This window comes from Aeromicrobium sp. EU05-FHT14F07, from assembly GCF_058790455.1.
The window spans coordinates 391,620-446,913 of sequence record NZ_JBYTCR010000001.1 but is presented as its reverse complement, the minus strand read 5'-3'; the positions used below and the strand labels follow the sequence as shown (position 1 = coordinate 446,913).

At 70.4% G+C, this 55,294-nt stretch carries 56 protein-coding genes, 1 tRNA gene and 1 pseudogene (2 of these 58 only partly in view); 21 read left to right on the top strand and 37 right to left on the bottom strand.

Features of this window, described 5'->3' with window-relative positions; translation table 11 throughout:
* A protein-coding gene (locus AC3WRM_RS02235) for an SDR family NAD(P)-dependent oxidoreductase (RefSeq protein ID WP_492248999.1) crosses the window boundary here: on the bottom strand, positions 1–403 show its beginning. 416 nt of this gene lie to the left of the window's left edge; the window shows 403 of its 819 coding nt (coding positions 1–403); the start codon lies at positions 401–403; its stop codon lies beyond the left edge, outside the window.
* Between the two features lie 128 nt (positions 404–531).
* Here AC3WRM_RS02235 and AC3WRM_RS02230 point away from each other — a divergent pair, with 128 nt between their 5' ends.
* On the top strand, positions 532–1,029 hold the full coding sequence (locus AC3WRM_RS02230) for a GNAT family N-acetyltransferase (RefSeq protein WP_492248998.1): 498 nt from the start codon (positions 532–534) through the stop codon (positions 1,027–1,029).
* A 27-nt stretch (positions 1,030–1,056) separates the two neighbouring features.
* On the opposite strand, the gene AC3WRM_RS02225 is transcribed toward AC3WRM_RS02230, so the two are convergent.
* Entirely contained in the window at positions 1,057–1,749 is a 693-nt protein-coding gene (locus tag AC3WRM_RS02225) for a tyrosine-protein phosphatase (protein ID WP_492248997.1), read from the bottom strand.
* Between the two features lie 87 nt (positions 1,750–1,836).
* Here AC3WRM_RS02225 and AC3WRM_RS02220 point away from each other — a divergent pair, with 87 nt between their 5' ends.
* Positions 1,837–2,748, top strand: a complete 912-nt coding sequence (locus AC3WRM_RS02220) for an SGNH/GDSL hydrolase family protein (RefSeq protein WP_492248996.1) — start codon at positions 1,837–1,839, stop codon at positions 2,746–2,748.
* 17 nt (positions 2,749–2,765) lie between these two features.
* On the opposite strand, the gene AC3WRM_RS02215 is transcribed toward AC3WRM_RS02220, so the two are convergent.
* From AC3WRM_RS02215 to AC3WRM_RS02205, 3 genes are all read right to left on the bottom strand, one after another.
* Complete coding sequence (locus AC3WRM_RS02215; protein WP_492248995.1) at positions 2,766–3,278, bottom strand: hypothetical protein; 513 nt, start codon at positions 3,276–3,278, stop codon at positions 2,766–2,768.
* 159 nt (positions 3,279–3,437) lie between these two features.
* Positions 3,438–4,295, bottom strand: coding sequence for a Bax inhibitor-1/YccA family protein (locus tag AC3WRM_RS02210; RefSeq protein WP_492248994.1), 858 nt, complete (start codon positions 4,293–4,295; stop codon positions 3,438–3,440).
* Positions 4,296–4,428: 133 nt separating this feature from the next.
* Entirely contained in the window at positions 4,429–4,974 is a 546-nt protein-coding gene (locus tag AC3WRM_RS02205) for a DinB family protein (protein ID WP_492248993.1), read from the bottom strand.
* A gap of 36 nt (positions 4,975–5,010) precedes the next feature.
* On the opposite strand from AC3WRM_RS02205, the gene trmB reads away from it, so the two are divergent.
* The gene (trmB, locus tag AC3WRM_RS02200) at positions 5,011–5,763 is read left to right on the top strand and encodes a tRNA (guanosine(46)-N7)-methyltransferase TrmB (protein ID WP_492248992.1); all 753 of its coding nucleotides are present in this window, start codon (positions 5,011–5,013) and stop codon (positions 5,761–5,763) included.
* Positions 5,764–5,782: 19 nt separating this feature from the next.
* Positions 5,783–6,145, top strand: coding sequence for a hypothetical protein (locus AC3WRM_RS02195; protein WP_492248991.1), 363 nt, complete (start codon positions 5,783–5,785; stop codon positions 6,143–6,145).
* 27 nt (positions 6,146–6,172) lie between these two features.
* Here AC3WRM_RS02195 and AC3WRM_RS02190 read toward each other — a convergent pair whose 3' ends face one another.
* The 6 genes from AC3WRM_RS02190 to AC3WRM_RS02165 form a co-directional block, all read right to left on the bottom strand.
* Entirely contained in the window at positions 6,173–6,358 is a 186-nt protein-coding gene (locus AC3WRM_RS02190) for a hypothetical protein (protein WP_492248990.1), read from the bottom strand.
* Positions 6,359–6,444: 86 nt separating this feature from the next.
* Complete coding sequence (locus AC3WRM_RS02185) at positions 6,445–7,137, bottom strand: VldE C-terminal domain-containing protein (RefSeq protein WP_492248989.1); 693 nt, start codon at positions 7,135–7,137, stop codon at positions 6,445–6,447.
* 93 nt (positions 7,138–7,230) lie between these two features.
* Positions 7,231–8,493 (bottom strand): uracil-xanthine permease family protein, encoded by a 1,263-nt coding sequence (locus tag AC3WRM_RS02180; protein WP_492248988.1) that lies wholly within the window; start codon positions 8,491–8,493, stop codon positions 7,231–7,233.
* Between the two features lie 58 nt (positions 8,494–8,551).
* A complete protein-coding gene (locus tag AC3WRM_RS02175) occupies positions 8,552–10,360 on the bottom strand; it encodes an FAD-dependent monooxygenase (protein ID WP_492248987.1) in 1,809 nt (602 codons plus the stop codon).
* A 2-nt stretch (positions 10,361–10,362) separates the two neighbouring features.
* Positions 10,363–11,010, bottom strand: coding sequence for a VOC family protein (locus tag AC3WRM_RS02170; RefSeq protein WP_492248986.1), 648 nt, complete (start codon positions 11,008–11,010; stop codon positions 10,363–10,365).
* 19 nt (positions 11,011–11,029) lie between these two features.
* Positions 11,030–12,001, bottom strand: coding sequence for a fumarylacetoacetate hydrolase family protein (locus tag AC3WRM_RS02165; RefSeq protein ID WP_492248985.1), 972 nt, complete (start codon positions 11,999–12,001; stop codon positions 11,030–11,032).
* A 108-nt stretch (positions 12,002–12,109) separates the two neighbouring features.
* On the opposite strand from AC3WRM_RS02165, the gene AC3WRM_RS02160 reads away from it, so the two are divergent.
* Positions 12,110–12,718 carry a TetR/AcrR family transcriptional regulator gene (locus AC3WRM_RS02160; protein ID WP_492248984.1) on the top strand — a complete coding sequence of 203 codons (609 nt, stop codon included), beginning with the start codon at positions 12,110–12,112 and terminating at the stop codon, positions 12,716–12,718.
* A gap of 12 nt (positions 12,719–12,730) precedes the next feature.
* Here the strand turns inward: AC3WRM_RS02160 and AC3WRM_RS02155 are convergent, their stop codons facing one another.
* From AC3WRM_RS02155 to AC3WRM_RS02145, 3 genes are all read right to left on the bottom strand, one after another.
* Complete coding sequence (locus tag AC3WRM_RS02155; RefSeq protein ID WP_492249019.1) at positions 12,731–13,219, bottom strand: Lrp/AsnC family transcriptional regulator; 489 nt, start codon at positions 13,217–13,219, stop codon at positions 12,731–12,733.
* Between the two features lie 64 nt (positions 13,220–13,283).
* A complete protein-coding gene (locus AC3WRM_RS02150; RefSeq protein ID WP_492248983.1) occupies positions 13,284–15,614 on the bottom strand; it encodes a thiamine pyrophosphate-binding protein in 2,331 nt (776 codons plus the stop codon).
* Positions 15,615–15,882: 268 nt separating this feature from the next.
* The gene (locus AC3WRM_RS02145) at positions 15,883–16,290 is read right to left on the bottom strand and encodes a hypothetical protein (RefSeq protein ID WP_492248982.1); all 408 of its coding nucleotides are present in this window, start codon (positions 16,288–16,290) and stop codon (positions 15,883–15,885) included.
* 69 nt (positions 16,291–16,359) lie between these two features.
* Between AC3WRM_RS02145 and hrpB the strand changes: the two genes are divergently transcribed.
* Complete coding sequence (gene hrpB, locus AC3WRM_RS02140; RefSeq protein WP_492248981.1) at positions 16,360–18,888, top strand: ATP-dependent helicase HrpB; 2,529 nt, start codon at positions 16,360–16,362, stop codon at positions 18,886–18,888.
* A 158-nt stretch (positions 18,889–19,046) separates the two neighbouring features.
* Here the strand turns inward: hrpB and AC3WRM_RS02135 are convergent, their stop codons facing one another.
* The 3 genes from AC3WRM_RS02135 to AC3WRM_RS02125 form a co-directional block, all read right to left on the bottom strand.
* The gene (locus AC3WRM_RS02135; protein ID WP_492248980.1) at positions 19,047–20,609 is read right to left on the bottom strand and encodes a hypothetical protein; all 1,563 of its coding nucleotides are present in this window, start codon (positions 20,607–20,609) and stop codon (positions 19,047–19,049) included.
* Positions 20,610–20,639: 30 nt separating this feature from the next.
* Positions 20,640–21,584, bottom strand: a complete 945-nt coding sequence (locus AC3WRM_RS02130) for a hypothetical protein (RefSeq protein WP_492248979.1) — start codon at positions 21,582–21,584, stop codon at positions 20,640–20,642.
* Positions 21,585–21,890: 306 nt separating this feature from the next.
* A complete protein-coding gene (locus tag AC3WRM_RS02125; RefSeq protein WP_492248978.1) occupies positions 21,891–22,067 on the bottom strand; it encodes a macro domain-containing protein in 177 nt (58 codons plus the stop codon).
* A 392-nt stretch (positions 22,068–22,459) separates the two neighbouring features.
* Here AC3WRM_RS02125 and AC3WRM_RS02120 point away from each other — a divergent pair, with 392 nt between their 5' ends.
* Complete coding sequence (locus AC3WRM_RS02120; protein WP_492248977.1) at positions 22,460–23,083, top strand: TetR/AcrR family transcriptional regulator; 624 nt, start codon at positions 22,460–22,462, stop codon at positions 23,081–23,083.
* Positions 23,080–24,714, top strand: a complete 1,635-nt coding sequence (locus AC3WRM_RS02115) for an MFS transporter (protein WP_492248976.1) — start codon at positions 23,080–23,082, stop codon at positions 24,712–24,714. The genes AC3WRM_RS02120 and AC3WRM_RS02115 overlap by 4 nt, the downstream gene beginning before the upstream one ends.
* 396 nt (positions 24,715–25,110) lie before the next feature.
* Here the strand turns inward: AC3WRM_RS02115 and AC3WRM_RS02110 are convergent, their stop codons facing one another.
* From AC3WRM_RS02110 to AC3WRM_RS02085, 6 genes are all read right to left on the bottom strand, one after another.
* Positions 25,111–27,324: a family 16 glycosylhydrolase gene (locus AC3WRM_RS02110; protein ID WP_492248975.1), complete on the bottom strand. Its 2,214-nt coding sequence runs from the start codon at positions 27,322–27,324 to the stop codon at positions 25,111–25,113.
* Positions 27,321–28,274 (bottom strand): glycosyltransferase family 32 protein, encoded by a 954-nt coding sequence (locus AC3WRM_RS02105; protein ID WP_492248974.1) that lies wholly within the window; start codon positions 28,272–28,274, stop codon positions 27,321–27,323. Before AC3WRM_RS02105 ends, AC3WRM_RS02110 begins: the two co-directional genes overlap by 4 nt.
* Entirely contained in the window at positions 28,271–29,884 is a 1,614-nt protein-coding gene (locus tag AC3WRM_RS02100) for a carbamoyltransferase C-terminal domain-containing protein (protein ID WP_492248973.1), read from the bottom strand. Before AC3WRM_RS02100 ends, AC3WRM_RS02105 begins: the two co-directional genes overlap by 4 nt.
* Before the next feature lie 12 nt (positions 29,885–29,896).
* On the bottom strand, positions 29,897–30,148 hold the full coding sequence (locus tag AC3WRM_RS02095; protein ID WP_492248972.1) for a hypothetical protein: 252 nt from the start codon (positions 30,146–30,148) through the stop codon (positions 29,897–29,899).
* A 497-nt stretch (positions 30,149–30,645) separates the two neighbouring features.
* A tRNA-Leu gene (locus AC3WRM_RS02090) sits at positions 30,646–30,718 on the bottom strand.
* A gap of 22 nt (positions 30,719–30,740) precedes the next feature.
* Entirely contained in the window at positions 30,741–31,238 is a 498-nt protein-coding gene (locus AC3WRM_RS02085) for an O-acetyl-ADP-ribose deacetylase (RefSeq protein ID WP_492248971.1), read from the bottom strand.
* A 141-nt stretch (positions 31,239–31,379) separates the two neighbouring features.
* Here AC3WRM_RS02085 and AC3WRM_RS02080 point away from each other — a divergent pair, with 141 nt between their 5' ends.
* The 3 genes from AC3WRM_RS02080 to AC3WRM_RS02070 all read left to right on the top strand — a co-directional run bounded on the left by AC3WRM_RS02080 (position 31,380) and on the right by AC3WRM_RS02070 (position 33,245).
* Complete coding sequence (locus tag AC3WRM_RS02080) at positions 31,380–31,790, top strand: hypothetical protein (RefSeq protein ID WP_492248970.1); 411 nt, start codon at positions 31,380–31,382, stop codon at positions 31,788–31,790.
* Between the two features lie 472 nt (positions 31,791–32,262).
* Positions 32,263–33,048: a hypothetical protein gene (locus tag AC3WRM_RS02075; protein ID WP_492270905.1), complete on the top strand. Its 786-nt coding sequence runs from the start codon at positions 32,263–32,265 to the stop codon at positions 33,046–33,048.
* Between the two features lie 50 nt (positions 33,049–33,098).
* Positions 33,099–33,245: a hypothetical protein gene (locus AC3WRM_RS02070; RefSeq protein ID WP_492248968.1), complete on the top strand. Its 147-nt coding sequence runs from the start codon at positions 33,099–33,101 to the stop codon at positions 33,243–33,245.
* Positions 33,246–33,272: 27 nt separating this feature from the next.
* On the opposite strand, the gene AC3WRM_RS02065 is transcribed toward AC3WRM_RS02070, so the two are convergent.
* The gene (locus AC3WRM_RS02065) at positions 33,273–35,654 is read right to left on the bottom strand and encodes an AAA family ATPase (protein WP_492248967.1); all 2,382 of its coding nucleotides are present in this window, start codon (positions 35,652–35,654) and stop codon (positions 33,273–33,275) included.
* 208 nt (positions 35,655–35,862) lie between these two features.
* On the opposite strand from AC3WRM_RS02065, the gene AC3WRM_RS02060 reads away from it, so the two are divergent.
* From AC3WRM_RS02060 to AC3WRM_RS02045, 4 genes are all read left to right on the top strand, one after another.
* On the top strand, positions 35,863–36,945 hold the full coding sequence (locus AC3WRM_RS02060; protein ID WP_492248966.1) for a hypothetical protein: 1,083 nt from the start codon (positions 35,863–35,865) through the stop codon (positions 36,943–36,945).
* A 10-nt stretch (positions 36,946–36,955) separates the two neighbouring features.
* Entirely contained in the window at positions 36,956–37,174 is a 219-nt protein-coding gene (locus tag AC3WRM_RS02055; protein WP_492248965.1) for a hypothetical protein, read from the top strand.
* 115 nt (positions 37,175–37,289) lie between these two features.
* The gene (locus AC3WRM_RS02050; RefSeq protein WP_492248964.1) at positions 37,290–37,484 is read left to right on the top strand and encodes a hypothetical protein; all 195 of its coding nucleotides are present in this window, start codon (positions 37,290–37,292) and stop codon (positions 37,482–37,484) included.
* Between the two features lie 30 nt (positions 37,485–37,514).
* Entirely contained in the window at positions 37,515–37,937 is a 423-nt protein-coding gene (locus tag AC3WRM_RS02045; RefSeq protein ID WP_492248963.1) for a hypothetical protein, read from the top strand.
* Between the two features lie 51 nt (positions 37,938–37,988).
* Here AC3WRM_RS02045 and AC3WRM_RS02040 read toward each other — a convergent pair whose 3' ends face one another.
* Together AC3WRM_RS02040 and AC3WRM_RS02035 are read right to left on the bottom strand one after the other, a co-directional pair.
* A complete protein-coding gene (locus AC3WRM_RS02040; RefSeq protein WP_492248962.1) occupies positions 37,989–38,855 on the bottom strand; it encodes an aldo/keto reductase in 867 nt (288 codons plus the stop codon).
* Positions 38,856–39,045: 190 nt separating this feature from the next.
* Positions 39,046–39,990, bottom strand: a complete 945-nt coding sequence (locus tag AC3WRM_RS02035; RefSeq protein WP_492248961.1) for an NAD(P)-dependent oxidoreductase — start codon at positions 39,988–39,990, stop codon at positions 39,046–39,048.
* A 65-nt stretch (positions 39,991–40,055) separates the two neighbouring features.
* Between AC3WRM_RS02035 and AC3WRM_RS02030 the strand changes: the two genes are divergently transcribed.
* Positions 40,056–40,481, top strand: coding sequence for a DUF1232 domain-containing protein (locus tag AC3WRM_RS02030; RefSeq protein ID WP_492248960.1), 426 nt, complete (start codon positions 40,056–40,058; stop codon positions 40,479–40,481).
* Complete coding sequence (locus AC3WRM_RS02025) at positions 40,478–40,822, top strand: TraR/DksA family transcriptional regulator (protein WP_492248959.1); 345 nt, start codon at positions 40,478–40,480, stop codon at positions 40,820–40,822. The genes AC3WRM_RS02030 and AC3WRM_RS02025 overlap by 4 nt, the downstream gene beginning before the upstream one ends.
* Positions 40,823–40,923: 101 nt before the next feature.
* Here the strand turns inward: AC3WRM_RS02025 and AC3WRM_RS02020 are convergent, their stop codons facing one another.
* Both AC3WRM_RS02020 and AC3WRM_RS02015 read right to left on the bottom strand, forming a co-directional pair.
* Positions 40,924–41,844, bottom strand: coding sequence for a Ppx/GppA phosphatase family protein (locus tag AC3WRM_RS02020; RefSeq protein WP_492248958.1), 921 nt, complete (start codon positions 41,842–41,844; stop codon positions 40,924–40,926).
* 67 nt (positions 41,845–41,911) lie between these two features.
* On the bottom strand, positions 41,912–43,267 hold the full coding sequence (locus AC3WRM_RS02015) for a cation:dicarboxylate symporter family transporter (RefSeq protein ID WP_492248957.1): 1,356 nt from the start codon (positions 43,265–43,267) through the stop codon (positions 41,912–41,914).
* 120 nt (positions 43,268–43,387) lie between these two features.
* Between AC3WRM_RS02015 and AC3WRM_RS02010 the strand changes: the two genes are divergently transcribed.
* Together AC3WRM_RS02010 and AC3WRM_RS02005 are read left to right on the top strand one after the other, a co-directional pair.
* Positions 43,388–44,974: a sensor histidine kinase gene (locus tag AC3WRM_RS02010; RefSeq protein WP_492248956.1), complete on the top strand. Its 1,587-nt coding sequence runs from the start codon at positions 43,388–43,390 to the stop codon at positions 44,972–44,974.
* Entirely contained in the window at positions 44,971–45,639 is a 669-nt protein-coding gene (locus tag AC3WRM_RS02005; protein WP_492248955.1) for a response regulator, read from the top strand. Before AC3WRM_RS02010 ends, AC3WRM_RS02005 begins: the two co-directional genes overlap by 4 nt.
* An 18-nt stretch (positions 45,640–45,657) precedes the next feature.
* On the opposite strand, the gene AC3WRM_RS02000 is transcribed toward AC3WRM_RS02005, so the two are convergent.
* Positions 45,658–46,026: a VOC family protein gene (locus AC3WRM_RS02000; RefSeq protein ID WP_492248954.1), complete on the bottom strand. Its 369-nt coding sequence runs from the start codon at positions 46,024–46,026 to the stop codon at positions 45,658–45,660.
* A gap of 64 nt (positions 46,027–46,090) precedes the next feature.
* Here AC3WRM_RS02000 and AC3WRM_RS01995 point away from each other — a divergent pair, with 64 nt between their 5' ends.
* On the top strand, positions 46,091–46,570 hold the full coding sequence (locus tag AC3WRM_RS01995) for a MarR family winged helix-turn-helix transcriptional regulator (RefSeq protein ID WP_492248953.1): 480 nt from the start codon (positions 46,091–46,093) through the stop codon (positions 46,568–46,570).
* Here the strand turns inward: AC3WRM_RS01995 and AC3WRM_RS01990 are convergent.
* The 6 genes from AC3WRM_RS01990 to meaB all read right to left on the bottom strand — a co-directional run bounded on the left by AC3WRM_RS01990 (position 46,522) and on the right by meaB (position 51,366).
* Positions 46,522–47,028: a DUF501 domain-containing protein gene (locus AC3WRM_RS01990; protein ID WP_492248952.1), complete on the bottom strand. Its 507-nt coding sequence runs from the start codon at positions 47,026–47,028 to the stop codon at positions 46,522–46,524. The genes AC3WRM_RS01995 and AC3WRM_RS01990 overlap by 49 nt on opposite strands.
* Positions 47,021–47,464, bottom strand: coding sequence for an FtsB family cell division protein (locus AC3WRM_RS01985; protein WP_492248951.1), 444 nt, complete (start codon positions 47,462–47,464; stop codon positions 47,021–47,023). The genes AC3WRM_RS01990 and AC3WRM_RS01985 overlap by 8 nt, the downstream gene beginning before the upstream one ends.
* A 125-nt stretch (positions 47,465–47,589) precedes the next feature.
* Positions 47,590–48,867: a phosphopyruvate hydratase gene (eno, locus tag AC3WRM_RS01980; protein ID WP_492248950.1), complete on the bottom strand. Its 1,278-nt coding sequence runs from the start codon at positions 48,865–48,867 to the stop codon at positions 47,590–47,592.
* 211 nt (positions 48,868–49,078) lie between these two features.
* Positions 49,079–49,678: a nucleoside triphosphate pyrophosphohydrolase gene (locus tag AC3WRM_RS01975; protein WP_492248949.1), complete on the bottom strand. Its 600-nt coding sequence runs from the start codon at positions 49,676–49,678 to the stop codon at positions 49,079–49,081.
* A gap of 10 nt (positions 49,679–49,688) precedes the next feature.
* On the bottom strand, positions 49,689–50,384 hold the full coding sequence (locus tag AC3WRM_RS01970; protein WP_492248948.1) for a SurA N-terminal domain-containing protein: 696 nt from the start codon (positions 50,382–50,384) through the stop codon (positions 49,689–49,691).
* Between the two features lie 10 nt (positions 50,385–50,394).
* Positions 50,395–51,366, bottom strand: a complete 972-nt coding sequence (gene meaB, locus AC3WRM_RS01965) for a methylmalonyl Co-A mutase-associated GTPase MeaB (protein WP_492248947.1) — start codon at positions 51,364–51,366, stop codon at positions 50,395–50,397.
* 114 nt (positions 51,367–51,480) lie between these two features.
* On the opposite strand from meaB, the gene AC3WRM_RS01960 reads away from it, so the two are divergent.
* Positions 51,481–51,747, top strand: coding sequence for a hypothetical protein (locus AC3WRM_RS01960; protein ID WP_492248946.1), 267 nt, complete (start codon positions 51,481–51,483; stop codon positions 51,745–51,747).
* Between the two features lie 62 nt (positions 51,748–51,809).
* Here the strand turns inward: AC3WRM_RS01960 and scpA are convergent.
* Both scpA and AC3WRM_RS01950 read right to left on the bottom strand, forming a co-directional pair.
* Positions 51,810–53,927 (bottom strand): annotated as a pseudogene (scpA, locus tag AC3WRM_RS01955) (methylmalonyl-CoA mutase); the annotation flags it as partial.
* A gap of 62 nt (positions 53,928–53,989) precedes the next feature.
* On the bottom strand, positions 53,990–55,294 hold the 3' portion of the coding sequence (locus AC3WRM_RS01950; protein ID WP_492248945.1) for a methylmalonyl-CoA mutase family protein. It continues 564 nt past the right edge of the window; 1,305 of the gene's 1,869 nt are visible here — the last part of the coding sequence; its start codon lies beyond the right edge, outside the window; it ends in the stop codon at positions 53,990–53,992.

Below are 55,294 nucleotides of genomic sequence, written 5' to 3'. Positions count from 1 at the left end.
CGTCGCCGGACTCCACGAGGTGCGGCAGGAAGGCCTTGGTGCCGTGGACGACGCCCCAGAAGTCGACGTCCATGATCTTCTCGACGTCCTTGTACGACATCTCCTCGACCGTGCCGGAGTAGGCGATGCCGGCGTTGTTGAAGACCAGGTTCACGCGACCGAGGTCGGCGACGACGTCGCGGGCGTACTCCTCGACGCGCTCGCGCTCGGCGACGTCGACGAGGTCGCCACGCACCCGCGCACCCGTGGCCTCCACGAGGCGCTGCGTCTCGGCGAGGCCGGCGGCGTCGACGTCGCACACGGCGACCGTGGCGCCGCGTCGTCCGAGCTCGACCGCGAGCGCACGCCCGATGCCGGAGGCGGCCCCCGTCACGACGGCGACCTTGTGGCTGTAGTGGGTCATGCGCTGCGTCCTCTCGAGTCCAGATACCGTCGGTATCCGAAATGAGCGTAGGGCACGCCGCCCGCGCGGGGCAACCCTGCTACCCCGTTCACCGCACGGCCCGGGTCTTTCGGCCCTACGCTCGACGCGTGACGACGTTGCTGATGCCGCCCGGAGTGCGGGAGGCCCGCCCCGAGGACGTGGCCGACATCGTCGCCATGGTGCGCGAGCTCGCCGACTACGAGAAGGCCGTCGAGAAGGCACGGATGACGTCGGTGCAGCTCTACGAGGCGCTGTTCGGCGAGGACCCGCCGGCGCACGCCCTCGTCGCACAGTCCGGAGAGGGCAGGATCGTCGGCTTCGCCCTCTGGTACCGGACGTTCTCGACGTGGGACGGCGTGCCGGGCATCCACCTGGAGGACCTCTACGTGCGCCCGACGCGGCGCGGCAGCGGGATCGGTCGTGGACTGCTCACCGCCCTCGCGCGGATCGCGACCGAGCGCGGCTACTCGCGCGTCGAGTGGGACGTGCTGCGCTGGAACTCCCCGGCGATCCGCTTCTACGAGTCGCTGGAGGCGGTCCCGCAGGACGAGTGGCTGGCGTACCGGCTCACGGGCAAGACCATCGCGCGGCTCGCGGAGTCCTGAGCCCAGGAGTCCTGAGCCCCACGTCCCTCAGTCCAGGAACGCGGTGCGCAGCCGCTCGACGGTGCTCGTGTCGCCGCCCACCGAGGCGAACCACGCGTCGACGCCGCCCGGGTGCTGCTGCCAGCGGTCGAGGACGTGCTCGATCGCCTCGCGCGGGACGGTGAGGAAGGCCGCGGGCACGGGCGGGTGGTCCGACCCCGGGGCTCGCAGCCGGGCGTCGATCGCGGCGGTGGCATGCTCGGTGAGCATGTAGTCGGCGGCGACGTCGTCGCGTGGGACGCCGAGCAGCCGCAGCAGGAGCGCCACCGAGATGCCGGTGCGGTCCTTGCCGGCTGCGCAGTGCACCAGGGACGCGCCACCCTCGGCCGCGGTGCGCGCCACCTCGTCGACCAGCTGGACGAGCAGCGGACCCGCGGTGTCGAGGACCTTGCCGTAGAGGTGCGTGAGCGTGGGTGTGTCCTCGTGCCAGCCGGGCGCGAGCGACGAGAGCAGCGACAGGGTGACCACCCGCGGGCCGAGCGGCGCCAGCGGGTGCGGGCCGCCGTGCTCCATCGAGGACCGCAGGTCGACGACCAGCGCGGGCGGCCACGGGGTGCCGTCGGGCACGGTGTCGGTGGGCTCGGGGACGCCGCTGCGCAGCAGCAGACCGGTGCGCACGGTGGCGCCGTCGTGGCCGGCCACGCCGCCCACGTCGCGGAAGTTCGGGAGGGTGACGCTCACGCGGCTCATCGTAGGTGTGAGGACCCACACCCCCGATCGGCACCGCCTGGGGACGCTGGCCGTCGCACCGACCTCTAGCATGGCGACGTGAGAGCCCCGAACAAGATCGCGTCCCAGGTCGCGGTCGGAGGGCTCGCCGCCGTCACCGGTTACTGGGGCGTCGTCTTCGGCGAGATCCTCGTCGCCAAGCGGGCGATCGGGGTCACCGACGCACGGCCCCCACGCGCCGACGGCGTGTACGGCGAGGACCTCCCCCGCGACCCCGTCCGCTGCCTGGTGCTGGGCGACTCGGCCGCCGTCGGGTACGGCATGAGCCGCGCCGACGCCACCCCGCCGGCGATGCTCGGCATCGGCCTGTCGCACGTCCTCGACGCGCAGGTGGAGATCCGCTCCGAGGCCGTGGTCGGCGCGGTGACGTCGGACCTGCGCGACCAGATCGAGGCGGCGGGCGACTTCGACCCCGACCTGGTGGTCATCATCATCGGCACGAACGACGTGACGCACCGGGTGCCCGCCTACCAGTCGACGCGGCTGCTCGGCTCGGCCGTGCGCCGCCTGGTCGACGGCGGGGCGCAGGTGGTCGTGGGCACGTGCCCCGACCTCGGCACGGTGCGCCCGATCCCGCAGCCGCTGCGCTGGATCGCCCGGCGCAAGAGCCGCGCACTGGCCCGGAAGCAGACGATCGCCGTGGTGCGGGCGGGTGGTCGGGCGGTGTCGCTCGGCAGCCTGCTGGGTGTCCTGTTCACCGAGAAGTACGACGTGATGTTCGGCGAGGACCGCTTCCACCCGTCGGAGACGGGCTACGCCAACATGGTGTCGGTGCTGGTGCCGTCGCTCGCCGCGGCCTGGCGCGAGCGCGACCGCGACTTCGCCGTCGCCCACTTCGGCGGCTCCCCCGGCACGATGTCGCTCACCGACGCCGCGGAGCGCGCCGGCGAGCGCGAGGGCACCGAGGTCACCCGCGACGGCCGCTGGGCCCGCATCCTCCGCCGCCGCTAGGTCGATCGCGGGGGAGGTTAGTAGTCGCCCTTCTTCACGGTGAACGCATAGCAGTCACCACTCGGCGCCCTGGACTTTGACGCGGTATAGCAGATGCTGACCTTCGCCAGATCGATGTTGTTGTTGTTATTGATGACGTGGTTGTTCAGCTCGTCCGAGCCGGTGTAGGACTTCACACCCTTCCCACTCGCCTGACAGAACCTGTAGTACCCGAAGTTCGTCGAGGCACTAGCGGGGAACCGCTTCGACTGAGTCCTTTTGAGTCCGTTGTTCTGATAGGTGATCACTCGAAGCCACGCGCACGAGTTTCTTGCGCCGTCCACGTGAAGGTTGACCGCGAACTTCACCCGCACGTCTGGCACCTGACCGCGGATCTTCTCGTTCTGCCAGACCATGGAGCTACCGGTGCTGTAGGCCTTCTGGGAGGGCACCGTCCGATTGAGACTGTCGGTGTCGTAGGTCTTCCAGTTCTTGGCGTAGGCAGTTGATCCAGCCGCCATCACGAGCACGAGCCCGGCAGCAGCCGCCACGGCTCTCGTCAGAATCCGTCGTTGAGCCATCAGATCCCCCGATCTTTTGTTGCACTTCGAAACCTCTGCTCGACAGGCTAGACGACTCAGTTCGATCTGGGAACGCCGACGGCCGGCCACCCCGAGGGGTGACCGGCCGTCGGTCGGGTGCGGCGGGTGTCAGTCCTGTCCGCGCAGGATGGCGAGGATGCGCAGGATCTCGATGTAGAGCCAGACCAGCGTGACCGTGAGGCCGAAGGCCGCACGCCACGACTCGCGCTCGGGGAGACCGGCCTCGACGCCGCGCTCGACGAAGTCGAAGTCCATGATCAGCATGAAGACGGCCAGCACGACGGCGACCGCCGACACGACCAGCGAGAGGCCCGGGTTCTCGAAGCTGCGCAGGCCGCCCGACTCGAGGACGCCCGTGATGCTGAGGACGAAGTTGACCAGCATGACGCCGACGAAGGCGAACATGGAGATCGTGACGACCTTGCGGAACTTGTCGGTGACCTGGATGTTGAAGAACTTGTAGGCACCGAGCGTGGCGAAGAAGGCGACCATGGTGGCCAGGACGGCCTGGAACACGATCGTCGGGTCGCCGACGTAGCCGGAGACGACCTTGGAGAAGGCGCCGACGAAGACACCCTCGGCCGCGGCGTACGCGAGGACGAGCGCCGGGCTGATGATCTTCTTGAACGAGTTGACCAGCGAGAGGCCGAAGCCGACGATCGCGCCGGCGAAGGCGAAGCCGAACGCCTTCTGCACGGCGGCCTGGTCGGTGGAGAGGTCGCCGATGAGGAACCAGGCCGCGGCGGCCGTGGCGACGACGACACCGAGCGTCAGCGCGGTCTTCTCGACGGTGGACTCGATGGTCATGAAGCCCGTGCCGCGGCCCGTGGTGTGGGTCGGGCTGGGCTGCGAGGCCGAGCCGTCGAGGTCGATCTTCCACTGCGACGGATCTGCCGAGCGGGTCGTGGCCGCACCACGGCCGTTGAACCCCTCGGATCGGTTGAACACGGGGTTGTTGCTCTGCATGGTTCCCTCCAGGGAATCAGTACTCAGCACTTCTGAGGAGGTCGATGTGACCTCACCCTACATAACGAGGGAGATGCGCGAATCTATCCCGACGCAGACTGGTTTCTTCCTGAAACCAAAGGGGGCGCGCGGGTCACGCCCCGACGTCGGCGAGGTGGTGCGCGACGTCGTGCCAGAGGTACTGCAGCAGGGTCTCGACGGTGAAGGTCGAGCCGTTGCTCCGCTGCCCGGTGCGGCCCCAAGCGTCGGACGGCACGGCGTCGACCGCTGCCGCGAGCCGCTCACCGGCCGCCGTGAGCGCGGGCGCCACGACCGCAGGACTCTGGCCGGCGTAGTCGTCCTCGACGGCCGTCGCGTCCTGGTCCCAGTTGGCGAAGCGCGCGTCGTCCTCGTGGAGCATGAGGCGGAGCCGGTCGTGCATGACCGTGAAGACGTCGCGCACGTGGCACGCGTACTCGAGGTCGGACCACACGTCCGGGCGGCGACGGGTGCCGACGTCCGCCCGGCCGAGCACGCGCTGCCAGCGCGGGAGCGAGTCCCGCACCAGCGTGCCCACGGCGACCGCCTCGACCTCACCCGTCACGAGCCCGCACTCGGGGCACGGCCGGCGCAGCACCCACGTCCAGTCCTTGTCGTCGGGGACGATGGCGGGGTCGCGCGAGGCGTCGGTGGTGCTCATGCCGACGATCGTGGCGGACGTCCTAGGGTTCGAGCCATGTCCGACGCTGCCGACCTGCCGCGAGATCCCGCCACCTCCTCCCCCGACGAGCCGCCCCGCTACCGGCGCGAGCCGGTCTCGTTCACCCGGCGCGGTGGTCGCCTGACGGAGAAGCAGCAGTCGGCGTGGGACGAGCTGGCCGACGCCTACGTGCTCGACGTGCCCCGCGCCGGACCGAGCACGTCGGTCGACCCCGACTGGCGGGTGGGCCCCGCGTCGACGTTCGGACGCGACGCGCCGCTCGTCGTCGAGATCGGCAGCGGACGCGGCGAGAACGTCGTGGCTGCCGCGGAGCGTCACCCCGACTGGAACTTCCTCGCGCTCGAGGTGTGGGTGCCCGGCGTCGCGCAGACCCTGGTGCAGGCGCGCGCGACCGGGGTGACGAACGTGCGGCTGGCCGTCGCGAACGCGACCGAGACGCTGGCCACCGCGCTCGAGCCGGGGTCGGTGCACGAGCTGTGGACCTGGTTCCCCGACCCCTGGCACAAGAAGCGGCACCACAAGCGACGTCTCGTGACGGTGCCCTTCACGGCGCTCGTGGCACGAGTGCTCGAACCGGGCGGGACGTGGCGGCTGGCCACCGACTGGGCCGACTACGGCGAGCAGATGGCGGAGGTGGTGGCTGACAGCCCGTACGTCGACGGCGGCCCCGTCGAGCGGTTCGAGGGGCGGGTGCTCACCAAGTTCGAGCAGAAGGGCCTGGCGAAGGGGCGCGTCATCCACGACCTCGCGGCGCGGCCGGTGCGCTGAGCGACCCTAGACTGGCGCGATGAGCAAGACGACCGCCGACCTGCTCGGCATCGGCGAGGGCTTCCGCGTGTGGGCCGTCGGCGGGGCGTCGGCGGTGACGTCGCTGCTGCGTCCGCTCCCCGAGGGTGTGGAGGTCTTCGACCACGACGCCGACGACCTCGACGCGACCGTGCTGCTCGCCGACGACCTCGACGTCCTGGCCGACCAGCTCGACGACGCGCTCCCGCGGCTCGCCGCCGTCCCCCTGGTGTGGGCCTGCTTCCCGGTGGCCACGGTGTCGCCGGAGGCCGTCGGCGAGGCCGTGCACGACCACGGCTGGGGCGCCACGGCTCCCCTCCTGCTCGACGAGACCTACGCCGCCATGCGGCTCGCGCAGGACTGACGGTCCCCCGGCGGCGAGGAGGGCGCGTCAGTCACCGCGCCGACGGTCCCGGTACAACGCCTCGGCGATGTCGAAGGCGCCGACGATGGCGAGGATGACGCCGAAGGGCCGGCCGGTGAAGATGAGGAACTGCTTCTCGGGGATGGTGACGGCGACGACGACGCCCGCGACGACGAGCGCCGCCCCGAGTGCGAGCTGTGCTGGCTTGGTCATGTCTCGACGCTAGGCGCCGCGACGCCGCCTCGGCATCGTCCGGAGGGTGGGTCCGGACTCGTGCTTTCGGCGGCGCCGCGCGCCCTTCAGACCGCGTCGGGCAGCCACACCTGGTAGCCGGTGTACGCGGTCGTGCCCTCGGCCGCACCCACGCGGTGCTGCGCGATGTGCACGTGGTCCTCGTGGCGGATCGTGGGGCTCGAGCTGGTGCTGCACGGTCCGTAGGCGCGCACACCCTCGTCGGCGCGGGCCGCCGTCCAGATCTTGCAGTTCCAGATGATCTCCTGCACGCCCCACCGTTGCGCCAGGCCGGCGGGCACCGCGTTCTTGTCCTTCTTGGTGAACGCATAGAGGATCGCGTCGCCGGCCTTCTTCTGCGCCGCGTTGTTCACGTTGACGAAGTGGTCGACCGCGCGACCTTCGGCGTGGAGGCTCCACTCGTTGCTGTTGGCGATCTTGCGGCAGTTGTAGAGGCCGCTGGCGCGGGTCGTCGGGAAGTAGTGCTGCAGGTAGTTCTTGAGTCGGATCGTGCCGGGCTGTGTCTTGCCCGCGCAGTAGGTCGACCTGTTGCTCCCGAGCCCGTCGATCCCCCCACGGGTGACGCGGTTGTCGCCGGGGCCGATCTGGCTCGGGTCGTAGCCGGGCTTCACCGTCACCCACCGGCCGCTGGCGGCGTCGGTCTCGGCAGCCTGCGACGACGCAGCCGGGGCGGCCACGAGGGCCAGGGGCGCGACGACCGCAGCGAGGGTCGTGAGCAGCTTCTGTCGGAACGTGGACATCGGTCCTCCTTCGTGTGGACGGTCCGTCCGGCCACACGACGGAGCCTCGACGCAGGGGCTGCGAGACCGCTGCGACCCGGCTGCGAGGCTGACTCAGACCGTCCGTCGCCGCTTCTCGACGAACGTCATCACGTGGAACACGACGAGCGCGGCGATGGTGCCCAGCGCGATGCCGTTGAACACCATGTCGCCGACCTTCAGCTCGGGGTTGCCGATGCCGATGACGAGCGCGACGCCGGCGGTGAGCTGGTTGACCGGGACCGAGAAGTCGACGTGGTTGTCGATCCAGATCTTGATGCCGACGATGCCGATGAGGCCGTAGAGCGCGATGGTGACGCCGCCGAGCACGCCCGCGGGGATCGTGTTGATGAGCGCCCCGATCTTCGGGGAGAACGACAGCAGGATCGCGATGGCGCCGGCCACCCAGTAGGCCGCGGTGGAGTAGACGCGCGTGGCGGCCATGACGCCGATGTTCTCGCCGTAGGTCGTCGTGCCGGACCCTCCACCCGCGCCGGCGATGGTGGTCGCGATGCCGTCGGCCAGCAGCGCGCGACCGGTGCGCTCGTTGATCGTGTCGTCGCCGGTCAGCTGCGCGACGCTGCGCACGTGCCCGACGTTCTCGGCGATGAGCACGAGCACCACCGGCAGGAACGCGGGGATGAACACCCAGCTGACCTCCGGGGTGCTGAAGTCGGGCAGGCCGAACAGCTTCGCGTCACTGACGGGCTTGAAGTCGAGCGCGCCGGTGGCCGCCGCGTACACGTAGCCGGCGAGCACGCCGACGATGATCGACAGCCGTCCGACGAGCCCCGTGAACACGACGACGGTGAGCACCAGGACGACGAGGGTGACGACCGCCATCCACGGCCCGACCTTGGCGTTCTTGATAGCGGTCGGCGCGAGGTTGAAGCCGATGAGTGCCACGATCGAGCCCGCCACGATGGGCGGCATGAGCGCGTTGATCCAGCCGATCCCGGTCCTCGTCACGAGGGCGCCGACGGCCGCGAGGATCACGCCGGTGACGAGGATGCCGAACATGGCCACCTCGATCGACGCGCCGGACGCCGCAACCGCCCCGATCGGTGCGAGGAACGCGAACGACGAGCCGAGGTAGCTGGGCAGCCTGTTCTGGGTGAGGACGAGGAACAGGATCGTGCCGAGGCCCGAGAAGAACAGCGTCGCCGTGACCGGGAACCCGGTGATCGTCGGCACCAGGAACGTCGCGCCGAACATCGCCACCACGTGCTGCGCACCGAGCCCGATGGTCCGCGGCCACGTCAGCCGCTCCCCCGGCTGGACGATCTCGCCGTCCTCGATCGTCTTGCCGTCGTGGTGCAGGGTCCAGTTCAGGGGCATGGGTGGATTCTGGCGGAACGACGGGTCTCGCCGCGCACCGCCCTGGCTCCCCGCGAGGTCAGCGGGCCGCCGCGGCGCGCGCTCCGGCTCCCGACCAGACGGGGCCCCACGACCGGTGCAGGAAGAGCGCCAGCCGCACGCCCGACTGCAGCGGTGGTTCCGCCGAGCGCCAGACGACGTGCCCGTCGGGACGCACCACCACGGCACCCCGCTCCCCCACCTCCAGCAGCCCGACGGCGTCGGCACGCGGGCCGGCCGGTCGCACCTCGTGCACGGTCACCGGGACGGGCAGCCGCTCCGCCGACGCCTCGACCCACGCCTGCCACCCCTCGGTGTCGAACGTCAGGAGGGTGAGGCCGTGGTCCTCGACGAGCGCGTGGACGGAACGTCCGTCGTCGAGCTGCACGTACGGGAGCCGGCAGCCCGGCCAGGTCGTGGGTCGGTGCCGCAGGACGCCCTCGTCGACCACGGGCTGCGCGCCGGGCTCGCGGTCCACCAGACGGCCGCCGTAGGCGTACCCGAACTCCAGCCCGGTGGCCACGAAGTGCTCGATCTGCCCAGGCACCGCGTCGACGACGTGCTGACGCGCGCGCTCCCCAGCGGCAGACGTTCCCCGCAGGGCCGCCGTGCGGGCGAGCTGCAGACGGGTGGCCCGCTCGGCCAACGGGGCGACGAGGCGCGCCGGCAGCCAGGACAGCGGGGGGCGGCTGACGGCCCGCGTCGCCTGCATGAGCGACCGGTTCGTCACCCCCACGACCTTCGTCACCTCGTCGAGCCTCAGGTGGTTCGCGACGCTGTACTCGGCGAACCGCTCGACGACCGGCCGCCGCTCCTGCTCGTACGTGTCGAGCAGCGACGTCCGCGCCTCGCCGCGCAGCACCGCGTCGAGCTTCCAGGCGAGGTTGTCGGCGTCCTGCACACCGCTGTTCAGCCCGAACCCGCCCGTGTGCGGGAACCGGTGTGCCGCGTCGCCGACGAGGAGCAGACGACCGCGCCGGAACGAGGTGGCGACCTGCGAGGTCATCTCCCACGTGCCGGTCGAACGGATCTCCACGTCGTGGTCGCGGCCGAGGACGGTGGGCACCATCCGCTCCCAGTAGGTCCGGCTCGAGCCGGCGACCTCCTGGCCCGGGTGCAGGTAGACCGTCATGAGCACGTAGCAGTCGTCGGCATGGGCGATCATCACGCCGGCGAAGTCGGGTCGGTAGATCCAGGTGAGCAGCGGTCGCGTCGCGCCCGGTGGGTAGAGACCGGGGGCGCGGAAGAACGCGCTGCCCATGCGCGCGAGCACGGGCCCCTCCAGCCGGAGGCGCGCGAGGTCGCGGAGCCGGCTGTTGGCCCCGTCGGCAGCCACGACGAACGCACTGTCGACGTCCTCGTGACCGAGCTCGGACGTCAGCCCGACGCGCTGCGTGCCGTCGGGCAGGACGGTCAGGTCCTCGACCTCCACACCGCGCACGAAGGTCACGAGCGGTGCACGGTCGAGCGCGGCCCACAGCTCGCGCATCAGCTGGTGCTGTCCCACGTGCGAGCGCAGGTACGGGCTGTACGTCCGCACCGCCGCCACCTCGTCGGCGTCCTCGAGGAAGTTCAGGTCGGCGATCGGGTCGTGCAGGTCCGACGCCCAGCGGATCGTGCCGAGCTCGGACAGCGGCGGGCTCAGGGCAGCCACCGTCGAGGCGAGGAGCGGGTCGGCCTTCTCCCAGATCTCCAGCGACGTCGCGTTCACGACGTGGGCCGCGGGATGGGTCAGCGACTGACGTCGGCGCTCGAGCACCGTGGTGGCGACGCCCCGACGCGCCAGCAGCAGGGCGAGGGTGGAGCCGGCCGCTCCCGCGCCCACGATCGTCACAGGCGGGCCGGGCACCGTCAGAGCGTCTTCCACGTGATCGTCTTCTTGTTGGTCCGCAGCTTCTGCCCGGGCGGGGTGCCGGCGCCGGGGACGAGCAGGTCGGCCGGGTCGTCGCCGCGCCGCAGCCGGGCGAGGAGGTAGTCGGGGTCGAACATCGTGCCGATCGGGTTCCTCTCGAACTCCTTCGTGCCGAAGAAGGCGGCGGTCTCCTCGATGGTCGGGAAGTTGTCGACCTGGAACTCCAGCCGGATACCGTCGGGGTCCTCGTAGTAGAGCGACGTGGTCGGGCCGTGGTTGATGGCCCAGACGGGGTCGATCCCGCGACCCTTCAGCCGCTCGTACGTGTCGAGCAGCTTCTCGATCGAGAGGAACTGCACGGCCAGGTGGTCGACGCCGTAGATCTTGCGGCGGTACCGCGCGAGCGGGAACAGGAACCGTACGAAGCCCGGCAGGCCGATGAGCGCCAGCCGGTGGTGCTCGTGGTCCCAGCTCAGGAAGGTCAGCTCGGAGTCCTCGTGCACCACACGCGCGCCGAAGACCGTGGCGTACCACTCGGTCATCTCGCGACGGCGGGCCGTCTTGACCACCCAGTGGGCGAGGAAGTCGGGTGCCTCGTCCCAGGGACCGGGGGTGCGCTCCGCGGTGCGCTCGTCCTGCTCTGCCATGGTCGTCCTCTCGGGGGCGTCAGACGTCGCTCGGCGCGACGATGGTGGTGCGCTGGGTGCCGAGGTCGACGGCACCCTGCGGGTGGCTGATGGACGCCGTGACGACGTCACCCGGCGCCAGGTACGGCTTCTTCAGGTTGGTGCGGACGAACGCCTGCCAGAGCCGACGCTCGCCGAGGATCGCGGTCGCCAGACGTCGCACGACGGCGGGCGGCGACCCCGCCGTGATCCCGGACGGTGTGCCGGTGAGCAGCAGGTCGCCGGGGTCGAGGTCGCAGAAGGTGCTCAGCTCGGTCAGCGTCTCGGCCGGCTTGTGGAGCAGGTTCCGCGTGCTGTCGTGCTGGCGCACCTCGCCGTTGACAGCGAGCGTCAGGTCGAGCTCCTCGAGCAGGCCGATCTCGTCGCGCTCGAGGACGGTCAGGTACGGGCCCACCGGGCAGAAGCCGCGATAGCTCTTGCCCTTGAGGTACTGGCCCTGTGGGAGCTGGACGTCGCGGGCGGAGAGGTCGTTGGCGACGGTCACCGCGAACACGTGGTCGGCGAGGTTCTCCCGTGTGACGCTGACCGGCCCGCGCACCCGGCTGCGCAGCACCAGCGCGAGCTCGATCTCGTAGTCGAGCAGGCGGACGTGCGCCGGGCGCACGACGTCGTCGAACGGCCCGGTGACCGACGCGTCGGTCTTGTCGAAGAACAGGTTGAAGTCGAGGCTGTCGGGGTCCATCCCCGACTCGATCGCGTGCTCGCGGTAGTTCACCCCCTGGCACATCACCCGGCACGGGGTGGTGACGGGTGAGAGCACCTCGACGTCGTCGAGGGCGACGGAGCCGGTCTCGCCGGACCGCGCCCGCCAGTCGTCCTCGCCGTGCTCGACGAGGTCGCCGGTGGTGGCGTAGGCACCCTCCAACGGTGCGACGAAGCCATCGACGCCGAGCACGCCCCAGGTCGCGTCGGCGGACGGGACGGTCCGGTATCGCAGCAGGTTGGTCGCCACAGGTGCTCCTTCGTCGACGGGTCCGACCTCGACCGTACGCCGGACTTTGATCGTCAGTCAAGAACTTGACCAGTCGTCAATTGGCGATCAGTGGCCTACGGTGGACGGGTGACGACGCAGGAACAGGGACGGATGCCGCGACCTCCCCGCGTGGACCGACGGCAGGCGCTCCTCGACGCCGCCATCGCCCTGTTCGTCGAGCGCGGCTACGACGACGTGGGCGTGGGCGACGTCGCCGCGCGGGCCGGCGTGGCGCACGGGCTCGTGTCCTACTACTTCGGCGGGAAGCGCGGCATCGCCGCCGAGGCGCTGCGCCAGGTGCTCGCCGAGGTGAGCGCGCATCAGGCTCCCCGCCCCGAGGAGACCACCGTCCGCGCGCGGCTCGAGGGCTTCGTCGGACGGCACCTGGAGTTCCTCGCCACCTACCGCGAGGGCTACCTCGCACTCCTGCACGGCGCTGCCGCGGCGCAGCCGGAGGTGCGGCAGCTGCTGCGCGAGGCACGGCTCGAGGGCGCGGCCACCGTGGCCGAGGTCGTCGGCCTGCCCCAGCCGCTCTCCCCGCTGCACCGGGTGGCCATGAGCAGCTGGGTGGCCGTGCTCGACACGTGCGCCGAGGAGGTGGCGGCCGACGACACGCTCGACGTCGCCACCCTCACCACGTGGGCGGTCGACGTGCTGCTGACCAGCCTCGACGCGCTGCCCGAGCCACCGGCCTGACGTCTCCCCCGGTCAGTCGTCGAGGTCCTCGCCGCGCGCCCAGTCGCGCATGACGATCAGGGTCTTCGTGTGCGTCGTGCGCCCGGTCCGCCGGATGCGGTTGACCACCCGCTGCAGGTGGTCGACGTCGTGCACGCGCAGCCGCACCAGCACGTCGGGGTCGCCGGCGATGGTGAAGACGTTCTGCACCTCCTCGATCCCACGCAGCAGCTGCTCCAGCTCGCCGGTCTCGGTGTCGCCGGTGAGCCGGATCTCGGTGAACGCGTCGAGGTCGCCGGCGGCCCGGTCGTCGATGACGGTGACGTAGCCCTTGATCACGCCGAGCCGCTCCAGCCGGTCGATCCGGCGGCTGACCGGCCCGGGCGACAGATTCACGGCGCGCGCGAGCTCACTGACCGGTGTCCTGGCGTCGCGGCGCAGCAGGTCGAGCAGACGGCGGTCGACGTCGTCGAGGCGCGCCGCCCGTGGGGTCGCCCGCGACCCGTCGCCGGTCTGCGTCATCACGCACCTCCCTGTCGGAGGCACCCAGGGTAGGGCAGGCCGTGGCACCGGGGCCGAGGGTGCGTCAGCGTCCGGCGAGGGTCAGGGCGGCGTCGACGATGGAGGCGGTGTCGATGCCGTGCAGGCGGTAGGCCTCGTCGACGTCGCTCGACTGCCCGAACTCGCGGACGCCCAGCCCGACCAGGCGATCGCCACGCAGCCCCGCGAGGAACGACAGCGTGTGGGGGTGGCCGTCCATCACGGTGACCAGCGGAGCGGGGTGCGCAGCCGGGAACAGCACCTCGGCGATGTCGCTCGCGTGCTGCACGCCGACGCGACCGCGCGCGTCGTAGGAGCGGTACACGAGGTCGGGGCTGGTGAGGCACACGACGCCGGCCTGCACGCCGACGGACGCGAGCCGGTCGGCGGCGGCCAGCACCTCGGGCATGATCGCGCCGACGCCCACGAGGGTCACGTCGTCACCCCCGGCCGGGTCGCCCAGCCGGTAGCCGCCCGCGACGGCGTGCCGCCGACGTCGCTCGAGCAGGTCGGGGTCGTCAGGGAGGCGAGCGGCCGTCTGGTCGAGCGGCCGGGTGGACAGCCGGAAGTACGCCGACGTGCCGTCGGGCCTGCCCACCTGGCTCATCGCCGCGAGCAGGCACCACTCGAGGTCCTGCGCGAACGCGGGCTCCCACGCGACGCAGCCGGGCTGCTCGAGCCCGATCGACGGGGTGGTGATCGACTGGTGCGCGCCGCCCTCCGGCGCGAGGGTGACGCCCGAGGGCGTGCCGACGAGGATCGACTGCCCGCCGGCGTACATGCCGTACGACCACGGCTCGAGCGCCCGGGCGACGAAGGGGTCGTAGAGCGTCGCGAGCGGGATGAGCCGCTCCCCCCAGCGGCTCCACGTGGTGCCGAGCTCGCCGAGCAGGCCGACGAGGTTGACCTCGGCGATGCCCAGCTCGATGTGCTGGCCGCCGGTCCCCTCCGCCCACCGCAGGGTCCGCTGCGCGTCGTCGGCGAACCAGTCGCGACGGTCCTGCGCCGACCAGACGCCGGTCTTGTTGATCCAGCCGCCGAGGTTGGTGGAGGAGGCGACGTCGGGGCTGCAGGTGACGACCCGGCCCGCGACCTGCGGCGCCTCGCGCGTGAGGTCGACGAGGAACCGGCCGAGCGCGGCCTGCGTCGACACCGGGGCCCGGTGCGAGCGGCCCAGCGCCACCGGCAGGGCGTCGACAGTGGGGGCGGCGACGGGCTCGCGGCGCAGCGCCTCACCTCGTCGCCGGCAGAGTGCGTCGGCGGGAGAGCCCGGTTCGAACGCCCGCCACGGGTCGTCACGATCGGCGCCGACCTCCGCGGCGTAGGCGTCCATCTGCTCCTCGGTGAGCAGCGCGGAGTGGTTGGCCGGGTGGCCCTCGATCGGCAGCCCGCGGCCCTTGATGGTGTAGGCGAGGACGACCGTCGGGCGGTGCGTGTCAACGTGGCGGAACGTGTCGACGAGCAGGTCGAGGTCGTGGCCGCCGAGGTCGCGCACGGCGTCGGCGAGGGTGGCGACGGACAGCGACCCGACGAGGGCCGTCAGCTCCGCGCTGGCGTCGTCGCCCAGGATGCGGTCCGGGAGCTCGGCCGGGTCGGCGCGCAGCATGCGCTGGTACTCCTCGTTGGGCATCGACTCGAGCCGTCGGCGCAGGTCGGCGCCGCCGGGACGCTCGAAGAGGGCCGAGATCGTGCGACCCCACGCGAGGGTGAGCACCTGCCAGCCCGCAGCCTCGAACATGCCCTCGAGACGGTGGACCTGCACGTCCGGAACCACGCGGTCGAGCGACTGGCGGTTGACGTCGACCACCCACAGCACCTCGCCGAGGCCGGCGACGGCAGGGTCGGCGACGGCCTCCCACACGGCCCCCTCGTCGAGCTCCGCGTCGCCCACCAGGCTGATGAACCGTCCCGCGGGGGCGACGTCGGGGACGCGCGAGTCGAGGTAGCGGTGTGCGAGCGCGGCCCAGATCGCGGCGGTCGCGCCGATGCCGACGGAGCCGGTCGAGAAGTCGACGGTGTCGGGGTCCTTGAGCCGGCTGGGGTAGCTCTGCAACCCGCCCTTCTCGCGCAGCCGCCCGAGGTAGGAGGCGTCGAGGTCGCCGAGGAGGTAGTTGACGGCGTGCAGCACCGGCGACGCGTGCGGCTTGACCGACACACGGTCGTCACGCTCGAGCTCGGAGAACCACAGCGCGGTCATGATGTCGACCATCGACGCGCTCGACGCCTGGTGCCCGCCGACCTTCACGCCCGACGTGTTGGGCCGCCCGTGGTTGGCGGCGTCGACGATCGCCGTGGCGATCCACCGGACGCACTCGGCCACCTCCCGCAGGGTCGCGGAGGTGTCGGCGGACGTGGGGGCAGGGAGCAGCTCGGTCATCGGGGCCTCGCTCGGTCGCAGGACGGGCGGTCGCCCAGCGGGTCGCCGCGAGCCTTCTGAGCCCGCGTCCACGACCACGTGGCGTACCGCGACGGCGTCCGGGGATCGCCCGGACGTCCAGGGTGGGGTCGCGCCGCCGTCGTAGACCACAATCGAGGGCGAGTGCGCCCTCACACGACCGATCATTGCTCGTCGACGCGCAGTTCCGAGCAGATCCTTTCTCATCACGCATGGATCGAGAGCTCCGCAGCGATGACCGCAGGTCGTCCTAGACGGAGAGGATCCGACGTTGAAGCTCGTCGTACACGTGAGAGTCCTCCGGGAAGTCACCGAGACCACGGCGCCACGGCCTGGGGCGCTCGCCGCGGAGCCAGACGAGCACTCCCTCAGGATCAGGGTGGCAGCCGGTCAGGTGCTCCGCGTCGACCACGTCCTCGATGTCCACCTGCTCCGGGATGCGCTGCCACCCGACGCCGTCGGCGCCGACGGCGTAGATCAACCACGTGGGGGCGTCGTCGAAGGTCTCGCAGGCGCACAGCCAGAGCGCGTGCGAGGCCACGACCCGTCCCGCCCGACGCTCGGTCGCGCCCGTCGTCCGCGACGCTGCCGCGTCGAGCAGGTCCTCCACCGGCCCGACGCTCGGGTCCACCGGTGGGATGTACCGACCTCGACTCATGGGTCTCACGCTAGTCCTGCCAAGCCCCGGAACGGTTCGCCAGCACGGGACGTCCGGCACACTGCACACGTGCCCGACCCGCTCCACAGCCTCCTCGCCGCGCCGCCCGACCTGCCGGTCGTGGAGGGACTGGCTGCGCTGGACGAGGCGGTGCGAGGCCGTGGGGTCGCGGTGGTCCAGGCTCCTCCAGGGACCGGCAAGACGACGCTCATCCCGCCCGCGGTCGCGGTCGCCGTCGAGGGTCGCGTGGTCGTCACCCAGCCGAGCCGGATCGCCGCCCGCGCCGCCGCGCGACGTCTGGCGCATCTGCTCGGGGAGCCGGTCGGCGAGACCGTCGGGTACGCCGTCCGCGGTGACCGGAAGTCCAGTCGGCGCACGCGGGTCGAGGTCGTCACCACCGGACTCCTGCTGCGACGCATCCAGCACGACCCCGAGCTGGCCGGCGTCGGTGCCGTCGTGCTCGACGAGGTGCACGAGCGGCACCTCGACGCCGACCTGACCCTCGCGCTGCTCGTCGACGTCCGCGCCAACCTGCGCGACGACCTCGTCCTCGTCGCGATGTCGGCGACCGTCGAGGCCGAGCGGACTGCGGCGTTGCTGGCCTCGGGCGCGGAGGAGCCGGCGCCGGTGGTCGACGTTCCGGGCGCCCTGCACCCGGTGCAGTCCGTGTGGTGCCCCGCGCCTCCTGGGGTGCGTCGCACCGACGACCGCGGCATCACGCCGGCCTTTCACGACCACGTCGCCGCGACCGTCCGCCGCGCGCTCGCCGAGCACGACGGGGACGTCCTCGTCTTCGTGCCAGGTATGGCTGAGGTCGACGCGACGATGCGACGGCTGCGCGACGTCGACGCCGACGTTCACCCCCTGCACGGACGCCTGTCGGGGGCGGATCAGGACCGCGCGCTCAATGAGGGTCCACGTCGCAGGGTCGTCGTCTCGACCGCGGTCGCGGAGTCGTCGCTGACCGTGCCGGGCGTGCGGGTCGTCGTCGACGCCGGCTTCTCGCGCGAGCCGCGCACCGACCACCGTCGCGGTCTGTCCTCGCTGGTGACGGTCGCGGTGAGCAAGGCGGCAGCGGAGCAGCGGGCGGGGCGCGCCGGACGTCTCGGACCGGGAGCCGTGCTGCGCTGCTGGTCGAAGGAGGACCACGCCCGTCTGGCCGACCACCCGGAGCCCGAGATCGCCACCGCCGACCTGACGGCGTTCGCGCTGGAGGTGGCCTGCTGGGGCACCGACGACGTGCGCGACCTGGCGCTGCTCGACCAGCCGCCGGAGCACGCCCTGGCGACGGCACGGCAGACGCTGCTCGAGCTCGGAGCCACCGCCGATGACGGACGAGCGACCGCCCGCGGTCGCGTGCTGGCGGGCGTGCCCGTCGACCCGCGCCTGGCGCGAGCGCTCGTCGACGGGTCGGCGCTCGTCGGGGCGAGACGGGCCGCCGAGGTGGTGGCGATGCTGAGCGAGGACGTCCGCGCGCCCGGCGGCGACCTCGTCGCCGCGCTCCGCTCGCTGCGGTCGGGCCATCGGTCGGGGTCGTGGCGCGAGCAGGTGAGGCGGCTCGAGGTCATCGCGCACGAGCACGCGAACGTCAAGGCCGGCGCACGGTCGCTGACCGACGACGTCGCCGTCGGTCTGGTCGTCGCTCTCGCTCACCCGGACCGCATCGCCCGGAAGCGCCCGGGCGGCTCGGCCTACTTGATGACGGGCGGCACCGGCGCCGCCTTCGACCACCGCGACCCCAGCCCCTTGTCCGGCTTGGATTGGCTCGCCGTCGCCGACGCCGACCGACGTCCCGGGGAGCGCGAGGCCCGCATCCGCTCGGCCGCGCCCCTCACCGAGGACCTCGCGCTGGAGGCCGCCGGCTCGTCGTGGACCGAGGTCGACGACGTCACCTGGGCCGACGGCCGGGTGCGCGCTCGCCGCCGCACGCTGCTCGGAGCGATCGAGCTGTCGTCCGTCCCGATCGAGGATCCGCCGGCCGAGGCGGTGACCTCGGCCATCCGCGAGGCGCTGCAGGTCGAGGGCATCGACCTGCTCACCTGGTCGGAATCGGCCACCGCCCTCCGCGCCCGACTCGACTTCCTCCATCGCGCGATCGGCGACCCGTGGCCCGACGTCGGCGACGAGGCCCTGACCGAGAACCTCGAGTCCTGGGTCGGGACGCAGCTCGCACGCGTGCGCTCGGCCCAGGACCTCCGCCGTATCGACGTCACCTCAGCCCTCCGCGCCCTCCTCCCCTGGCCCGAGGCGAGCCGTCTCGACGAGCTGGCCCCCGAACGCGTCGAGGTCCCGAGCGGTTCGAACGTCCGCGTCGACTACACGCAGGAGCAACCGGTCCTCGCCGTCCGGCTCCAGGAGGTGTTCGGCTGGACCGCGGCACCGGTTCTGGCCGACGGCAGAGTACCGGTCCTGCTCCACCTGCTCTCCCCTGCCAGACGTCCAGCCGCCGTCACGGCCGACCTCGACTCCTTCTGGGACAACGGCTACCCAGCCGTCCGGGCCGACCTCAGAGGTCGCTACCCGAAGCACGCCTGGCCCGACGACCCCCGCAGCGCCCCGGCCTCGCGAGGCACGACGCGGCCGCGGGGGCGTGTGTGAGTCCTACGATGTCCGGTGTGGCGCTCTGCTGGCGGTCGCGGTGGCGGTAGCGGTTGAGTCGCGTCGCGGGCCATCCACACGTCCTTTCAGACTGGGGCCAGGTCGACACCTTCTTGCCCGCGAGATCACGGCCGACCTCTTCGGAGAGCGAAAGGCCTTCAGAACAGCGCAAGACCGATCGCCAACAGCACCGCGGCAGCAGCACTCACTGCGTAGATCACGGTGACGAGGCAGCGAAGACGGTCGATCTGGTCGCGTGCGTTCGCCAGAACCTCGAGATTTCTGACGAACTGGACCTCCTCCTCACCCATGCTCTCGCGGTACCCGTCGAGGTCGCGGTCGAAGGCGTCCAGGGCGCGTTCGGCGGCGGCCAGGTCCGCCGTCCGAGCGACCCACAAACCACCGCACAGCAGGATCGCGAGCGCCACGAGAGCGGCGGCCGAAACCTGGCGAGTGATGACTTCCTGCAGCGTCGCGAATACGGTTGCGGCCGCAGCGACCGTCAGGGTCAGACTTCGCTCCAGGGCCTTGCCGGCTGTCTCGCTCACTAGTCCCGCCGACGCCTGCGCGGTGGCGAACGCTGCATCTCGACTCGCTCGCCTGGCGGAGAGGGCCTCCGCTACCGTGCCGCTCACAGAGAGGCGGTGGAGTGTCTGCGCAGTGCGCAGCGCGGGCGCAGCTGCCCCTTGAACCTCACCCGCAGATCCCGCAGCCAACGTTAGCGCCTGCTCGACAGCCTCGACCCGCAACGGATCCTCGCCGTTGGCCGACACCCAGGCCCATAGGGCCATCGCCGACTCATGGACGCCGTCTCCAACGGAGGGGACGAGTTCAGCGTCGAAGTCCCGGACTCCTCGATACGTGACCCGCACCTGATTCGCGCCCGCCTCCGGCTTCTCCGAGGCAAGCCACAGCCAAACGAGCGCGCTCGCTGCCCCGGCCAGGGCCCGCGTCAGGCTTTGAGCAGCTGGCCCTTGAGCTGTCGCCGGTGTCGCAGGCATGATCTGGCCCGGCGCCGGCACCGGCGGCCACCCCCGGTTCAGTCTCGGCGCGCAGAAGGCACGGACGCGTGCCACCTCGCCGTCGTCCTCGTCGATGTCAGCGGGGGGAAGCGGGTCGGCCACGGGCGCAAAGACGAACCGTGGAGTTCGCACCACCTCGTGGAGATCGTCCACGAGAAGCACCGCACGACGCCCCTCGACTCTGCCCTCCATCTGGACGAGCACGCTGACCCACGAACCACTCGAGAGTGCGTTCGTCAAAGCCTCCAAGGATGGCACCCACGCCGTCCCACCGTCGGAGGCGGCGAGCCGTCCTCTTACCACGAATCGATGGTCGCCCAGCAACCTGAGCGCCGTCTCCACGTCGTCGGCGTCGCACGCCTGCCGCAGCCTGGCCCGATCATCGACGTCGAGCACCAGGTCCGGACTCCCTGAGATGCTCGCCGCAGCCCCTGACCGCCATAAGACCTCGAAGCTCTCTTGATCAGAGGCAGCGAGCAGATCGAACTCATGGCCGAGGGCCACCCCCTCGCCGATTTGAGGGAGCAGCGCCAGCAACGCCGCTCCGGTACCGGTCACCTCGAGACGACGCTCGAACAATGTGTCCGTGGTCGAGATGTCGAGCGATCCACCCAGGGACCGGATTGAACCTACGAGGTCTTGAGTCTTTTGGATGCGTCGGCGCACCTCCTGCCCGGCGGCGACGATGGAGCTGTTCATGGACTCAAGACTGGCGCTCGGTTCCGACAGTCACGAGCGGTACGTGACGAGGGGCTCAGCATCCGTCCGGACCTCAATCACGAAGCCCCCGTCCAGCGAAGGCTCGATAGTGACGCGACTCATCTCGGCTGCCGGAAGATCGATCTTGATCGCGCCGGCGCGAACCGTGCACTTCAACTGAGCCGAGGTGTCGACCGCGCGGATCGGTCGTTCCCTGTCCTGCAGGTCTCTGACGATCTCGGGGATGGAGCGCTCCATCGAGATGCCTTCCACAGCCTCGGCGACCACGTCCTCGAGGGGTCCGGGACCTGCTTGATCGAGTCGACGTACCACTGCATCCCGGTCTCCCGGCGCGGATGCGTCGGCCAGTGCCTTCGCCACCGCACCCAGAGCCCTCTTCGAGTGTTCCTCGGCTTCGACTCCCATCGCCTGGAGGAAGTACCGTGCCTCGCTCTGGTTCGCCTTGTCTCCGATGACCGCCTCGCTGCCCGGACGGGAGTCGGGGTACACGAGGCCCTTCTGCAGATCTCCGGGCCTGTCGAGCACCTTACGTACGGCCGACAGGACCGTCTCGCCATTTTCCAGCTGCTCGAGCACCGCTCCGTGGTCACTCACCACCTGGAGCTTCACGGCCGCTGCCACTCGAGAGCCGTCCGCCTCCTCGAACGATGCGCACACGAGCACTCCCGGCTTCGAGTTCACCCGTGCCATCTGCGACGCTAGGTCTCGCGTCAATGACTCCGCAGCCCGCAGGAACTCGTCGTCCGTTCCCGTCCGAAGATCGTCCAGCCGCTTCTGCCGGGCGACGTCGATGAACGACGTCACGGGGGCCGTCGAGCTGACCGCCCCCTTCAGTAGTTCGTCCACGTGCGACACCAGGAAGTCGCTGACTGCGTCGACATCCTCAGCGAGGGCCGGGGCGGCGGGCGACGCATCCCTGCGTACGACCGAGAGGCAGAATCGAGTGGCTTTCATAGCTTCCCTCTGATGAGACGTACGACGAAGTGGACGACTCCTGGCGTCGGGCCACGATCTAAGCAGAGTGATCATTTTCCGTCCACGGATCGCACAAACTCGCGGGGGCGATCCCACGCCTGAGCGGATCCGAACCGCCCGCGTCCGCGATCGGGTTGCGGGAGCGGGGGGCAGCCTCGGTAGTGGTCAGTCCGAGAGAGACGGCGGGCGATCGCGTCGCGCGCGCGGGCATCGAAGGCGAAAAGGCGGGCCAAATCGACAGTCGTCGGAGTGATGCGCTAGGTGTCGACGGCTGCGGCGACAGCGTCACCGAATGGCCAGCCGTACCCCCTCCCCCGCTGACCAGCGGAAAGCGATCGACGTCGCGCCGAGCCCGTCGGCCACAGCCAGTGCGTTGATGTAGCAGCACGTCAGGTGGGAACGGTCGCGCTCGCCGCTCCGGCAGTTCGGGCAGACAACGTGGATCACCCAGTAGGCCGGCATCCGTCCTGCCGGCGCAGCGCGTCGCCGGGCCGTCGGGGGGAGCGAGGGCGACAGTCCCCGAGGATCTCCGGACCCCCCGCGCGGTGGATGGCACCGTCCAGCCCTCCCCACAGCGCATCGAACGGCTGGCTGCGTTGACCACGGCGTCGACGTCCTGGTTCGCGATGTCGGGGCGGTCAACGAGGGCGTCGGAAGGCGTGACGGCTCATCCTGCCGGCCGTGGATCAGTCGATGCCGCGACGCGTGATGGGGTGCGGGCGTGCAGCCGTTCCTTCTGGCGCGGACAGCTCGATTAAGGAAGGGGGCTTGCGCTGCGATGAAACGTTCCCGTACCATCGAATGGAACGGTACCGTTTCGTTTCATTCATGTTTCATCTCGCACCAGGAGCACCATGACCCCGGCCGAAGCCGCCGCCGCCCGTCCTCGCGTGGAGGGCGAGCGCGAGCAGGAGATCCTCGAGGCCACGCTCGACGTCCTGGCCGACGTCGGCTACGACCGTCTGACGATGGACGCCGTGGCGTCGGCCGCTCGAGCGTCGAAGGCCACGCTGTACCGCCGTTGGGACACCAAGGCCAGCCTCGTCCTGGAAGCCGTCCTCGCCCAGAAGGGCCCCATCGCAGCCCTGCCCGACACCGGCACCCTGCGAGGCGATCTCATCGCCTCGCACTGCGGCCGCGGAGGCCTGACCGACGAGCGTCAGCTCTCGATCTTCAGCGGCGTGCTCACGGCCCTCGGCCGCGACACCGAGTTCGCCGAGGGCTTCCGCGCCCGGTTCCTCGGCCCCAAGATCGAGGCGGCCCGGGAGCTGTTCGACCGGGCCCGCGAGCGTGGTGAGATCCGCGACGGCGTCGATGTCGACATCGTCGGGTCGGCCCTCGCCGGCATCGTGCTGCACCGCGAGTTCGTCCTGGGCGAAGTGCCCACCCCCGAGAAGATCACCGCCGTCATCGACCAGGTGATCCTCCCCGCCGTCCTGCGCCACTCCCCCGACCAGACCCCCAAGGACCCCTCATGACCGACACCACCCCCGACGCCGGGAGTCACCTCACCGAGCCGGAGGACCTCTCGCCCGAGACCAACCGCAGGCTGGGCTGGGCGCTCGTCATCATCTGCATCGCGCAGCTGATGGTCGTGCTCGACGCGACGATCGCCAACATCGCCCTGCCCTACATCGCGACCGACCTGCGGATCGGCGAGGCGAACCTGCAGTGGATCGTGACGGGCTACGCCCTCGCGTTCGGCGGCCTGTTGCTCCTCGGCGGCCGTCTGGCCGACCTCTACGGTCGGCGCCGGATCTTCATGACGGGCCTCGTGGTGTTCGCCGTCGCGTCGGCACTCGGTGGCCTGGCCCAGAACGAGCCGATGCTGCTCGCGTCGCGCGGGCTGCAGGGCATGGGCGCAGCCCTGGCCGCTCCCGCCGCCCTCGCGCTGATCACGACGACCTTCCCCGCCGGACCGCTGCGCAACCGCGCCTTCAGCGTCTACGCCGCCCTGTCGGGTGTGGGCGCCGCGATCGGCCTGATCCTCGGCGGCTGGCTGACCGGGCTGGAGCTCGGCGGCCTCGAGGGCTGGCGACTGACGTTCCTCATCAACGTGCCGATCGGTCTCGTCGCGGCCTTCCTGGCGCCGCGGTTCCTGCCCGAGAGCAAGCCGCAGCGCCTGCCCCTCGACATCCCCGGCGCCCTGAGCGGCACCCTCGGTCTGGCCGCGCTGGTCTTCGGCCTGTCGCGGGCCGGCGACGAGCGCTACGGCTGGGGTGACACCTCGACCATCGTGCCGCTGGTCGTCTCGGCGGTGCTGCTCGTCGGCTTCATCGTGATCGAGCGCTCGGTCAAGAGTCCGCTGCTGCCCCTCAACATCTTCGCCAGCCGCGCCCGGTCGGTCGCGTTCGCCTCGATGATGATCACCCCGGCGGCCATGTTCGCGATGTTCTTCTTCCTGTCGTTGTTCGTCCAGAACGTGCTCGGCTACAGCCCGCTGCACACCGGCTTCGCGTTCCTGCCGTTCACGGTCGGCATCGTCATGGGCGCCACGCTGTCGTCGAAGCTGATCGCCCGCATGGACCCGCGGTTCATCGCCGGAGTCGGCACGATCCTGGCCGGCATCGCCCTGTTCGGCTTCTCGCGGATCAGCGTCGACGACAGCCCCGCCCACCTGCTGCGCATCGCCGGCGGCAGCGGCTCGCTGAGCGACGACGTGAACTACTGGACCGCGATCGCACCGTTCATCATCCTGATGGCGTTCGGCATGGGCCTGGTGTTCGTGACGATGACCCTGGTGGCCGTGCACGGCATCCCCTCGGAGGAGTCCGGCATCGGCTCGGGCGTGCTCAACACCATGCAGCAGGTGGGCGGCGCCATCGGCCTGGCCGCCCTGTCGACCGTCGCCCTGCACTTCTCCACCAACCGCGGCGAGGAGATCGGCGGAGCCATCCAGGCCGCGTCCGGCTCGGGCAGCGCCCCGTCCCCCGACGCGGCCGATCGCCTCAATCAGCTCATCGGCCAGGCCGCCTTCACCGAGGGCGCGACCCACGCGTTCCTCGTCGGCGCCTTCATGATCTGGACCGCCTCGGCGATCATCTGGCTGTTGCTCAACGTCAAGCACGATGAGCTGGCGACGGACGGGCCGGAGGGGGTTGTGGTCTGATCGCGAATAACTGGGGTGCTGTGGTGGGGCGCGCCGACGTCGGGCTCAGGCCGGAGATCGGGCTCCTACGCTGGCACGGGGGCCTCTTGCAAGTAGGTGGAACGTCTCGATCTGCGGCTTCGAGAGGAGCATAGTGGTGTTCGCGCGTAGGGCCTCGGGCACAGCGCCCGCGAGGTGCGATTGCCGTGCGTTTTCGTGATCCAACACGTCGAACACGTCGAAACTGGTTGAGCTGAACTGGGTGGCGAACCAAGGGGTGGCGCCCTGCACGTCGCTCATGATCGACCGGGCGCTCGCTAGGAGCGCGGCGAGCTCGGCCGCCTTGCGCGGACCTTTAGCACCACGTGCCGGTGTTGGCTCGTCTACTTCATCTGCCTGCTCATCGAATCCCACCAATCAACTGGTCACGGTCACGTCCTTGAAAACGGCTGCCGCTGGAAGCTTGCGATCATCGACCTGTCCCGCGAGCACCCGAGAACCAGGCGCCCACACGTTCGCATGAAGACGCATCGGGAGGTGAGGTATCGGCGTCGGGTCCCAACTCGCGCGCTGGTGAACAACGGATCCGTCCACTAACCAGGAGATGCAGCCTGGACGCCAATCGATCCCGTACGTGTGGAAGCCAGCAGAGGCGTCAAATCCAAGTTCCACCCAGCAGGGCGATCCGCGGTATCCGTAACTGAATGCAGCGCCATCATCGCCGGGATTGAAGTAGACGTTCGTCAACATCCGCGTGGGGTGCAGCCCGACGAACTCGATGTCGATCTCTTGGCGCGGGGCCGCCCTATGCAAGAAAAAGCCCGTGACAAGCCCATCCCCGAGAGCAGGCCTGATGGTTGCCTCGAACCGACCGTGTGTGAACTTGGCGGCAGAAGCGAACGCCCCAGACCGGTACGGCCTATGCCCTTCATCCTCCAGTTTGAGTTGTAGGTGAAGGCCGTCCGGCTGATACCGGAGGTTATCCCGATTGAACGAAGCCAGATTTCCGGGGAAGGTCTCGACTAGCCCAAGCAGATCCTCCGTCGGCTCAGTCATCGAAGCGTAGATGCGCCTCGGCCCGGGAGGAGCCGCTGCGTCGCTTTTGCGCAACTGCGGTGTCCATCCGCTTAGAGCGGGCAGCACCCAGGGAGTGTCGTCAAGGTCGAGGGACGCACGCCCGCCTGGGCGTGCCCCGTTCTCACCGCCAGACTCGTCTCTATCCGTCCTGACCAACGCCGGTGATGCGCTCGGGCCGACTGCTGCGCCCACACACGCATGCGAATTTGCGTCCAGTGACAGAGCAACCTGCTCTTGGGGCCGGTCATCCCGGAAGGCTCGGAACGTTCGCGGCACCCCTGTGGGATAGGGCTCGACGGGCACCTCGACCGAAAGCAGACGGCACAGCGGTCCCCAGGCTCTTGTCAGCGTCTCCTCGAGCATCACCGATCGCTGCGGTCCGAGGATAGCGGGACGCAGCTCGTTCGGTACGGCTGCGCCCTGCTCCACGAAGACGATCGCTGCCTCGTCCAAGGAGATCAGAGAGACTGCCTCACGCTCGAGTGGCGGGTCTACAAGCGCGTCGAAGGTTTGAAGGACCTCTCGAAGACTCTGGGGATCGAGTGCCTGCTCGTCCCCGTTGAACGCACGAACTCTGAGCCCAAGCATCGAAAGCGCCATAGCAAGCGCTTCCCGCTCCCCACCACCGCTCCATCCGAACACCGGGACCGTTTGCCGCTGGGCGGGAAATCTGACCTCGCGTTCTGCGTCCACGATCCCGGCACGTGCGAGATAGGGCAGTATCGAGTACGCGTTGGCGGAAACAATGTCATTCCGTTGGGCAAGCGCGGGAGACGTCAGCGCAAAAGCCTCGAGGCCCTCCAATTGATAGTTCATCCAAAGGTCAACTGGCCCGACGATCGGCATAGCGCGGAGTAGGGCCGCGGCTCCACTGCGGGACAACACGTAGCCCGAAAGGAACCAAAGGCCCCGCGTTGAGCGGAACACCGACCTGCCTAACATCCCGCGCGGAGCTGCGGGATCTGCGACGGCGTAGGAGACGTACAACAACTGCGGCCCCTGCTCCCCAGCCGAGTTGTCGACAGCTTCTCGCCAACCTTTGTCGATCGCTGCCCTCGCACCTGGCCGAAACCACACGTCGTCCTCCAGAATAAGGACGTGTTCATCGAGCCCGGCGGCGATCAGCTTCCAGACCTCGATATGCGAGCGAGCGACAGCGACCTCCTGCCTTGTCATTCGCACAGGCTCTTCGGCTTCGAAGGTTTGGGCGAGACGTGCATCTGGCTGCACCCACAACTGGTCGCCGACCCGATAGGTGATGTCGACGTCCGCGGTGGCTGCGACGGCGCGACCGTCGCGAGCGTCGACGGCCGAGAATCTGCGAGTTATCCCCGTCAGTCGTACACCGTCGGACCTTTTGAACCGACTCAGCTCGCGGGTCAGAAGCTGCCAGCGGCTTGGTTGGCGATCCAGATTGATGACGATGATGGCATTAATCTCACACGGCCCGTCGCCGAAGGACCGTAGCCGCCTAGCTGGGACGGCCCGCATCAGGAGGCGCCAGGCGCGAAAGATGCGGTGGCGCGTCGGTCCGAGGACGTCGGCGATGTTCACGAATCACCTTCGTGCCGATCAGCGCTAGCGACGGACCAGTTGCGCCAGTTGCGAGCATCGTGACGATAGCCGAGAGTCCAGTCCGGCTCGGCAGTCGATTCCCAGTCAAATAGCAGGTCGATGTTGGGGCTGCGACCGTCCTCTATCTCCTCGCGGGCGTAGGCCGCAAGTGCAGCCGTGAGGTTCCCGGGACCCGTGGTCGATTGGATGTCATCCACACGCGCCTCGCTGACCAACAGGCGCGTCGCGCGCTCAAGGGCTCGCCGCAAGACTGGATCGCCTGGGGGCGCAGCGATCGGGTTGTTGTTGACATAGAAGACGCGGTGCAATGTAGGACTGTCGAACAGACCGGGTTCAGTCGTTGACACCATGCTTGCGCTCGGAATGTCGTAGCAGAGTGGCTGCAGCTTAAGTGTGGCGTCACGAAACAGACCGCGCCATCCGCCATCGAGCAGCACATCATCGGCATCGACATACAAGCCACCTTCGGCAAGTACGAAACACAGTCTGAGGTAATCGCTGCGCATCGCGGGATGCTCACAGCGAGCGAAAGCAGCGGCGTGCAATTCTCCGTAGCGGTCAAGGATGTATCTGGCGGCAGTGTCGTCGTCGAATAGTCGGATGGTCACATCTTCTTCGCCCAAAGATGACCAACTGTCGAGACAAGCTTGGACATCCTCGGGTATCGACTTTGGGTCATGCCAGAAACGAATAAGGTTGCGAGGAATCGATGAAACTTGGGAAGCGACAAGTTCCGGCGCGGAGATCTGACCGCTGGGTCTCTGCCAGGAAGCGCGTACATGATGGGCAAGCTGACGCATGAACTCCGACCTCAGCCGATCATCCTCTTCGAAACTCTCCGAGAACGATTCGCCCGTCGCGGCGTGTTTCGTTAAGTGCTCGGCACAGGTGTCGAGATTGATCGCGTGCGGGCGCGGATTAGTGCTCAACTCTCGGCTCCCGTCATCGCCTTGTAGGCAACGTACCCTTCCGACCCCTTGCGGAGGAAGGCACGGCGATCAACTACGAATCCGTCCAGCTCGTGCTCTGCGGCGTAGTCGGCAAGGTCCCTGAGATTATTGATGAAGCCCTTGCCGTTGAAGTTTAGAGACGTGTTGCAGAGCACACCGTACCCCGTGCGCCTTTTGAACTCGATAAGAAGGTTGTGCAGCGGCGCATTCGAGTCGTCCGTTACGGTCTGCAGTCTGGCTGTGCCGTTCACATGGGTGACCGCACGAAGTGCGTCAGTCGTCGCACTGTACGTGTAGAGCATGTAGGGGCTGGCGCCGCTGCAGCCGAACCAACGTGCGGCGTCGGACATCAAGCAGACTGGCGCAATCGGCCGAAACTGTTCGCGCTGTTTGATGTTGTTGAGTCGGACGCGAGTCGCGTCATCGAAAGGGGCTGCGAGGATGGACCGGTTGCCTAACGCACGTGGGCCGATTTCGTACCGGCCGTTCACCCAGCCCAGGATGAGGCCGCTCTCAAGCATCTCGGCAACCTCGGCCGGGCCGATATCATCATGAACGTCGTACCGGCTGAGGTCGGTGGTCGTGGCGCTATCAAACGGCAGACCGGAGTATACGTCCCATTCAATCTTGGCGTCACCGGTGCAGTGCCATTGGGCGTCGATTGCGGTTCCGATCGCTGACCCGGAATCATTGGCCACGGGAGGGACGAATACGTCGGAGAAGATTCCGCTCTCCCGCCACTTGGTATTCCAGTCGCAGTTCAAGCCGCAACCACCGGCAATGATGAGAGGCCATCCTTGACGCAGTTCCGTTGCGGCGAACTCGTGAAACCTCTCGAAAATCCGGTCACTGAAGATACCAGCGAAATTTCGGAACTCGACGTCTTCTACGCCGACGTTGTAATAGATCGAGGAATCGAGCTCCTGATAAAGATCGAGTCGCACGTCGCGCGACGACAGCAGGAAGTCCATGAGCTTCTCCTCCTCTGATGTCGCAGTCCGGCGCTGGGAGAAGGATGCCAAGGCCATTAGCTTTCCTGCGTCCGAGAATCGCGAGAACGGCGCGTTCTTGGCAAACGTTGGATCGGCCAGTCCATAGATTGAGGCGTATCGGTTGCCAGGCTGGTTCATCACGTCGGCCAGGAGCGTGACGCCGAGGTCTGAATCGATCTCGTAGAACGCTCCGATGGCGCCTTCCCACACAAGGGCGTAGCAGGGTTGGCCTTGGGGGAAAGGAGACATGCCGTACCCGCACAACAGGTGCGACCGCTCATGCGACGACGAGAAGTAGCGGACCGGCTTGCCGAGTATGCGACGGTCCTCTAAGCGGATGTCGCCCGGATTGATTCCTCGGTAGCCAACGTGAGCAGGGGTGCCTGTCGGGCGGGCTTCGCGTTGCCACCAGCCGCCAACGGCGAGCACATCCGGCGGTCCATCAAGCCGAGCGGAAGCGTCAATGAGCTCTCTGCTGCCCAACGGCGTGTACCGATAGTTCGAGTCCTTCTCCGCTTCTACCGATGCAACCAGGCGACCGTCTTGCAACTCGACAAACGCACCGTCATGGCCCGGGTTGTATCCGACGATCTTCATCTGCGTCCTCCGTCACGGGGCTACCTGGGTTGTCTCGTCCATGTACACCCACAGGTGATCAACCGCGCCCCGGCCGGGCGGATCCTCCAGCAGGTCCAACATGTCGCGGATACCGGCAAGCGCGTCGGCCTGGCTCAACCCGTCATAGTCGTAACTCGAGGTACCGAACTTGACGAAGCCGGCGTCAACTAGCACCCGGCGGACCTCGTTGTTCGTTTTTCCGCCGTCGTTATCCATGGAGAACCGGACTATCGCGCGTGTCATGAGCCGACGGTACGTGCGTTGAGGGTCACGTTCCCCTGCCCTTTCGCCCCTGTGCGATCAAAACAACCGCGGTAGCGCCACCAGAGACTCAGAAACCCTAGACCCGACTGCCCCTGTTCTCGTTCACATAGAGAGGAGGCGGGTCAGACCGTCCCTCAAGCTGTTCATGCCAGCGGCGGTGCCTCGCCGTCCGGCTATTCACGGCACCGCATCGCAGGCACTTCGTGAGGTCATCGATCCCGTCATCTCCTCGCCATAGGAGACAGGCGCTGCGCGAGGCCGTGCTGGCCGCCAGCGTCCTGCGCGACACTCGCGTCGGAGTCGAGGGGAGTGGTGGACGAGCGCATCAGCACCCTCCCCGGGTCGCTTCTGTCGGTCGCTGACCGTAGGTGCGCTGCGCGCGGATCTCGGTCCGACTAACGCCAAGTGCAATCTCGTAGGCTTCGTCGCCAACAAGGCGAAGCTGCAGGCCCTGCATTCCGACGCGAACGACACCGTGCTCCCGGTGGGGGTCGAACCCACACTGGGGCGGGTTTAAGCCGCCTGCCTCTGCCATTGGGCTACGGGAGCGCGGGGCCAGCCTAGGTGGTGGTCAGGCTGAGAGGTGCTGGGCGATCGCGTCACGAGCCCTCGCGTCGTAGGCGACGAGGCGGGCCGACTCGACCTGCGTGGGGGTGGAGCGGAGGGTGTCGACGGCCGCCGCGACGGCGTCGTCGAACTGCCAGCCGTAGGCGCCCGCGCTGATGAGCGGGAAGGCGATCGACGTGGCACCGAGTTCATCTGCAACTGCCAGCGCGTTGGCGTAGCAGGACGTCAGGAGCCCGCGGTCACGCTCGCCGCGGTGGTAGTTCGGGCCGACGACGTGGATGACCCACCTGGCCGGCAGGCGACCGGCGGTCGTCCAGCCGGCCTGACCCGTCGCGAGTCCGTGCGGGAAGCGGCGACGGCAGTCCTCCAGCACCTCTGGGCCGCCCGCGCGGTGGATCGCGCCGTCCACCCCTCCCCCGCCACGCATGGCACGGTTTGCCGCGTTGACCACGGCGTCGACGTCCTGGGCCGTGATGTCGCCCTGCACCACCTCGAGTTCCATCCCCCTACTACACCACCCACGGCGGTGGGGGAAGCGTCGTTCACGAGTTCGAGAGGTGCGGCTGGGGTCGCCGCCGGCGTCGGCAGAGAGTGGCACTCTTGCCGAGGGGCACCGACCGACGCGTGCCCGGAGGGAGACCCCGTGGAGGTCAAGCGAGCGCACGGCGCGGTCGTCGTGGTGGCTGCCGCCAGCGCGGCCACCGTGTGGGCCGTCGCCGGACGCGCCGAAGGTCTCGGGGTCGCCGTCACTACCGCGGCCGTCGCCGCCTGGGCGGCGTGGGTGATCGTCGGTCGACCTCGACGGGACGCGCGACGCTCGCTCGCGGACGGCGGGACCGCCCCACGCGACGACCTGAGTGTCGACGACTGCCTGAACATCCTCTTCGTCGTGGTCATGTGCCAGCCCCTCCTGCGCTACGTCGCGCGCGCCGAGGCTGCGGCGGACGGCGCCCTCTGGGTTGGCACCGCGGTCGCCGCCTACCTCGTCTGGGCCTACTACGGACGCCCTCGACTCAAACGACGATCAGTTTCCGCGCCCGCAGCCGACTCCTGACGTTCAGACCGCGCGGACCCACGCGAAGAACTCCCCGGCAGGGATCGCCCGGCTTGCCGTACTCGCCGGCTATGCGCGCCATGCAGGCCCATGCAGCACACGATCCACTCCGCCAGTACCTGACGGAGCACGGGATCGGAAGAGTTCTTCACGAACTCGAGAAGACGGGGCCGCGCGCTCGCGCGAGCGGTGGTCCCTCCGGCAGCGTGATTCGCGAGCACGAGAGTCGAGGGAGAGCTGCATGAGCGCCACCAAGAGTCGCGCGACGGTCGCCGCCGTCACCGTCGCCGCCAGCATCGGACTGTGGACGTTGAACGGAACCGCTGGAGCCGTCGCAGCGGCTGCTGCCGTCACGCTGTGGGTCGCATGGAGCGTTGCTGGCCGACCTGGATGGTCCCGACACCGACCCGTGAAGATCGCGCGACCAGACGCCAGGATCGAGAGGTCCAAACCTGTTCTCACGAGTGGACTCGTGACCGGGACGGCCCTGGCGCTCGTGTGCGTCACCGGGGTGAGTGCGGGTGCCGCATCGAGAGAGGACGCGACGAAGTCGTTCACCCATGCGATCTCCGACGGCACGACGAGGGCGGGCTCGACTGCCGCGAAGCGAAACACTGAGGTTGACATCCCGACGTCGGGCGAGAGTGAGATCGTCGCGGCCGGCGTCGGCGGGACCGTCACGATCGACACGCCAGCGAAGGGCCGCGGGCACGTCGCCGACGACGAGCTCACCCGCGTCTACAGCGGACAGCACGACGACAGCCGCGTCGCCGTCCAGCCCACCGTCGACGGGGTGCGCGCAGCCATCGCGATCGACTCCGCCGACGCTCCTGAGCGCTACCCGTTCGAGCTCGGAGGCGACGCCGAACGGCTCGTGCTGGACGAGCAGGACGGCAGCGTCTGGGTGTTCGGGAAAGGCAAGGAACCGCTCGGCCACTTCGAGTCTCCCTGGGCCTACGACGCGGATCGCAGGACCGTCCCCACCCACTACGAGGTCAACGGCACCACGCTCACCCAGGTCGTGGAGCACAAGGCGGGAGACTTCAGCTACGGGATCACAGCAGACCCGAAATGGAGCAAGAAGTGGATCAAGAAGTTCAAGAAGCTCTTCAAGGCCTGCCTGGGCCTCACGCTCAGCACCGAGGCGCTTCTGCAGCTGGTCAGCTCACCCAACAAGGCAGCCAAGTTCATGGTCCGCCGCCTCGGCTGGTTCGGCGCGGTGTACTGCGGCGGAGGAATCATCAAGGAGCTCCTGTGACGAAGACACCCCGAAATCACGACGCCACAGCCACGTTCTTCGGAGCCCCCATGATCCTCATGGCGGCGATCGTCGTGCCCGGGCTGGTCGCGATGTTCCTGACCGACGACTTCTGGCTGATCATCGCGACGATGGCGGTCGGAGCGTTCGTCGGGCTCGTCGTCCAAGCGAGGATGGACAAGCGCTCGCGACGCTGAGTCGACCGGACAGTCAGACGAGGGACGTCAGTCCACGCCCACCCACGCGAAGAACTCGTCGGCCGAGATCACCGGCTTGCCGTACTCGCGGGCCTTGCGCGCCTTGCCGGACTGGGTGCCGACCTCGGCGACGACGAGGAGGTCGCACTTCGTCTTCGTGACGTTGGCGGCGGGGACGAGGCCGGCGTCGCGGGCGAGGCGCTCCATCTCGTCACGTTCGTAGGCGCGGCCCGACGGCGACGTGGCCGTGCCCGTGAAGCAGACCCGGGCTCCGGGCTGCAGGACGTCGGACGCCGACGGGGTGGCTGCCGCGACGGTCTCGACCAGGTCGTCGACGAACCGCTCGTCGAGCAGGTCCTCAACCGTGCGCAGGCGCTCGACGAGCTGGGGCGAGAGGCGCGACGCCTTCGTCGCGACGTTGGCCAGCCGCGCCACCACGGCGTCGGCCACCACCTGCGGAGGGTGCTCCCCCGACGGGACCGGAGCACCGCCGAGCAACGCCGCGCTCACCCCGACGCTGGCCTCCACGAGCGCGGAGAGGGTGGGGAGGCGGTCGGTCGACGGGGGCGGGAGGTCGGGGTCGCGGGTGAGGAGGTAGCTCGGGTCGGGCAGGCCCTCGGCCGGCTCGAACGGCGTGCTGGCAGCGACGGCGAGGCCCTCGTCGCGCATGCGCGTGAACGCCGACAGCGCCGCGCGCGCCTGGTCGGCTGCGCGCCCCGACGACATCGCCGTCCGCTCCGCCGACGACAGCCCGCCGAACGGCAGCTCGACGCCGAAGCCCATCGGCACGACGTGCTGCAGCCGCTTGAGCTCGAAGTCGACCTTGCCGAGCGCGTCGTCCACGCGCGACCCGACGAGCGTGACGCCCTCGAGCAGCGGCGCCAGCACCGCCCACGCCTCCGGCAGGGTCGGCGCGAGCAGCACGTCGTCGGCGGAGATGCCGAAGCGGGCGCGCGCGTCGGCGAGGTCGCGCTCGGGATTCACGAGCGTGCTCACCGCGGTGCCGTCGTCGAACGCGACCGCCAGCTCCACCGGCCGGGGCCGCGAGAACGTGCCCTCGTCGCCGACGAAGCAGACCCCGAGCCCCGCGAAGCGGTCCGGCGCCGTGCGCGCCACCTCGCCCGACAGGAACCGCGTGACCCGGCGGTCGGTGCGCAGGTGCCGCGGCTCGATCGGGCGCCGCAGCACCAGCCCCGCCATCGACGTCGCACGGCTCAGCGCCACGTACACCTGGCCGGTCGCGAACACCCCGCCGGTGAGATCGACGACGAGCCGGTCGAGCGTCTGCCCCTGGCTCTTGTGGATCGTGATCGCCCACGCCAGCCGGCACGGCAGCTGCGTCCACGTGCCCACCACCTCGCGGCTCAGCGTGCCGCCCTCGACGACCGGGCGCGTCACCTCCCAGGTGTACTCGCCGACCGTGACGACGGACCCGTCCGCCAGCTCCACCTCCAGCTCGACGTCACCCGAGACGTCGTCCGCCTCGATGCCGACGACCCGCGCGAGGGTGCCGTTGACCCACCGGTCGCTCGGGTCGTTGGTGAGCATCATGACCTGCGCGCCGACCTTCAGCCGCAGCACCGAGTCGGTGGGCGGGTCGAAGCCGCCCAGGTCGCCGCTCTCCCGCGCGACGCACGTGACGACGTCGCCCGGCAGCCGCTCCAGCCGCTCGCGGTTCCGTGCCGTCACGATCGAGTTCGACGGCGCGAGCGTCAGCCACAGCTCGTCCTCCGGCGGCTCGAAGTCGCGGTCGACGCGAGCGTTCAGCTCGCCGCGCGCCTGCTCCAGCAGCACGCCCTCGCGCACCGCGTTGAGCAGACCGGTGAGCGTGTCGTCGCCGAGCTGGCGGAAGACGGTCGTGAGCGCGACGGTCGGGAACGCGTCGCGGTCGAAGCAGTGCGCGGAGTAGAAGTACTCGGTGTCGTAGTGGGTGCGGAAGAACTCGGTCTCCCGCTCGCCGACGATCGGCGGCAGCTGCAGCAGGTCGCCGACGAGCACGACCTGCACGCCGCCGAACGGCTCGCCCTCGCGCGGGCCGAAGCGACGCAGCGCGGCCTCGACCATGTCGAGCACGTCGGCACGCACCATCGACGCCTCGTCGACCACGAGCGTCTGCAGACCGCGGATCGCCTTCGTGAAACGTCCTGGCCGGTAGGTGCCGGAGCGCACGTCGTCGAGCGTCGTGGTCGGGCGGAAGCCGAACAACCGGTGGATCGTGTAGCCGTCGACGTTGAGCGCGGCGATGCCGGTCGGCGCGGCCACCACCACGCGGCGCTCCGTCGTCTCCAGGAAGTGCCGGACGAGCGTCGACTTGCCCGTGCCCGCCTTGCCGGTGAGGAACAGGTGGCTGCCCGACTCCAGGAGCTCCAGCGCCCGCTCGATCTCCGGCGTGATGGTCAGGTCGGGCACGGGGCCAGGGTGCCACGTTGGGCGTCGCGGCTGGTCCAGGTGCACCGTCCGACGCGACGGGAACGGGTGTCGATACCGGATGTTGCGCCGTTGGGGAAGGCTTCTTCAGGAGATCGAGAGAAGGGCGCGCCAGGCCTGTCGGCCCTGCGAGTGTCGCGATCGCAGCGCCGCTCACCCGGCGGCGCCCGATCACGAGAGAGCGGCCCCCATGCCCCCTTCCGCCCCCTTGACCGCGGTCACGACGGTCACCGCCACCGCGGTGCTCGCCAGCCTGCTCGCGGCCCCGTCCACCCGCACGCCCGTCCTGCACGGCGCGTCCGACACCTCCGTCGGACCCACCACGCAGCGGGTCGACGGCGGGTCCACCCGCACTGTCGACACCACCGACCCGTCCGACGAGCGACTCCCCCTCAACGGCGACCTGACCGCCACCACCCCCACGACGGCGCCGGTCTACCCGGGCGGCTCCGGCTGGGAGCCGATCCGTCGCTCGACCACGCAGCAGGTCACCATCGGCGGCGTCGGCACCGTGCCCGCCTACGCCTTCGGCGCGCGGCTCAAGATCAGCGGCCGCTGGCTGACCAAGAAGGACCCCGGCGTACTCGCGGTCCGCGACCCCGAGCTGGCCGGCGACGTCATGTGGATCGAGCGTCCCACCACCGCGTCGAGCTACGTCTCGACCGAAACCTTCGCGACGACGCTCTCGCAGGACGGCACGATCGAGATCCAGAACTCCTCGCGCACCGACATCGACGTCAAGGTCGAGGTGCTCGGCTGGTACGCCGACCCCGACCCGCAGAGCGATGTCGGCGCCGGCGTCGAGGACGGCTTCGCGCTGATCGAGCAGATCCCCGACGCCGAGACCGCCACCCAGGACGACATCGACGCCTGGCTCGCCGACCAGGGCCTGGCCCGCGAGGAGTCCGTGGCCGACGCCGACCCCACCGAGGCGAGCCCCGCGGTGTTCGACCCGCGCTCCGGCGGTCCAACCATCGCCGCGGGCGCGGCTGCGTGCATCGGCACCGTGCTCTACGCCATCGTGAGCAACATCTTCCTCATCTCGAAACTTGCCAAGGTGAAAGCAGCGATCAAGTCGGTCGGCGGAGCGAAGAAGGCGTACAAGGCGCTCCGCAAGGCCTACAAGGCCTATCGCAAAGCCGGACACGGGCGCTCCACGGCCGCACAGAAGGCCTTCAAGAAGGTCTTCAAGCGCGACGGGATCGGCGAGGAGGCCCGGCAGGCTCTCATCGACATCGCGTCCGTGGGCCCGGTCCTTTCCGCATGCTTCTGAGGAGCGAACGATGACTACGTTGCACCAGTACCGAGGCATCATCTCCGTCGTCGGACTCGCCCTGATCGCCGTCTGGGTCCTCGGGTCGGAGGCAGAGCTCGACGGGGCGTCCTACGTCGCCGGCGCGGTCGCCGCCTACGTCCTCTGCGTGGCGTTCCTCCTCCCGTGGCTCCACCGACGGCGGGCGTCGAGCGTGCCCGACCGGACCGGCGCTGCCGACGACGCCTGACGTCGCTCGTCGAAGGCGCGCGCAACGGCATCTGCGACGAAACCAAGAAGCTCCTGCTGGAGCTCGCCTCCATCCAGGGTGCCGTCATCGCCCGCTCCTACGAAGGGACACCACCATGAACATCCTCGAGAGCTACTTTGGCGTCTTCGCCGTGAGCTTGATGACTTCGACGGTCGTTGCCTACTTCGGCAACGATGACGCAGCCGACGGCGCCTCGTACGTCACGTCTGCGGTCACCCTGTACATCCTGTGGGTCGCCTTCGGTCGCCCCTTCGTTGCTCGCCTGCGGAGAAAGGAGAGAGCGGACTGAGGACGACGTCCCACCCACTACGCTCGCCGCGTGGACACTGCGACGCTGCTCCTGCTCGGCCTCCTCCTCGTCGCCTGCGTCGGCCTCAAGCAGCTCGTCGACGTCAAGCGGGCCTCGCGGGCCGCTACGAGCGGCGTGTACGTGCAGCGGTACTGGCAGATCGCGGACGACGTCCGTCGTGCGGACGGCGACTCGCGCCAGATCCAGGGGGATCCTCGCTACCTCGAGCTCCTGGAGGACGAGCTCGCCGTGGCCGCCATCGGCCTCCTCGACGAGCGGCAGTGGGCCACGTGGCACGGCGTCCTCGACGAGGAGCCGACGCGGACGAAGGTCGTCGAGGCGCTGCACGTCTGCGACCCCGAGACGGTCGCGTTCCCCCGTCTGCGCCGCTGCCTCGACCAACGGCAGCGCGACGACGCACGCCACGACATCTCCCGCTGCGCCGGCGTCTGAACGCGCCGCGGCCCCGCCCTCGAGGAGGACGGGGTCGCGTCACGGACGACGTCAGGCGTCGAGGCCCGACTCGATCGTCGTGAGCTCGTCGTCGGTGAGCTCGAGGTCGGCCGCCTCGGCCGAGTTCTTCGCCGACTCCGGACGCGAGGCGCCGGGGATCGGGACCACGACGGGCGCCTGGGCGAGGTGCCAGGCGAGCGCGACCTGGTGCGGGCTCACGCCCCGCGCGTCGGCCACCTCCTGGAACGCGGAGTGGTCGGAGCCGAAGTCGCCGGCCTTCTTGATGCCGCCGAACGGGCTCCAGGGCAGGAACGCGACGCCGATCTCGGCGCAGTGCCGCAGCTCGTCGCGGCTCGACAGGAACGCCGGGCTGAACTGGTTCTGCACCGACACGAGCCGGCCGTCGAGCACCTCGTTGGCCTCGTCGATCTGCGCGACCGTGGCGTTGGAGATGCCGGCCTGCTGGATGACGCCCTCGTCGAGCAGCTCCTTCAGCGCGCCGATCGACTCCGCGTACGGAACGTCCGGGTCGGGACGGTGGAACTGGTAGAGGCCGATCGACTCGACGCCGAGCCGCTTCGCTGACGCCTTCGCGGCGTCCTTGAGGTATTCGGGGTGGCCGTTCTGCGTCCACGAGCCGTCGCCGGGGCGCAGGTGGCCGCCCTTGGTCGCGACGAGCACGTCCTTGCCGGCCGCGTGGCCCTTCAGCGCCTCCGCGATGAGCTCCTCGTTGTGACCCACCTCGTTCGCGTCGCGGTGGTACGCGTCGGCGGTGTCGATGAAGTTCACGCCGGCGTCGAGCGAGGCGTGGATCGTGGCGATCGAGCGCTCACGGTCAGGCCGTCCCTCGATGGACATCGGCATGCCGCCGAGCCCGATCGCGCTGACGGTCGCGGTGCCGATGGTGCGCTGCTGCACTGGGTCCTCCTGAGGTCGATGGAAGTCGTTGAACCTTCACCTTCGACCGTACGCCTCGTGCGCGAGCGCGCCAGCCGAGCGGCGCTGTACATCCGCAACAGACGACCGTGCCGAGTGGTTTCACTCCATCGCAGCTATGCTCCTCCGGCGACGGCTCCATCGCCCCGTCTCGCAAGCTCGCCGGGGCTACTCAACCAGCGGTGGACGAGACGTCGACGACGTTCATCAACGGCTCCCCCGCCGCGACGCGTCGCACCTGCTCCCGCACGAGGGGCTCGACGCGCTCGAGCCGCGTGGCCACCGCTCCCCCGACGTGGGGCGCGAGGAGCACGCCAGGCGTGGTCCACAGCGGGTGGTCGTCGGGGAGCGGCTCGGGGTCGACGACGTCCAGCGCCAGGCGGACGTGGCCCGACGCGGCGTGCTGCACGAGCGCGTCGGTGTCGGCGACCTTGCCGCGCGCGACGTTCACCAGCAGGGCGCCGTCCTGCATCGCCGCGAGGAAGGCGTCGTCGACGAGGTGGTGCGTCGACTCGCCGTAGGGCACCGCGACGACCACGACGTCCACGTCGGCGAGCAGGTCCAGCACCTCGTCGATGCCGTGCACGTGGCCGCGCGCGTCGTCGCGCGCCGACGACGCGACCCGCACCAGGTCGACGCCGAACCCGTCGAGGCGACGTTCGACCTGGTGCCCGATGCCGCCGACGCCGAGCAGCATCACCCGCTTGCCGAGCAGACCGGGACGCGCAGCGCCCTTGTCCCACCGGTCCTCGCCGCGGGCGGCGTTGCGGACGAAGTCGTCGAGGCCCCGGAGCGACACGAGGGTGAGCGCGACCGCCAGCTCGGCGGTCGGCTCCTCGTGGACGTCGACCGCGTTGCACCACGTGATGCCGTCCGGCACGTGGCCGATCGCGTCGTCGTAGCCGAGCGACTGGGCCTGCACGGCCCTGACCCGGTCGGCGTCGAGGACGGACAGGTCGCCGGTGAGCTGGTACGGACGCACCGCGAGGTCGAGCACCACGTCGGCCGGCGGCGGGCCGGAGAAGTCCCACACGTGGAGCTCGGCCGTCCCGTCGGACTCCAGGTCGGCGAACAGGTCACGGGTCTCGTCGTCAGGGAGGCTCAGCTGCACGGGCATGGGTCCGATCATGCCGGTCCCTCGCCGACGTGCACGCCGTCGGTGCCCCCGCCTACCGTGGCTGCGTGAGCACCTGGGGCGTCGTCGCGGCCGTCGTCGGCGGTGTCGTGCTGCTCTGGGCGGTCCTCGTCGGACTGCTGTGGCTCGCGGCGCGGCGGACGTCGCAGCGGGTCGACCTGCGCGACCTGCTGCGCCTCGTGCCCGACCTCGTCCGGCTCACGCACCGCCTCGCACGCGACCCCGCGCTGCCTCGCGGCGTCCGTGCGCGCCTCGTCGCCCTCCTCGTCTACCTCGCCCTCCCCCTCGACCTCGTCCCCGACGTCGTCCCGGTGGTCGGGTACGCCGACGACGTGGTCGTGGTCGCGCTGGTGCTGCGGTCGGTAGTGCGGAGGGCCGGCCCCGAGGCCATCGAGCGCCACTGGCCGGGCAACGACGTCGGGCTCGCCGCCGTCCTGCGCCTGGCCGGCGTCACGTCGAGGGCCGCGTCGTGACCGACGCGGGAGCGCGTCTGGAGGAGGAGCGTCGTCGACTGCTCGCGTCGATCACGTCACGCGACGCCGACGTCGCCGGCATCGTCGCCGCCCGCGAGGGGTCCAACGTCGACGACGAGCACGACCCCGAGGGAGCCACGATCGCCTTCGAGCGGTCGCAGGCCGACCACGCCGCCGACAGCGCGCGCCGCCGGCTCACCGCCGTCGAGTCGGCGCTGCGCCGCGTCGAGGACGGCACCTACGGCGTCTGCGAGGTGTGCGGTCGCCCGATCGGCGAGGGTCGGCTCGAGGCCCTCCCGGCCACCACCCTCTGCGTCATCTGCGCGTCCAGACCCCGCTGAGTGTGACGTTTGGGGCCTCGATCGGGCCGATCTGGGCCCCAAACGTCACACTCAGCGGGGTGGGGGAAGGGGTGGGGGTGCGGCGCGGGTGGGGGCTACCGCTAGAGCTGCGCGGCGCCCCAGGCGATGCCGTCGAGGATGTCGTGCTCGCTCACCAGCACCTCGTCGGTCGCCAGGGGGACCGAGCCGAGGACGGCGTCGAGGATCATGGCGCCCGCGCCGATCACGTCGGCGCGACCCGGGTGCATGAACGGCAGCGCGCGACGGTCCGCCACCGACATCCGCAGCAGCGACAGGCAGGCCGTGCGGACGTCGTCGACCGGGATGCGAGCACCGTGGATCTGCGACGAGTCGTACGACGGGAGCTCCAAGGCGTGGGCCGCGACCGTCGTGATGGTCCCCGCCACCCCGACGAGGGTGCTCACCGGGTCGAGGCCGGACAGCCGGGGCGTCAGCACCTCGTCGAGGTAGGACTCGAGCGCGGTCACCTCGTCGATCGAGGCGGGGTCGCTGCGCAGGAACCGCTCGGTCAGCCGCACGGAGCCGACGTCGAAGGAGTGCGACCAGCCGACGTCGCCGTCGGCACCGACCACCAGCTCCGTGGAGCCGCCACCGATGTCGACGACCAGCGCCGGCCCCGACACCGAGCGCGTCGCCCCGAGGAACGAGGCGCGGGCCTCCTCCTCGCCCGACAGCACCTCGAGGTCGATGCCCAGCACCGACCGGACCCCGTCGCTCAGCTCGTCGGCGTTCGACGCGTCCCGGGCCGCCGACGTCGCGCAGAACCGCACCCGCTCGGCGCCCAGCACCGTGGCCAGCTCGCCGAACTCGCGGGTGACGGCGAGCGTCCGCTCCAGCGCGTCGGGGTGGAAACGACCGGTCTCGTCGACGCCCTGGCCGAGGCGGACGACCCGCATCTCGCGCACGACGTCGCGCTTCTGGTCGCCCCGCACGTCGGTGACGAGCAGGCGCAACGAGTTCGTCCCACAGTCCATCGCGGCGACGCGGAGGGCATCCGGCATGTCCCGACCCTACCGACGACACAGGGCCCGGACGGTGTCCGGGCCCTGTGGGTCGTCCCACGTCGCGTCAGCGCGCGACGTCGAGCTCCTCGTCCTTGCGCGGCGTGTAGCCGTGGTCGTCGTCGACCATCGTCGTCTCGTCGAAGGGGTCGTCACCGGCCAGGACGGCGTCGAGCTTCTGCCGGTCGATCGAGTGGGTCCAGGTGCCGATGAGCACCGTCGCGACCGCGTTGCCGGCGAAGTTCGTCAGCGCACGCGCCTCGGACATGAAGCGGTCGATGCCGACGATGAGGCCGACGCCGTCGACCAGGTCGGGGCGGTGCGACTGCAGGCCGCCGGCCAGCGTCGCGAGACCGGCGCCGGTCACGCCCGCCGCGCCCTTCGAGGCGATCATCATGAAGAGCAGCAGGGAGAGCTGCTCGCCGAAGCTGAGCGGGTCGCCGGTGGCCGACGCGACGAACAGGGTCGCCATCGTCAGGTAGATCGCGGTGCCGTCGAGGTTGAAGGAGTAGCCGGTCGGCACCACGACGCCGACGGTCGACTGGTGCACGCCGGCGTGCTCCATCTTGGCGATGAGGCGCGGCAGGGCCGACTCCGACGACGACGTCGAGACGATGAGCAGGAACTCCCGGCCCAGGTACTTCAGCAGGCTGAAGATGTTGATGCCGGTGACGGCCTTGAGCAGCGCGCCCAGGATGCCGAAGACGAACAGGAAGCACGTGATGTAGAAGCCGATCATGAGGACGGCGAGACTGCGCAGCGCGTCCATGCCGGTCTCGCCGACCACGGCGGCGATCGCACCGAAGGCGCCGATGGGGGCCAGCCACATGATCATGGCAAGCACGCGGAAGACGAGCTTCTGCAGGTAGCCGACGCCGACGAGGATCGGCTCGCCCGCGCGACCCATGGCCTGCAGCGCGAAGCCGACGAGCAGGGCGACGAACAGCGCCTGCAGCACGTCGCCTGACGTGAGCGAGGAGACCATGGTGTCCGGGATCATGTGCAGGATGAACTCGGCGGTCGTCTGCTTCTCGCCGCCGGCGGACTCGGCCGCCTTCGCGGCGCCCTCGGGCGTGATCTGCAGGCCCTCGCCCGGGTGCAGGATGTTGCCGACCGCCAGGCCGATCGCCAGGGCGAACGTCGACATCGTGATGAAGTAGCCGAGCGCCATGCCGCCGACCTTGCCCACCTGGGCGGCGCTGCGGACCGAGCCGACGCCGAGCACGATGGTGCAGAAGATGACCGGTCCGATCATCATCTTGATCAGCTTGACGAAGCCCTCGCCGAGCGGCTTGAGCTCCTTCGCGAAGTCGGGCGCCGCGAAGCCGACGGCGATGCCGGCGAGCACCGCGGCGATGACCGCGATGTAGAGGTAGTGGGTGCGGTCGCGCCGGGTGCGCGCCTGCGGGGTCGTGCTGGTCATGGTTCCTCCTGTGGGACGACCTGCCCACCGTGCCCGCACACGTGACCCGGGTCACCATTGCGTACATAGAGTTCGGTGACCGCGGTCACAGCCGTTTCGTGGAGGTGGGACGATGCGGTCGTGCCCCGCCCGTCGTCCGTCGCGCGCCAGATCCTGCTCTGGCAGGTCGTCGTCGTGTGCGTGCTGGTGCTCGGCGGGGTGGCGGCGGCCTGGTTCGACGCCCGCGCCGACGCGACGGCGTCGGCACGTCAGCGCGCGCTCGACCTCGCGGTGGCCGTCGCCGACTCCCCCACGGTGCGCGAGGCGGTCCGCACGACGGACCCGTCGGCGGTGCTCCAGCCGTTCGCGGAGCAGGTGCGGCGCGACAGCGGCACCGACTTCGTCGTCATCATGTCGCGCGACGGCATCCGCTACTCCCACCCCGACCCGGCCAACATCGGCAAGCGCTTCCTCGGGTCGATCACGCAGGCGCGAGCGGGCCGGACGTACAGCGAGGAGTACGTCGGCACGCTCGGGCCGTCCGTCCGGGCCGTCGTGCCGGTGCGCGCAGGGCCCCGCGACGACGACGTCGTGGCGCTCGTGTCGGTCGGGATCCGCACGGCGAAGCAGCGCGACGAGGTGGTCGACGCACTCCCCCGGATCCTCGGTGCGGCAGCACTGGCGGCCCTCGTGGGCATCCTCGGCGCCTGGCTCATCCACCGTCGCCTGCGTCGCCAGACGCACGGGCTGGGCGAGCAGGAGATCACCCGCATGTACGAGTACTACGACGCGGTGCTGCGGGCGGTGCGCGAGGGGCTCGTGCTCGTCGACTCCGGCGGTCGGGTCAGCCTCGTGAACCAGGAGGCGGAGCGTCTGCTCGACGTCGAGGCGTCACGGGCGGTGGGTCGCGACGTCGCGGAGCTCGGCCTGGAGCCGACGCTGACCGACGCGGTGCGCTCGGGCGGCCCGCTCTCGGACGTGGTGGTGGCGCTCGCCGACCGGGTGCTCATCGTCAACGCGGCCCGGGCGCGCTGGGAGGGCCGCGACGTCGGGACGGTGCTCACCGTGCGCGACCGGACGGAGCTGCAGGGGGTGACGGCCGAGCTCGACACCGTGCGCAGCCTGGCCGACTCGCTGCGCTCGCAGAGCCACGAGACGGCGAACCGGCTGCACACCATGGTCTCCCTCGTCGAGATGGGTCGCACGCAGGAGGCGGTCGAGTTCGCGACGCACGAGATGCGTCTGGCCCAGGGTCTGACGGACCAGATGGTGGCCGCGGTGGAGGAGCCGGTGGTGTCGGCGCTGCTGCTGGGCAAGTCGGCGCAGGCGCACGAGCGGGGCGTGCGGCTCGACGTCGACCCCGGTTCGGTGGTGACCGGGCTGCCCATCGGCCCGCACGACGCGGTGACGGTGCTCGGCAACCTGCTCGACAACGCGATCGACGCGGCGCAGGGCACGGCGGACGCGACGGTGGCGGTGCACCTGCACGCGAGCGACACGCACCTCGACGTCGTGGTCGAGGACTCCGGCCCGGGCATCCCGGTGGACGCGCGCGACCAGGTCTTCGAGCGGGGTTGGTCGACGAAGGTCGCCGACCGCCCGCACGGACGTGGACTCGGCCTGGCACTGGTGGGACAGGTGGTGCGACGCCACGGCGGTAGCGTGCGCGTCGGCTCGGGTGCGCTCGGCGGGGCCACGGTCGAGGTGGAGATCGGGGAGGACGCGTGATCCGCACGCTGGTCGTCGAGGACGAGAGAGTCGCGGCGCAGGCGCACGCACAGTATGTCCGCGACGTGCCGGGCTTCGAGCTGGTCGCGGTGGCCATGTCGGCGCAGGACGCCGCACGGGTGCTGCGCGAGGAGCCGGTCGACCTCGTGCTGCTCGACATGCACCTGCCCGACGGCCACGGCCTGCAGCTGCTGCGCCGACTGAGGGCGGCCGGCAGCCGGGTCGACGTGATCGCGGTGACGTCGGCGCGCGACGCCGAGGTGGTGCGCGACGCGGTGGCCCAGGGGGTGGTCGGCTACCTCATCAAGCCCTTCGCGTTCGGTGCGCTGCGCGAGCGGCTGCTCGCCTACCGGACCTTCCACGAGGGTCTGCAGGGCTCGGACGACCTCGACCAGGGAGCGGTCGACCGGATGCTGGAGTCGTTGCGACCGACGTCCCGTCCTGCCCTGCCGAAGGGGCTCGGCGCGGAGACGCTGGAGCAGGTGCGCGCGGCCCTGGCCGAGCACGGTCCGTCGTCGGCGAGCGAGGTGGGCGAGCACCTCGGGTCGTCGCGGGTGACCGCCCGGCGCTACCTGGAGCACCTCGCCGGGACCGGCGAGGTCGACCGGGTCACCCGGCTGGGGCGAGCGGGTCGGCCGGAGGTGGAGTACCGGCCGCGCTCCTAGCGCCGAGACCTCCGCGCCTCAGCCGTGCACGGTCACCGCGTAGCCGTCGGGGTCGGCGAACGTGAAGGTGCGCCCGAAGGGACCGTCGAACGGCTTCTGCACGATCGCGACGTCGTGGGCGAGCAGGTCGTCGTGGATCGCCTGTGCGTCGTCGCTGGCCAGCCACAGCGCGATCCCGGCTCCCGGGCGGGGCGAGACGCTCGCGACGTCGAGCCCGGGGAGCGGCTCGCGGACGGCGAACGCGACCGGCGTGGTCGCGAAGACGACGGCACCGGGCGGTGCGACGGGAGCACGGACCAGGCCGAGGCGCTCCTCGTAGAAGGCCGCGGACGCCTCCAGGTCGACGACCTGGAGGGCGATGAAGTCGGGTCCGGTCACGGTGGCCATGGGTGGTCCTGTCTGTCGTGGTATGTCAGTGTCCTGACACGCCACTGTATGTCAGAATGCTGACATGACGCAACCCGGCATCGACGTCACGCGGTCGGTCGGCCTCGCCCTCAAGCGGGCGGTCACGAGCCTGCGCACCGCCATGGACGACGTCCTCCGTCCGCTGGGCCTCACGGTGTCCCAGTACGCGTGCCTCGAGCAGCTGGCCCAGCGCCCGGGACTGTCCGCAGCGGCACTGGCCCGCCTCACGTTCGTCACCCGTCAGTCCGCGCACACGCTGCTGCAGGGGCTGGAGGAGCGAGGGCTGCTCGAGCGGTCGGCGGACCCGCCGTCCGGGCGGGCCCTCCCCCTGCAGCTGACGTCAACGGGCGCGGCACTGCTGCGCTCGGCCAGCACCGCCGTCGCAGCGGTGGAGACGCACATGGTCGCAGCGATCGACGCGAACAGGGTCGACCAGCTGCTGGTCGACCTCGACGCGTTCGCGTCGGCCCTCGATCAGGAGGCGGGACCAGCCTCGGGGGCGCAGGACGAGCTGCCCCAGTAGTCGCCGAGCAGCTCCACGGCCTCGTCGCCGAGCGGGTTGACGCCGGGCCCCTTGGCCAAGGAGTGCCCGACGAGCACGTGCAGGCACTTCACGCGGGTGGGCATCCCGCCGGCGCTGATGCCGTCGATCTCGGGCACGTGGGCGACGGCCTCGCGCTCGGCGAGGTACTCGGCGTGGGCGCGGGCGTAGTGCGCGGCGAGCTCGTCGTCGCGGGTGAGCCGCTCGCTCATCTCGGCCATCAGGCCGGACGCCTCGAGGGTGCCGATCGCACCGGCCAGCCTCGGGCAGGTGACGTAGTAGAGCGTCGGGAACGGGGTGCCGTCGGGCAGACGCGGCTCGGTGCGCACCACGTTGGGGTGGCCGGACGGGCAGCGCGCGGCGATGCCGAGGACACCGCGGGCGGGACGCCCGAGCTGCTCGGCGACGATCTCGAGGTCGCGCGGGCTCGGGTCAGTCACGGTTCTTCAGCACCTCGTCGGGGTCGGGGACGGGCTGCTGGGCCGACGAGGTGCGTCCCGACGCCTCGACGCTGCCCCACAGCGTGTCGTACCACTGCTTCTGCGTGGGGTCCGGCGGATCGTCCAGCCGGGGGGCGTCGCCCTCGACCGTGCCGTCGGCGCCGATGACGCGGTAGCCGACCTCGCCGGGCATGACCCAGCCGAACCGTTCACGCGCCTGCTGGCGGACGTAGGCGTCGTCGTTCCAGCGCGCCTTGGTGTCGCCGAGGTCCTCGATGGAGGCCTGCCGGGTGGCGATCTCGGCCTTCAGCTGCTGCACCTCGCCGCGCTGCTGCCACCAGGCGTGCAGCGCCGACGTGTAGGAGGCGAGCAGCAGGAGCAGCACCGCCAGGAGCAGCACGGCGCGGGTGGTGAAGCGCGACCCGACGCCGCGCACGGTGGTCGTGCCGGACCGGGGTCGGGTCGGGCCGGGGCGGCTGGCTCCCGCGGCACCTGACGACCGCCCCGCAGGACGTCGTGTCCTGGGGGTGGGGCGTCCGGGTCCGCGGGAGCCGGCCATGCTCAGAGCGCGAGGCGCGGGAAGGCCGACGCGCCGGCGTACACCGCGGCGGACCCGAGGGCCTCCTCGATGCGCAGGAGCTGGTTGTACTTGGCGACCCGGTCGGAGCGGGCGGGAGCGCCGGTCTTGATCTGGCCGCAGTTCGTGGCGACGGCGAGGTCGGCGATGGTGACGTCCTCGGTCTCGCCCGAGCGGTGGCTCATCATGTTGCTGAAGCCGTGGCGGTGGGCGAGCTCGACGGCGTCGAGCGTCTCGGTGAGCGAGCCGATCTGGTTCACCTTGACGAGCATCGCGTTCGCGGCGCCCTGCTCGAGGCCGCGGGTGAGGCGCTCGACGTTGGTGACGAAGAGGTCGTCGCCGACGATCTGCACCTGGTCGCCGATGCGCTCGGTGAGCGCGACCCAGCCGTCCCAGTCCTCCTCGTCGAGCGGGTCCTCGATGGAGACGATCGGGTAGGCCGCGACGAGCTCGGCGTAGTAGTCGGCCATGTCGGCCGAGCTCTTCGTCGCGCCCTCGAACGTGTAGCCGCCCTTGTCGTGGAACTCCGAGCTGGCGACGTCGAGCGCGAGGGCGATGTCGGTGCCGAGGGTCAGGCCGGTCTTCTCGACGGCCGTGGCGATGAGGTCGAGCGCGGCACGGTTGGACGACAGGCTCGGCGCGAAGCCGCCCTCGTCGCCGAGGCCCGTCGACAGGCCGTCCTTCTTCAGGACCGACTTGAGCGCGTGGTAGACCTCGGTGCCCTGGCGCAGTGCCTCGGCGAACGTGGGCGCGCCGATGGGCGCGATCATGAACTCCTGCACGTCGACGTTGGAGTCGGCGTGGGCGCCACCGTTGAGGATGTTCATCATCGGGACGGGGAGCACGTGCGCGTTGGGTCCGCCGACGTAGCGGAACAGCGGCAGGCCGGCGGAGTCGGCGGCGGCCTTGGAGAGGGCGAGGGAGACGCCGAGGATCGCGTTGGCGCCGAGCTTCGCCTTGTTGGGCGTGCCGTCCAGGGCGATCATGGCGGCGTCGACCGCACGCTGGTCGTCGGCGTCGAAGCCGACGATCTCGGCGGCGATGGTCGTGTTGACCGCCTCGACGGCCTTGCGGACGCCCTTGCCGAGGTAGCGGTCACCGCCGTCGCGCAGCTCGACCGCCTCGAACTGGCCGGTGGAGGCACCGGAGGGGACGGCGGCGCGTCCGATGATCCCGTCGTCGAGGGCGACCTCGACCTCGACGGTGGGGTTGCCGCGCGAGTCGAGGATCTCGCGTGCTCCGACGGCTTCGATGCTGGCCATGCTGCTCCTGCTGCTGTGGTGGTGCGGTCGGTGCCCAGCCTAGTGCCGCCGTGCAGGCGTCCGTGTCAGGCGCAGCCGTTCCGGGGAAAGGCGGGGCACGCAGCATCCTGCGTTCGCGTGCCGGACGTCGAACGACGCTGCGTTCATGACGGGATCCGGTCGCGAACGCAGCATCGTCGGGTCCTCCCACCCGAACGCAGCATCGTGCGTCTCACCCGAGCCGGTCGCGGACGGCGCGGCGCAGCGCCTCCTCCGCGTCGACCCCTTGCTCGCGGGCCTCGGCGACGAGACGCAGGAGCCTGGAGCCGACGTCGTCGCCGCTGGTGTCGAGGTCGGGGACGCGGTCGAGCGCCTTGCGGGCGGTCGCGAGGGCCGGCAGGTCGCGGGCGATGCCGTCGAGCGGGTGCGTGTCGCGGGCACCGGACGTGGCCTTCTCCTGCGCCTTGACCGCCTGCCACGCGGCGTCGATCTCCTCGGGCGTCCGGGCGGTGCCGTCCGCGAACACGTGCGGGTTGCGCCGCACGAGCTTGTCGGTGATCCCGGCGGCGACGTCGTCGACGTCCCACCCCTCCCCCGTGTCGGCAGCGACGGCGGCGTGGAAGACGACCTGCATGAGGAGGTCGCCGAGCTCCTCGCGGAGCAGGTCGGTGTCGCCGTCGTCGAGCGCCTCGAGGGTCTCGTAGGTCTCCTCGAGCAGGTAGCGGCTCAGGCTCTCGTGGGTCTGCTGCCCCGTCCAGGCGCACTCCGCGCGCAGCCGTGCCATGACGGCGACGAGGTCGAGCAGCCGCTCGCCGGCGCGCGGGTCGCTCACGGGCGGCTGCTCACGAGCACCGCTGGGTCGCCGGCGCGATCAGCGGACGGTCGCGGGTGTCGGCAGCGGCAGGGACCGACAACGAGCCCGTGGCCGCCACCTGCTGACCGTCGTCGCCGAGCCCGAAGCGGGGGTCGATGCTGACGTCGGCCTTCCGCAGGGCGTCGGCGAGCACGCTGCGGCCGGCCTGCTGCAGCTGCTGGGCGTTGGCGTCGTCGGCGCGCTGGCCGGTGGCGGCCTCGCCGAGCTTCTCGGCGATGGCGTACGTGCGCTGCCCGGCCTCGAGCACGCGCACCGCCTCGTCGACGTCGACGTCGGGCAGCGCCTGCTCGACCTGGGCGCGCTGCTCGCCGGTGAACACGTACGCGCTGCGCGGCACGCGGATGCCCTCGCGGTCAGCCACCTCGCGCGCGACGACGCCGCTGACCAGCTCGCTCACGGCCTGGCGTCGCACGTCGGCGTTGTCGATCGTGGCGCCGCCGCCGGACTGGGCGGCGGAGAACAGCGACACCTCGCAGAGCACGTCGGCGGTGCGGTCGGCCTGGGCCATCGTGATGGTGGTGCCGTCGACCGTGGCGGCGGCACCGGGGCTGATCGACCCGCCGCAGCCGGCGAGCAGCACGGCCGACAGCGCGAGCGGCGGGACGAGGGACCCGGCCGACCGGGACCACCGACGGGTGACGGGCATCACAGGACGCGTCCTCATGGCGGCCAGACTACTGGTCGTAGGCCTCGAGGATGAGGTCCGCGGCGCTGGCCGCGGGCAGCTCGCCCGAGAGCACCGCCTCGCGCACCTCGTCGCGCACCCGTGCGACGCCCTCGTCGGTGCGCAGCCGCTGGTCGAGCTCGTCGCGCACGAGCGCCCACGTGAAGTCGAGCTGCTGCTGGGCGCGCTTCTCCCGCAGGCCACGCTGCCCGAGGAACTCGCGGTGCCGCACGAGCCGCTTCCAGACGGTGTCGATGCCGTGGTGCTCGAGCGCCGAGCAGGTGACGACCGGCGGCACCCAGCCCTGGGTGCCGGCGTACACGAGGCGCAGGGCTCCCGCGAGGTCCTTGGCCGTCACCTCGGCCTCCCGGGCACGCTCGCCGTCGGCCTTGTTGACGGCGATGACGTCGGCGATCTCGAGGATGCCCTTCTTGATGCCCTGCAGCTGGTCGCCGGTGCGGGCGATGGTGAGGAACAGGAACGTGTCGACCATGCCCGCGACCGTGATCTCGGACTGGCCGACCCCGACGGTCTCGACGAGCACGACGTCGTAGCCGGCGGCCTCGAGGACGGTCATCGCCTGGGAGGTCGCGCGGGCGACACCGCCGAGCGTGCCCGCGCTCGGCGACGGCCGGATGTAGGCCTGCGGGCTGACGGCGAGCTGCGCCATCCGGGTCTTGTCGCCGAGGACGGACCCGCCGGTGCGCACGCTCGACGGGTCGACGGCGAGCACGCCGACCCGGTTGCCCTGCTCCACGAGGTGCGTGCCGAGCGCCTCGATGAAGGTGCTCTTGCCGACACCGGGCACGCCCGAGATGCCGACCCGCACCGCTCCCCCGGCGTGCGGCGCGAGCGCGGCGAGCAGCTCCCGAGCCGCGGCGCGGTGGTCGGCGCGGCTCGACTCGACCAGGGTGATGGCGCGCGAGACCCCCGCACGACGTCCGTCGAGGACGTCGGCGGCGAGCTTCTCGACGTCGACCATCAGATGCTCCTTTCGGCGTCAAGCGCTCCACGCAGATCGTGGAGATCGCCTGGACCGACCTCCATCGCACTGGAAGCATCGCAGTCGAACGACGACACTGGAGGAGTGATCCATGTGAACGAGCCGCAGGTCTGGACGGTGATCGGCATCCTGGGCACCTCCCTGTTCGGGATGCTGACGCTCATGTCGACCATGTTCGTGCGCATCATCCGCACCGAGATCGGGTCCGTCCGGACCGAGATCGGCTCTGTCCTGACTGAGATCGGCTCGCTGCGCACGGAGATGCAGGCCGAGTTTGCCTCGGTGCGTACCGAGATCAGGTACCTCGATCGTGACGTGCAGGTCCTCACGAAGCGAGTGTTCGGCGACGGTGCGGCCTGACGGCGAGCACCGCGTCTCGCGATGAGACGCGGCGCCAGCCTTACCTCGGACGAACCGACCATCTAGTGCTGCAGGCTCGCGCGGAGCCGCTCGAGCAGGCTGAGCGCGGAGTCGGCGATGACGGTGCCCGGCAGGAACACCTCGGCGGCGCCCATCTCCTTCAGCGTCGGCACGTCGTCGGGCGGGATGACGCCACCCATGACGACCATGACGTCCTCGCCGCCGAGCTCGGCCAGCGCCTTCTTCAGCTCCGGCAGGAGCGTCAGGTGACCCGCCGCGAGGCTCGAGACGCCGACGATGTGCACATCGGCGTCCACGGCCTGCTGCGCGACCTCCTCCGGCGTGGAGAACAGCGGTCCGACGTCGACGTCGAAGCCCATGTCGGCGAAGGCGGTGACGATGACCTTCTGGCCACGGTCGTGCCCGTCCTGGCCCATCTTGGCCACCAGGATGCGCGGGCGTCGGCCTTCGGCCTTCTCGAACGCCTCGGTGGCCTCGATGACCTTCTGCACGTTGCCGCTCTGACCCGCCTCGGTCCGGTACACACCGGAGATCGTACGGATGACGGCCTGGTGGCGCCCGTAGACCTTCTCGAGGGCGTAGGAGATCTCGCCGACCGTCGCCTTCGCGCGGGCCGCGTCGACGGCCAGGGCGAGCAGGTTGCCGTCGAGCGAGCCGTCGCGGCTGGCGCCACGCTCGGCGCTGGCCGTCAGGGCGTCGAGCGCGCGCTCGACCTCCTGCGGGTCGCGCTCGGCGCGCAGCCGCTCGAGCTTCGCGACCTGCTGGGAGTACACGGAGGCGTTGTCGACCTTGAGCACGTCGAGCGGGTCCTCGTCGGCCAGCCGGTAGGTGTTGACGCCGATGACGGCCTGCTGGCCGGAGTCGATGCGCGCCTGCGTGCGGGCGGCCGCCTCCTCGACGCGCATCTTGGGGATGCCCGCCTCGATGGCCTTGGCCATGCCGCCGGCCTTCTCGACCTCCTGGATGTGCGCCCAGGCGCGGTTCGCGAGGTCGTGCGTCAGCTTCTCGACGTAGTAGGAGCCGCCCCACGGGTCGATGACGCCGGTGGTGCCCGACTCCTGCTGCAGCAGCAGCTGGGTGTTGCGGGCGATGCGGGCGCTGAAGTCGGTCGGCAGGGCGATCGCCTCGTCGAGCGCGTTCGTGTGCAGGCTCTGGGTGTGGCCCTGCGTGGCGGCCATCGCCTCGATGCAGGTGCGCTGGACGTTGTTGAACACGTCCTGGGCGGTCAGGCTCCAGCCCGACGTCTGGCTGTGGGTGCGCAGGCTCAGGCTCTTGGGGTTCTTCGGCTCGAAGTCGCGCACGAGCCGGGCCCACAGGGCTCGGGCCGCGCGCATCTTCGCGATCTCCATGTAGAAGTTCATGCCGATCGCCCAGAAGAAGCTGAGCCGCGGCGCGAAGGCGTCGATGTCGAGGCCGACGTCGAGACCGGCGCGGATGTACTCGACGCCGTCGGCGAGCGTGTAGGCGAGCTCGAGGTCGTTCGTCGCCCCGGCCTCCTGGATGTGGTAGCCGGAGATCGAGATGGAGTTGAACCGCGGCATCTTCGCCGCCGTGTACGCGAAGATGTCGGAGATGATCCGCATCGATGGCGCCGGCGGGTAGATGTAGGTGTTGCGGACCATGAACTCCTTGAGGATGTCGTTCTGGATGGTCCCCGAGAGCTGCTCCGGCGTCACCCCCTGCTCCTCGGCCGCGACGATGTACAGCGCGAGCACCGGCAGCACGGCACCGTTCATCGTCATCGAGACGCTCATCTCGTCGAGCGGGATGCCGTCGAAGAGCTGGCGCGCGTCGTAGATGGAGTCGATCGCGACGCCGGCCATGCCGACGTCGCCCTTCACCCGCGGGTGGTCGGAGTCGTAGCCCCGGTGCGTGGCGAGGTCGAAGGCGACCGAGAGGCCCTTCTGCCCGGCGGCGAGGTTGCGCCGGTAGAAGGCGTTCGACTCCTCGGCGGTGGAGAACCCGGCGTACTGCCGGATCGTCCACGGCTGGGTCGTGTACATGGCCGGGTACGGACCGCGCAGGAACGGCGCGAGGCCCGGGTAGGTGTCGAGCGCGTCGACGTCGGCGAGGTCGTCGGCGGTGTAGAGGTTCTTGACCGCGATGCCCTCGGGGGCGTCCCACGGCTCCGCGCCGTCGACCGCCGCCGCGTACGCGGCCGGGTCGGGCGTGGTGGGCTCGTCGGGGTCCAGCGGCAGTCCGGCGAACGAGGCGGGGATCGTCATGCCGTCACTTCCTCTCGGGTGCAGCGCAGGAAGGCCAGGGCGTCGAGCCCGGCCGCGCAGGAGTCGTCCACGTCGGCGTCGACGCTCTCGGGCCTGCCGGCGAGCACGACGTGGCGCGCGCCGGCCTCGCGCAGGGCCGCGACGAGGTCGCCACCCCACTCGGCATACAGGGGGTCGGGCCCGGCGAGGCAGACGACGGCGGGGGCGTCGGCCTGCCGGTAGGCCTCGACGACGGCGTCGACGCCGTCGGTCGCACCGGCGGTGACGGTGTCGATGCCGCCGGCCGCGAACAGGTTCGCCGCGAAGGTCGCACGCGCGGTGTGCTGCGCGACCCGGCCCAGGGTCGCGAGGAAGACGGGCTGGGCGGCGCGGTCGTCGCGCATGGCCTCGAACTCGCGGGCGTACCGCAGCACCGGCTGGGTGCGGCCGTACGGGCGCCGCTGGGGCAGCTCCTCGTGCAGGTTCGGGAACTCCGAGACACCCGTGACGGGGCGCTTGCGCCGGGCGATGTCGAGGGCGCGGTCCGACACCGTCTGCTCGACCTTGGGCAGCAGGGCCTCCAGGGCCGCGGCGAGGCCGTCGCCGGACGCGACCGCGTCGAGCTCGCCGAAGAGCTCCCACGCGGCCCGGGCGAGGTCGTCGGTGAGCTTCTCGACGGCGTGCGCGCCGCCGGCCGGGTCGGTCACCCGCGCCACGTGCGACTCGCTGATGAGCAGGCTCGAGGTGTTGCGGGCGATGCGACGGCTGAACGTCTCGGGCAGGCCGAGGGGCTCGTCGAAGGGCAGCACGGTCACGCTGGTGGCGCCGCCGACACCCGCGGCGAACGTCGCCACGCAGGTGCGGAGCATGTTCACGTAGGGGTCGTAGGACGCCATCATCGGCCGCGACGTGACCACGTGCTGACGCTGTCCGCGTCCGGTCTCGGCCACGCCGCTCAGCTCGAGCAGACGGGCCCAGGTGCGGCGGGCGGCGCGCAGCTTCGCGATGGTCGGGAACTGCTCGTCGGTGGCGGCGAGGCGCACGTCGAGCTGGTCGGCGGCGGCGTCGACGTCCAGGCCCGCGTCGACGAGCAGGCGCAGGTAGGCCGCGCCGGCGAGGAGGGCGTAGGCCAGCTCCTGCACGTCCGACGCACCGGCATCGTGCACGGCGGTGGCGTCGACCACGACGCCCCGGGCCCCGCGCTGCTGCGCGAGCCGCGCGACCTCGACCGCGACGGCCGGGTCGGTGACGGCGCCCTCGAGGCCGATGCCCAGCACGGTGCGGGCGTGCGCGCCGAGCGGGTCGGCGCCGTAGCTGGTGCC

Coding starts and splice junctions, on each gene's coding strand:
- AC3WRM_RS02120 (WP_492248977.1), top strand. CDS start 22,460: ATGACCCCGGCCGAAGCCGCCGCCGCCCGTCCTCGCGTGGAGGGCGAG.
- AC3WRM_RS02150 (WP_492248983.1), bottom strand. CDS start 15,614: ATGACCGAGCTGCTCCCTGCCCCCACGTCCGCCGACACCTCCGCGACC.
- eno (WP_492248950.1), bottom strand. CDS start 48,867: ATGGCCAGCATCGAAGCCGTCGGAGCACGCGAGATCCTCGACTCGCGC.
- AC3WRM_RS02050 (WP_492248964.1), top strand. CDS start 37,290: ATGAACATCCTCGAGAGCTACTTTGGCGTCTTCGCCGTGAGCTTGATG.
- AC3WRM_RS02195 (WP_492248991.1), top strand. CDS start 5,783: ATGAGCAAGACGACCGCCGACCTGCTCGGCATCGGCGAGGGCTTCCGC.
- AC3WRM_RS02035 (WP_492248961.1), bottom strand. CDS start 39,990: ATGCCCGTGCAGCTGAGCCTCCCTGACGACGAGACCCGTGACCTGTTC.
- AC3WRM_RS01970 (WP_492248948.1), bottom strand. CDS start 50,384: ATGAGGACGCGTCCTGTGATGCCCGTCACCCGTCGGTGGTCCCGGTCG.
- AC3WRM_RS02115 (WP_492248976.1), top strand. CDS start 23,080: ATGACCGACACCACCCCCGACGCCGGGAGTCACCTCACCGAGCCGGAG.
- AC3WRM_RS02180 (WP_492248988.1), bottom strand. CDS start 8,493: ATGCCCCTGAACTGGACCCTGCACCACGACGGCAAGACGATCGAGGAC.
- AC3WRM_RS02185 (WP_492248989.1), bottom strand. CDS start 7,137: ATGTCCACGTTCCGACAGAAGCTGCTCACGACCCTCGCTGCGGTCGTC.
- AC3WRM_RS02015 (WP_492248957.1), bottom strand. CDS start 43,267: ATGACCAGCACGACCCCGCAGGCGCGCACCCGGCGCGACCGCACCCAC.
- AC3WRM_RS02130 (WP_492248979.1), bottom strand. CDS start 21,584: ATGAAAGCCACTCGATTCTGCCTCTCGGTCGTACGCAGGGATGCGTCG.
- AC3WRM_RS02055 (WP_492248965.1), top strand. CDS start 36,956: ATGACTACGTTGCACCAGTACCGAGGCATCATCTCCGTCGTCGGACTC.
- AC3WRM_RS02095 (WP_492248972.1), bottom strand. CDS start 30,148: ATGACACGCGCGATAGTCCGGTTCTCCATGGATAACGACGGCGGAAAA.
- meaB (WP_492248947.1), bottom strand. CDS start 51,366: ATGGTCGACGTCGAGAAGCTCGCCGCCGACGTCCTCGACGGACGTCGT.
- AC3WRM_RS02155 (WP_492249019.1), bottom strand. CDS start 13,219: ATGACGCAGACCGGCGACGGGTCGCGGGCGACCCCACGGGCGGCGCGC.
- AC3WRM_RS02135 (WP_492248980.1), bottom strand. CDS start 20,609: ATGAACAGCTCCATCGTCGCCGCCGGGCAGGAGGTGCGCCGACGCATC.
- AC3WRM_RS02190 (WP_492248990.1), bottom strand. CDS start 6,358: ATGACCAAGCCAGCACAGCTCGCACTCGGGGCGGCGCTCGTCGTCGCG.
- AC3WRM_RS02205 (WP_492248993.1), bottom strand. CDS start 4,974: ATGAGCACCACCGACGCCTCGCGCGACCCCGCCATCGTCCCCGACGAC.
- AC3WRM_RS02170 (WP_492248986.1), bottom strand. CDS start 11,010: ATGGCAGAGCAGGACGAGCGCACCGCGGAGCGCACCCCCGGTCCCTGG.
- trmB (WP_492248992.1), top strand. CDS start 5,011: ATGTCCGACGCTGCCGACCTGCCGCGAGATCCCGCCACCTCCTCCCCC.
- AC3WRM_RS02100 (WP_492248973.1), bottom strand. CDS start 29,884: ATGAAGATCGTCGGATACAACCCGGGCCATGACGGTGCGTTTGTCGAG.
- AC3WRM_RS02125 (WP_492248978.1), bottom strand. CDS start 22,067: ATGCCGGCCTACTGGGTGATCCACGTTGTCTGCCCGAACTGCCGGAGC.
- AC3WRM_RS02070 (WP_492248968.1), top strand. CDS start 33,099: ATGATCCTCATGGCGGCGATCGTCGTGCCCGGGCTGGTCGCGATGTTC.
- AC3WRM_RS02020 (WP_492248958.1), bottom strand. CDS start 41,844: ATGCCGGATGCCCTCCGCGTCGCCGCGATGGACTGTGGGACGAACTCG.
- AC3WRM_RS02060 (WP_492248966.1), top strand. CDS start 35,863: ATGCCCCCTTCCGCCCCCTTGACCGCGGTCACGACGGTCACCGCCACC.
- AC3WRM_RS02000 (WP_492248954.1), bottom strand. CDS start 46,026: ATGGCCACCGTGACCGGACCCGACTTCATCGCCCTCCAGGTCGTCGAC.
- AC3WRM_RS02145 (WP_492248982.1), bottom strand. CDS start 16,290: ATGAGTCGAGGTCGGTACATCCCACCGGTGGACCCGAGCGTCGGGCCG.
- AC3WRM_RS02085 (WP_492248971.1), bottom strand. CDS start 31,238: ATGGAACTCGAGGTGGTGCAGGGCGACATCACGGCCCAGGACGTCGAC.
- AC3WRM_RS02210 (WP_492248994.1), bottom strand. CDS start 4,295: ATGCAGAGCAACAACCCCGTGTTCAACCGATCCGAGGGGTTCAACGGC.
- AC3WRM_RS01995 (WP_492248953.1), top strand. CDS start 46,091: ATGACGCAACCCGGCATCGACGTCACGCGGTCGGTCGGCCTCGCCCTC.